Annotated in this window: 53 protein-coding genes and 1 pseudogene (2 of these 54 only partly in view); 36 read left to right on the forward strand and 18 right to left on the reverse strand. The window is 71.2% G+C overall.

Annotated elements, in window-relative coordinates; all coding sequences use genetic code 11:
* The 7 genes from ACFYPA_RS33430 to ACFYPA_RS33460 form a co-directional block, all read left to right on the forward strand.
* Positions 1-315: the 3' portion of a sugar ABC transporter substrate-binding protein gene (locus ACFYPA_RS33430; RefSeq protein WP_359319897.1), read on the forward strand. 936 nt of this gene lie to the left of the window's left edge; the window shows 315 of its 1251 coding nt (coding positions 937-1251); its start codon lies beyond the left edge, outside the window; the stop codon is at positions 313-315.
* A 5-nt stretch (positions 316-320) separates the two neighbouring features.
* Positions 321-1313: a sugar ABC transporter permease gene (locus ACFYPA_RS33435; RefSeq protein WP_359085273.1), complete on the forward strand. Its 993-nt coding sequence runs from the start codon at positions 321-323 to the stop codon at positions 1311-1313.
* Positions 1310-2239 carry a carbohydrate ABC transporter permease gene (locus ACFYPA_RS33440; protein ID WP_359319895.1) on the forward strand — a complete coding sequence of 310 codons (930 nt, stop codon included), beginning with the start codon at positions 1310-1312 and terminating at the stop codon, positions 2237-2239. The genes ACFYPA_RS33435 and ACFYPA_RS33440 overlap by 4 nt, the downstream gene beginning before the upstream one ends.
* An 80-nt stretch (positions 2240-2319) precedes the next feature.
* A complete protein-coding gene (locus ACFYPA_RS33445) occupies positions 2320-3522 on the forward strand; it encodes a family 1 glycosylhydrolase (RefSeq protein WP_359085271.1) in 1203 nt (400 codons plus the stop codon).
* A gap of 184 nt (positions 3523-3706) precedes the next feature.
* Entirely contained in the window at positions 3707-4174 is a 468-nt protein-coding gene (locus tag ACFYPA_RS33450) for a hypothetical protein (RefSeq protein ID WP_389136147.1), read from the forward strand.
* 64 nt (positions 4175-4238) lie between these two features.
* Positions 4239-6383 (forward strand): TPM domain-containing protein, encoded by a 2145-nt coding sequence (locus ACFYPA_RS33455; RefSeq protein WP_389136203.1) that lies wholly within the window; start codon positions 4239-4241, stop codon positions 6381-6383.
* Between the two features lie 88 nt (positions 6384-6471).
* Entirely contained in the window at positions 6472-7185 is a 714-nt protein-coding gene (locus ACFYPA_RS33460) for a PspA/IM30 family protein (RefSeq protein WP_359085269.1), read from the forward strand.
* A gap of 12 nt (positions 7186-7197) precedes the next feature.
* Here ACFYPA_RS33460 and ACFYPA_RS33465 read toward each other — a convergent pair whose 3' ends face one another.
* From ACFYPA_RS33465 to ACFYPA_RS33485, 5 genes are all read right to left on the reverse strand, one after another.
* A complete protein-coding gene (locus ACFYPA_RS33465) occupies positions 7198-9762 on the reverse strand; it encodes a SpoIIE family protein phosphatase (RefSeq protein WP_359085316.1) in 2565 nt (854 codons plus the stop codon).
* A 232-nt stretch (positions 9763-9994) separates the two neighbouring features.
* Positions 9995-10423 (reverse strand): ATP-binding protein, encoded by a 429-nt coding sequence (locus tag ACFYPA_RS33470; RefSeq protein WP_359085268.1) that lies wholly within the window; start codon positions 10421-10423, stop codon positions 9995-9997.
* Positions 10424-10598: 175 nt separating this feature from the next.
* On the reverse strand, positions 10599-11003 hold the full coding sequence (locus tag ACFYPA_RS33475; RefSeq protein ID WP_359085267.1) for a (deoxy)nucleoside triphosphate pyrophosphohydrolase: 405 nt from the start codon (positions 11001-11003) through the stop codon (positions 10599-10601).
* A gap of 94 nt (positions 11004-11097) precedes the next feature.
* Entirely contained in the window at positions 11098-11298 is a 201-nt protein-coding gene (locus tag ACFYPA_RS33480) for an SPOR domain-containing protein (protein WP_359085266.1), read from the reverse strand.
* 253 nt (positions 11299-11551) lie between these two features.
* Positions 11552-12304: a GntR family transcriptional regulator gene (locus ACFYPA_RS33485; protein ID WP_359085265.1), complete on the reverse strand. Its 753-nt coding sequence runs from the start codon at positions 12302-12304 to the stop codon at positions 11552-11554.
* A gap of 274 nt (positions 12305-12578) precedes the next feature.
* On the opposite strand from ACFYPA_RS33485, the gene ACFYPA_RS33490 reads away from it, so the two are divergent.
* From ACFYPA_RS33490 to ACFYPA_RS33500, 3 genes are all read left to right on the forward strand, one after another.
* Positions 12579-13967 (forward strand): glycoside hydrolase family 18 protein, encoded by a 1389-nt coding sequence (locus ACFYPA_RS33490; protein ID WP_359085264.1) that lies wholly within the window; start codon positions 12579-12581, stop codon positions 13965-13967.
* Positions 13968-14020: 53 nt separating this feature from the next.
* The gene (locus tag ACFYPA_RS33495; RefSeq protein ID WP_359085263.1) at positions 14021-15136 is read left to right on the forward strand and encodes a pyridoxal-phosphate dependent enzyme; all 1116 of its coding nucleotides are present in this window, start codon (positions 14021-14023) and stop codon (positions 15134-15136) included.
* Positions 15137-15303: 167 nt separating this feature from the next.
* Positions 15304-17898, forward strand: coding sequence for a discoidin domain-containing protein (locus ACFYPA_RS33500; protein WP_389136153.1), 2595 nt, complete (start codon positions 15304-15306; stop codon positions 17896-17898).
* An 18-nt stretch (positions 17899-17916) separates the two neighbouring features.
* Here the strand turns inward: ACFYPA_RS33500 and ACFYPA_RS33505 are convergent, their stop codons facing one another.
* Complete coding sequence (locus tag ACFYPA_RS33505) at positions 17917-18807, reverse strand: DMT family transporter (protein WP_389136156.1); 891 nt, start codon at positions 18805-18807, stop codon at positions 17917-17919.
* Positions 18808-18856: 49 nt separating this feature from the next.
* On the opposite strand from ACFYPA_RS33505, the gene ACFYPA_RS33510 reads away from it, so the two are divergent.
* The gene (locus ACFYPA_RS33510; protein WP_359353520.1) at positions 18857-19381 is read left to right on the forward strand and encodes a MarR family transcriptional regulator; all 525 of its coding nucleotides are present in this window, start codon (positions 18857-18859) and stop codon (positions 19379-19381) included.
* A 117-nt stretch (positions 19382-19498) separates the two neighbouring features.
* Here the strand turns inward: ACFYPA_RS33510 and ACFYPA_RS33515 are convergent, their stop codons facing one another.
* Both ACFYPA_RS33515 and ACFYPA_RS33520 read right to left on the reverse strand, forming a co-directional pair.
* Positions 19499-19879, reverse strand: coding sequence for a hypothetical protein (locus tag ACFYPA_RS33515; protein ID WP_359085259.1), 381 nt, complete (start codon positions 19877-19879; stop codon positions 19499-19501).
* 242 nt (positions 19880-20121) lie between these two features.
* Positions 20122-20526 carry an ATP-binding protein gene (locus ACFYPA_RS33520; protein WP_359319891.1) on the reverse strand — a complete coding sequence of 135 codons (405 nt, stop codon included), beginning with the start codon at positions 20524-20526 and terminating at the stop codon, positions 20122-20124.
* 372 nt (positions 20527-20898) lie between these two features.
* Between ACFYPA_RS33520 and ACFYPA_RS33525 the strand changes: the two genes are divergently transcribed.
* The 5 genes from ACFYPA_RS33525 (at position 20899) to ACFYPA_RS33545 (ending at position 24179) form a co-directional block, all read left to right on the forward strand.
* Positions 20899-21765, forward strand: coding sequence for a helix-turn-helix transcriptional regulator (locus ACFYPA_RS33525; RefSeq protein WP_359319889.1), 867 nt, complete (start codon positions 20899-20901; stop codon positions 21763-21765).
* Positions 21762-22013, forward strand: a complete 252-nt coding sequence (locus ACFYPA_RS33530) for a DUF397 domain-containing protein (protein WP_359085256.1) — start codon at positions 21762-21764, stop codon at positions 22011-22013. The genes ACFYPA_RS33525 and ACFYPA_RS33530 overlap by 4 nt, the downstream gene beginning before the upstream one ends.
* A gap of 81 nt (positions 22014-22094) precedes the next feature.
* Positions 22095-22913, forward strand: a complete 819-nt coding sequence (locus tag ACFYPA_RS33535) for an SAM-dependent methyltransferase (RefSeq protein ID WP_389136161.1) — start codon at positions 22095-22097, stop codon at positions 22911-22913.
* A 740-nt stretch (positions 22914-23653) separates the two neighbouring features.
* Entirely contained in the window at positions 23654-23923 is a 270-nt protein-coding gene (locus ACFYPA_RS33540) for a type II toxin-antitoxin system Phd/YefM family antitoxin (RefSeq protein ID WP_358968330.1), read from the forward strand.
* The gene (locus ACFYPA_RS33545) at positions 23916-24179 is read left to right on the forward strand and encodes a type II toxin-antitoxin system RelE/ParE family toxin (RefSeq protein ID WP_161291025.1); all 264 of its coding nucleotides are present in this window, start codon (positions 23916-23918) and stop codon (positions 24177-24179) included. Before ACFYPA_RS33540 ends, ACFYPA_RS33545 begins: the two co-directional genes overlap by 8 nt.
* 84 nt (positions 24180-24263) lie before the next feature.
* Here ACFYPA_RS33545 and ychF read toward each other — a convergent pair whose 3' ends face one another.
* Positions 24264-25352 carry a redox-regulated ATPase YchF gene (gene ychF / locus ACFYPA_RS33550; RefSeq protein WP_359085254.1) on the reverse strand — a complete coding sequence of 363 codons (1089 nt, stop codon included), beginning with the start codon at positions 25350-25352 and terminating at the stop codon, positions 24264-24266.
* 405 nt (positions 25353-25757) lie between these two features.
* On the opposite strand from ychF, the gene ACFYPA_RS33555 reads away from it, so the two are divergent.
* A complete protein-coding gene (locus tag ACFYPA_RS33555; RefSeq protein WP_359085253.1) occupies positions 25758-26288 on the forward strand; it encodes a DUF6542 domain-containing protein in 531 nt (176 codons plus the stop codon).
* 47 nt (positions 26289-26335) lie between these two features.
* Here ACFYPA_RS33555 and ppgK read toward each other — a convergent pair whose 3' ends face one another.
* The gene (ppgK, locus tag ACFYPA_RS33560; RefSeq protein WP_359085252.1) at positions 26336-27073 is read right to left on the reverse strand and encodes a polyphosphate--glucose phosphotransferase; all 738 of its coding nucleotides are present in this window, start codon (positions 27071-27073) and stop codon (positions 26336-26338) included.
* A 101-nt stretch (positions 27074-27174) separates the two neighbouring features.
* Positions 27175-28164, reverse strand: a complete 990-nt coding sequence (locus tag ACFYPA_RS33565; RefSeq protein ID WP_359085251.1) for a 4-hydroxy-3-methylbut-2-enyl diphosphate reductase — start codon at positions 28162-28164, stop codon at positions 27175-27177.
* Between the two features lie 99 nt (positions 28165-28263).
* Between ACFYPA_RS33565 and ACFYPA_RS33570 the strand changes: the two genes are divergently transcribed.
* From ACFYPA_RS33570 to ACFYPA_RS33585, 4 genes are all read left to right on the forward strand, one after another.
* Positions 28264-29643, forward strand: a complete 1380-nt coding sequence (locus ACFYPA_RS33570; RefSeq protein WP_389136166.1) for an APC family permease — start codon at positions 28264-28266, stop codon at positions 29641-29643.
* Between the two features lie 60 nt (positions 29644-29703).
* Positions 29704-30915: an exodeoxyribonuclease VII large subunit gene (xseA, locus tag ACFYPA_RS33575; RefSeq protein WP_359085249.1), complete on the forward strand. Its 1212-nt coding sequence runs from the start codon at positions 29704-29706 to the stop codon at positions 30913-30915.
* Positions 30916-31012: 97 nt separating this feature from the next.
* Complete coding sequence (locus tag ACFYPA_RS33580) at positions 31013-31279, forward strand: exodeoxyribonuclease VII small subunit (RefSeq protein ID WP_389136169.1); 267 nt, start codon at positions 31013-31015, stop codon at positions 31277-31279.
* Between the two features lie 206 nt (positions 31280-31485).
* Positions 31486-32076, forward strand: coding sequence for a malonic semialdehyde reductase (locus tag ACFYPA_RS33585; protein ID WP_352121900.1), 591 nt, complete (start codon positions 31486-31488; stop codon positions 32074-32076).
* Between the two features lie 87 nt (positions 32077-32163).
* Here ACFYPA_RS33585 and ACFYPA_RS33590 read toward each other — a convergent pair whose 3' ends face one another.
* Positions 32164-32682: a DUF4245 domain-containing protein gene (locus ACFYPA_RS33590; protein WP_359085247.1), complete on the reverse strand. Its 519-nt coding sequence runs from the start codon at positions 32680-32682 to the stop codon at positions 32164-32166.
* A 286-nt stretch (positions 32683-32968) separates the two neighbouring features.
* Here ACFYPA_RS33590 and glpX point away from each other — a divergent pair, with 286 nt between their 5' ends.
* Positions 32969-34000 (forward strand): class II fructose-bisphosphatase, encoded by a 1032-nt coding sequence (glpX, locus tag ACFYPA_RS33595; protein WP_359085246.1) that lies wholly within the window; start codon positions 32969-32971, stop codon positions 33998-34000.
* A gap of 83 nt (positions 34001-34083) precedes the next feature.
* Here the strand turns inward: glpX and ACFYPA_RS33600 are convergent, their stop codons facing one another.
* Positions 34084-34455 carry a WhiB family transcriptional regulator gene (locus tag ACFYPA_RS33600; RefSeq protein ID WP_359085245.1) on the reverse strand — a complete coding sequence of 124 codons (372 nt, stop codon included), beginning with the start codon at positions 34453-34455 and terminating at the stop codon, positions 34084-34086.
* Between the two features lie 221 nt (positions 34456-34676).
* A complete protein-coding gene (locus ACFYPA_RS33605; protein WP_389136172.1) occupies positions 34677-35342 on the reverse strand; it encodes a DUF1707 domain-containing protein in 666 nt (221 codons plus the stop codon).
* Between the two features lie 209 nt (positions 35343-35551).
* Between ACFYPA_RS33605 and ACFYPA_RS33610 the strand changes: the two genes are divergently transcribed.
* From ACFYPA_RS33610 to ACFYPA_RS33620, 3 genes and pseudogenes are all read left to right on the forward strand, one after another.
* Positions 35552-37219, forward strand: coding sequence for a fumarate hydratase (locus ACFYPA_RS33610; RefSeq protein ID WP_359353527.1), 1668 nt, complete (start codon positions 35552-35554; stop codon positions 37217-37219).
* Positions 37220-37324: 105 nt separating this feature from the next.
* A pseudogene (locus ACFYPA_RS33615) lies at positions 37325-37614 on the forward strand (MFS transporter); the annotation flags it as partial.
* Positions 37615-37830: 216 nt separating this feature from the next.
* Positions 37831-39132, forward strand: a complete 1302-nt coding sequence (locus ACFYPA_RS33620; protein WP_359085241.1) for a M18 family aminopeptidase — start codon at positions 37831-37833, stop codon at positions 39130-39132.
* Positions 39133-39201: 69 nt separating this feature from the next.
* Here the strand turns inward: ACFYPA_RS33620 and ACFYPA_RS33625 are convergent, their stop codons facing one another.
* Positions 39202-40728, reverse strand: coding sequence for a ricin-type beta-trefoil lectin domain protein (locus ACFYPA_RS33625; protein WP_389136176.1), 1527 nt, complete (start codon positions 40726-40728; stop codon positions 39202-39204).
* 119 nt (positions 40729-40847) lie between these two features.
* Here ACFYPA_RS33625 and ACFYPA_RS33630 point away from each other — a divergent pair, with 119 nt between their 5' ends.
* The 4 genes from ACFYPA_RS33630 to ACFYPA_RS33645 all read left to right on the forward strand — a co-directional run bounded on the left by ACFYPA_RS33630 (position 40848) and on the right by ACFYPA_RS33645 (position 45497).
* Entirely contained in the window at positions 40848-42248 is a 1401-nt protein-coding gene (locus ACFYPA_RS33630; protein WP_359085239.1) for a class II fumarate hydratase, read from the forward strand.
* Positions 42249-42287: 39 nt separating this feature from the next.
* A complete protein-coding gene (locus ACFYPA_RS33635) occupies positions 42288-42986 on the forward strand; it encodes a DUF402 domain-containing protein (protein ID WP_389136179.1) in 699 nt (232 codons plus the stop codon).
* 385 nt (positions 42987-43371) lie between these two features.
* Positions 43372-45288 carry a SpoIIE family protein phosphatase gene (locus tag ACFYPA_RS33640; protein ID WP_359085237.1) on the forward strand — a complete coding sequence of 639 codons (1917 nt, stop codon included), beginning with the start codon at positions 43372-43374 and terminating at the stop codon, positions 45286-45288.
* Positions 45285-45497 carry a catalase-related domain-containing protein gene (locus ACFYPA_RS33645; RefSeq protein ID WP_389136183.1) on the forward strand — a complete coding sequence of 71 codons (213 nt, stop codon included), beginning with the start codon at positions 45285-45287 and terminating at the stop codon, positions 45495-45497. The genes ACFYPA_RS33640 and ACFYPA_RS33645 overlap by 4 nt, the downstream gene beginning before the upstream one ends.
* 93 nt (positions 45498-45590) lie before the next feature.
* Here ACFYPA_RS33645 and ACFYPA_RS33650 read toward each other — a convergent pair whose 3' ends face one another.
* Positions 45591-47876 carry a transglycosylase domain-containing protein gene (locus tag ACFYPA_RS33650; RefSeq protein WP_359320932.1) on the reverse strand — a complete coding sequence of 762 codons (2286 nt, stop codon included), beginning with the start codon at positions 47874-47876 and terminating at the stop codon, positions 45591-45593.
* A gap of 221 nt (positions 47877-48097) precedes the next feature.
* On the opposite strand from ACFYPA_RS33650, the gene ACFYPA_RS33655 reads away from it, so the two are divergent.
* From ACFYPA_RS33655 to ACFYPA_RS33675, 5 genes are all read left to right on the forward strand, one after another.
* Positions 48098-49069, forward strand: a complete 972-nt coding sequence (locus tag ACFYPA_RS33655) for an SPFH domain-containing protein (RefSeq protein WP_389136186.1) — start codon at positions 48098-48100, stop codon at positions 49067-49069.
* Positions 49066-49314, forward strand: coding sequence for a hypothetical protein (locus ACFYPA_RS33660; protein WP_359085234.1), 249 nt, complete (start codon positions 49066-49068; stop codon positions 49312-49314). Before ACFYPA_RS33655 ends, ACFYPA_RS33660 begins: the two co-directional genes overlap by 4 nt.
* A 93-nt stretch (positions 49315-49407) precedes the next feature.
* Complete coding sequence (locus ACFYPA_RS33665; protein WP_350989130.1) at positions 49408-49932, forward strand: PadR family transcriptional regulator; 525 nt, start codon at positions 49408-49410, stop codon at positions 49930-49932.
* Positions 49929-50615, forward strand: a complete 687-nt coding sequence (locus ACFYPA_RS33670; RefSeq protein WP_359085233.1) for an ABC transporter ATP-binding protein — start codon at positions 49929-49931, stop codon at positions 50613-50615. The genes ACFYPA_RS33665 and ACFYPA_RS33670 overlap by 4 nt, the downstream gene beginning before the upstream one ends.
* The gene (locus ACFYPA_RS33675; RefSeq protein WP_389136189.1) at positions 50612-53008 is read left to right on the forward strand and encodes an ABC transporter permease; all 2397 of its coding nucleotides are present in this window, start codon (positions 50612-50614) and stop codon (positions 53006-53008) included. The genes ACFYPA_RS33670 and ACFYPA_RS33675 overlap by 4 nt, the downstream gene beginning before the upstream one ends.
* A 28-nt stretch (positions 53009-53036) precedes the next feature.
* On the opposite strand, the gene ACFYPA_RS33680 is transcribed toward ACFYPA_RS33675, so the two are convergent.
* Positions 53037-54002, reverse strand: a complete 966-nt coding sequence (locus ACFYPA_RS33680; protein ID WP_359320923.1) for a hydrogen peroxide-inducible genes activator — start codon at positions 54000-54002, stop codon at positions 53037-53039.
* A 133-nt stretch (positions 54003-54135) separates the two neighbouring features.
* On the opposite strand from ACFYPA_RS33680, the gene ACFYPA_RS33685 reads away from it, so the two are divergent.
* On the forward strand, positions 54136-54690 hold the full coding sequence (locus tag ACFYPA_RS33685) for a peroxiredoxin (RefSeq protein WP_389136191.1): 555 nt from the start codon (positions 54136-54138) through the stop codon (positions 54688-54690).
* A 10-nt stretch (positions 54691-54700) separates the two neighbouring features.
* Positions 54701-55234, forward strand: coding sequence for an alkyl hydroperoxide reductase (locus tag ACFYPA_RS33690; RefSeq protein ID WP_018550318.1), 534 nt, complete (start codon positions 54701-54703; stop codon positions 55232-55234).
* Between the two features lie 77 nt (positions 55235-55311).
* On the opposite strand, the gene ACFYPA_RS33695 is transcribed toward ACFYPA_RS33690, so the two are convergent.
* Positions 55312-56029, reverse strand: the 3' portion of a protein-coding gene (locus ACFYPA_RS33695; RefSeq protein WP_359320920.1) for an AI-2E family transporter. It continues 707 nt past the right edge of the window; only the last 718 of its 1425 coding nucleotides appear in the window; its start codon lies off the right edge, out of view — the gene reads right to left on this strand; the stop codon is at positions 55312-55314.

The raw sequence follows: 56029 nt of genomic DNA on the forward strand, positions 1-56029 counted from the left end.
AGCGGACACAAGGCGGCGGCCACCGAGTTCATCAAGTACCTGACCGACACCAAGGGCCAGGCCGACTGGTACGAGCGCACCAAGGACCTGCCGGCCAACACCGCCGCCTGGACCTCCGGTGACCTCGCCGACGACGCCGATCTGCAGATCTTCAAGAAGCAGATGGACACCGCCAAGTCCTCCCCCTCGCTGCCCAACTGGACCGAGGTCACCGACAAGGTCGACCAGGCCATCGCGAAGGTGACCCAGGGCAAGGCGTCCGCCGAGGACGCGCTGAAGACCGCGCAGTCCGAGATCGAAGGCCTCGTGAAGTAGGAGCCATGAGCACCACGACCGGAAAGGCCGCGCAGCCGGCCAAGGTGCGGGCCGTGCCGGGGACCACCGCGTCCCCGGCCGCCGGGCCGAAGGGTTCGCGAAGTCGCAGGAAGCCCTCGATGGGCGTGCAGAACATGGCCGGCTGGCTGTTCTCCACTCCCTTCCTCGTCCTCTTCCTCGTCTTCATGGCCGTCCCGATCATCGCCACGCTGGTGATGAGCTTCACGGACTTCGGGCTGCGCAACGTGACGCACCCGCTGGACGCGAACTTCATCGGGTTCGAGAACTACACCAAGCTGTTCAGCGACGAGAAGTTCCTCAAGTCGCTCTTCAACACGGCGTACTTCGTGGTCATCGGCGTGCCGCTGACGATCCTCCTCGGACTGGTCGTCGCCGTCCTGCTGAACAACGGCATCGACCGGGCCCGGACCTTCTTCCGCGTCGGCTTCTACGCCCCGGTCGTCACCACCATCGTCGCGGTCGCCGTCGTCTGGCGCTTCGTACTCGATCCGAGCGACGGTCTCGTCGCGGGCCTCTTCTCCGAAGTGGGTCTCACCGCGCCGGACTTCCTCGGCTCCGAGAAGCTCGCCATGCCCTCGATGATCGCGATGGCGGTCTGGCGCAACGTCGGCACGGTCATGGTGCTGTTCATCGCCGGTCTCCAGGCCATCCCCACCGAGGTGCGGGAGGCGGCGCGGCTGGACGGCGCGAACGTCTGGCAGGAGTTCAAGGGCATCACCGTCCCGCTGCTGCGGCCCACGCTGCTCTACGCCACGGTGATCACCACCATCGGCTACCTCAACGTCTTCGAGGAGCCGTTCGTGATGACGCAGGGCGGTCCCTCGGACTCGACGCTCACCGTCTCGCTGAACATGTACCGCGAGGGCTTCAACTTCTTCCACATGGGCTATGCGAGCGCCATGGCGTATGTCCTCTTCGTAGTGATCATGGGCATCACGGTGCTGCAGCTCCGACTGCTGAAGGACAACACGAAATGAGCGCCACCAGTGCACCGGGCGCCGTCCCGACGGCGCCGTCGAAGAAGCCCGGGGACGCCGGACGGCCGGGCGGGGGGAAGCGGCCGGGCAGGGCGAAGCGGCCGCGGTCCCTGAAGCGGGTCCTCGTCTACGTCCTGCTGTCGCTCGGTCTGCTGATCATGTCGGCACCGTTCCTGTGGATGGCCCTGTCCGCGTTCAAGACGTCGAGCGAGCTGACCGCGAGCCCGCCCGTCTGGATCCCGGCCGAATGGACGCTGGACAACTTCCGGGACCTGCTCGACAAGCTCGACCTGCCGCTGTACTTCATGAACTCGGTGATCGTCGCGGTGCTGGTCACCGTCTCGAACCTGGTGTTCTGCTCGATGCTCGGGTACGCCCTGGCCAAGCTGAACTTCGCTGGCCGCAACAAGATCTTCGGGCTGGTCCTCGGCGCCCTCATGGTGCCCGGCAACCTGATGCTGCTGCCGCTGTTCGTCCTGATGAGCAGGATGGGCCTGATCGACTCGTACGCCGGTCTGGTGCTGCCGTTCGCGGCGGGCGCCTTCGGGGTCTTCCTGATGCGCCAGTTCATGCAGTCGATCCCGGACGAGCTGCTGGAGGCGGCCCGGATGGACGGCGCCGGCGAGTGGTACATCTTCTGGCGGATCGTGATGCCGCTGGTGAAGCCCGCCCTGGCGACGCTGTCGATCTTCACGTTCCTGGGGTCCTGGAACAACTTCGTCTGGCCGCTCATCGCGACCAACGACCCCGACAAGTACACCCTCCCGGTCGCCCTGGCGACGTTCGCCACCGACCCCAACAAGGCGGGCGGCTCCAACGGCATGCTGATGGCCGGGTCCTTCCTGATCGTGCTGCCGGTCCTGGTCGTGTTCATCGCGCTCCAGCGCCACTTCACCCAGGGCATCGCCACGGCGGGCATGAAGTAACCCGCCCCGGGCGCCGCACCCCCACGCACGAGGCCGCCCCGTCGGCCACCCCCTCACACGCACCAGAAAGACAGTTTGCGATGACGCACACCCAGGTCCCGTTCCCCGAAGGCTTCCTGTGGGGCGCCTCCACGGCCGCCCACCAGATCGAGGGCAACAACACCAACAGCGACTGGTGGGTCAAGGAGCACACCGCGGGCACCCACATCCAGGAGCCCAGCCTGGACGCCTGCGACAGCTACCACCGCTGGCACGAGGACATGGACGTGCTGGCCGGACTGGGCTTCACCGACTACCGGTTCTCCATCGAGTGGGCCCGCATCGAGCCCGTCGAGGGACGCTTCTCCCGGGCCGAGCTCGCCCACTACCGCCGGATGGTCGAGGGCGCCATCGAGCGCGGCCTGCGCCCCATGGTCACCCTGCACCACTTCACCGTCCCCCAGTGGTTCGAGGCCCGCGGCGGCTTCACCTCCGAGGGCGCGACCGAGCTGTTCGCCCGTTACGTCGCGGCCTGCGCACCGGTCATCGCCGAAGGCGTCAGCCACGTCTGCACCATCAACGAGCCGAACATGATCGCCGTCATGGCGGGCCAGGCCAAGCGCGGCGACATCGGCTTCCCGCCCGCCGGCCTGCCGACCCCGGACGACGAGACCACCGTGGCCGTGATCGCCGCCCACCACGCGGCCGTCAAGGAGGTCAAGGCGATCAACGCCGGCATCCAGGTCGGATGGACCGTCGCCAACCAGGTCTACCAGGCACTCCCCGGCGCCGAAGAGGTCACCGCGGCCTACCGCCACCCCCGCGAGGACGTCTTCATCGAGGCCGCCCGCGGAGACGACTGGATCGGCGTGCAGTCCTACACCCGGACCATGATCGGCACCGACGGCCCGATCCCGACGGCGGACGACGTCGAGCGCACCCTCACGCAGTGGGAGTACTACCCCTCCGCCGTCGGCTACGCGCTGCGCCACACCGCCGACATCGTCGGCCCCGGCATGCCGCTGATCGTCACCGAGAACGGCATCGCCACGGACGTCGACAGCCGCCGCGTCGACTACTACACCGGTGCGCTGAACGAGGTCGCCTCCGCGCTGGAGGACGGCCTCAACATCCAGGGCTACCTGGCCTGGAGCGCGCTCGACAACTACGAGTGGGGCTCCTACGCGCCCGCCTTCGGCCTCATCGGCTGGAACCCGGAGACGTTCGAGCGGCTGCCGAAGCCGTCCGCCGTCTGGCTGGGCGAGATGGGCCGCACCCGCACACTGCCGCGCGACGCCGGCTGACCGGCACCCCCGACCGGGAGTTCCTGACGACTCCCGCCCGTGCGCGAGCCGGCGGAACCTGACCTCCGCCGGCTCCCGTACGACCGTTGCCACCGGCTCTGTTCATTCCGCGGGTCGTCTGCCCCCTGCTCGCCCGTGAGCCGTGGCAGGATGGCCGGCATGACATCGCCCTGCCGAAAGGCACATGCCGCGTAAGCGGCCCGGCGCGCTGCGCGCCGCCCCGAACCGTACGCCCGTATGGCTGTGCGAACCGGGAAGGATCAGCTCGCTCTCGCTCGCCACCAGCGCCGCCATCCGGCGTGTGGAGTACGAGTCCGACCTGTACGAAGTCCACCCGGGCGCCACCCAGGTCGCCCTCTACCGCTACCGGCGCTTCCTCGCCCGCCCGGGGCGCACCCTGTATCCGAGCCTCGCCCAGTGCTCCTGCCGCGGCTGCGCGCTCGACGACGTGACGCACGTACGGGACGTTCTGGCCGAGGTGCTCGTCCTGCTGCCGGGCCGGCCCCGGGCCGAGCTGGCCCGGCTCGTCACCCGACTGGACCGCAGGCTGCTGCGTCGCACGCTCCCCTGCCCGCACGCCGCCGCACATCCGTGGCGGAGCCGGGCCTGGTGGCGGATGCGCCTGTACGACGGGGAGGTGGATCCGCCGTGACTCGCGGTGCGGTCCCCTCGCCGGGTCGCGGGCCCCCCGGGGCAGCCATAGCCTCGCAGACGTGATGCCGCCCACGAGCCGAACCCGGCTCCTCATACCGGGCCGGGCCCTGCTCGCCGTGCTGTTGACGGTGTGCTGGCTGGCCCTCAGCCCCGCGCCCACCGCTCACGCCGAGGGGCCCATCACGCTGTCGCGCGACGGACAGATCACCGACCGGGTGGGCGCGCTCGGGGACCGCGAGGGCCAGGTGGTCACCGCGCTCGACCAGCTCTACGACCAGCGCCGCATCCAGCTCTTCGTGGCCTACGTCCGCGACTTCTCCGGCCGCTCCGCGCAGGACTGGGCCGACGAGACGGCGAACCGCAACGGGCTCGGCCGCGACGACGTGCTGCTGGCCGTGGCCACCCACGACCGGCAGTACGCGTACTCCGTCGACCAGGACTCCCGTCTCACCGACGCACAGCTCCAGGACGTGGCGAGCACCGCCATCGAGCCGGCGCTCAAGGAGAACGACTGGGCGGGCGCCGCGATCGGGGCCGCCCGCGGCTACTCCGCCGTACTGGCCGGTGCGCCCGTGCCCGCCCCGGCGATCACGCCGGGGCCGGCCGACCCGGGCGCGGGGAGCTCCGGCGGGACGAGTGCCGGGGACCTGGTGCTGCCGATCGTCCTCGTCGGCGGGGTCGCAGCGGTCGCCGCGTACGCGTTCACCCGGCGCAGGCGGCGCGCCACCACCCGTACGACACCGGGCGCGACCGGCTGGGGACCGGCCGGAGCCGGGCAGGGGGAGCCGGGGCAGCCGCCCACTCCGCTGCCGGACCTCGACGCACGGGCCAAGGAGACGCTCGTCGACACGGACGACGCGGTCCGCACCAGCGAGGAGGAACTCGGTTTCGCCACCGCCCAGTTCGGCGAGGCGGCCGCCGCCCCCTTCACCGAAGCCGTCACCTTCGCGAAGGGGGAGCTGACGGCCGCGTTCCGCCTGCGCCAGCAGCTCGACGACGCCTTCCCGGAGGACGACGCCACGCGCCGTCGGATGCTGGACGAGATCATCAGCCGTTGCGCGGACGCGAACGCCCGGCTGGACGAGGTCTCCGAGGACTTCGACCGGCTGCGGGAACTGGAGCGCGACGCCCCGCAGGCGCTGGCGGCCGCCGAGAAGGCGTTCCGTTCGCTCACCGGCCGGGTCTCCGCCGCGCAGGCCACGCTCGCCACTCTGCGGGGCCGTTACGTGGACTCGGCGTCGGCCCCCGTCGCGGCCGACATCGAGCAGGCCAAGGACCGGCTCGTGTTCGCGACGTCGTCGCTCAACCAGGCCCGGCAGGCGGTGGACGGCGGCGACCACGCCAAGGCGGCGGTGTACGTACGGGCCACCGAGGGTGCGGTCGGCCAGGCGACCACGCTCGTCGAAGCGGTCGACCGGCGCGCGCGGGAACTGGAGGAGGCCGCGGCCGGGCTGCCGGCCGCGCTCACCGAGACGGAGACCGACCTGGCGGACGCGGGCGGGCTGCTGGAGGGGACGACGGAGGGCGTGTCCACCGCCGACCTCCGCGGCCGGATCGCCCGCGCGCGGGCCGTGGTCCGTGATGTGCGGGAGGAACTGGAAGCGGGTGCGTACGACCCGATCGACGCCCTGCGCCGGGTGGAGGAGGCCGACGCGGTGCTGGACGAGGCGCTGGCCGGTGCGCGCGAGCAGGAGCAGGGAAACCGCAGGGCCCGCTCCCTGCTCGACCGGTCGATGCTCACCGCGCGGTCGGCGATCGGTGCCGCCGCCGACTACGTCACCACCCACCGGGGTGCGGTCGGCAGCCAGGCCCGGACCCGGCTGGCGGAGGCCCAGCGGCGGCTGGAGCGCGCCGGTGAGCTGGCCGGGTCGGGCGATCCGCAGGCGGCGCTGGCCGAGGCGCAGCGCGCGGACGCGCTGGCCGGTGAGGCGCGCGGCCTCGCGGAACAGGACGTGCGCGCGTACGGGGGCGGTGGCGGGATGCCGGGCAGTGGGGCGGGCGGGGGCACGGGCGGCGCGGTCCTCGGCGGCATCCTGCTCGGCGGGCTCCTGGGCGGTGGCGGCCGACGCGGCGGTTACGGAGGCGGGTTCGGGGGCGGCGGCTTCGGGGGTGGGTTCGGCGGCGGGGGCGGCTTCGGGGGCGGCGGGCCCGGCAGCTTCGGCGGCGGGGGGACGCGCGGCCGGCGCGGCGGTGGCGGCCGCTTCTGAACAGGCCCGTCCTCCCCGCCCCGTACCGAGCCCGTACCCGTACACATCCCCCGCAGAGCAGCACGACCGGAGACACAGGAGAGGTGCCATGACCAAGCAGACCATCCTCGGACGCGTCACCCAGCTGGCGAAGGCCAACATCAACGCGCTGCTCGACCAGGCCGAGGATCCGCAGAAGATGCTGGACCAGCTGATCCGCGACTACACGGCCAACATCTCGGAGGCCGAACAGGCCGTGGCCGCCACCATCGGCAATCTGCGCCTCATGGAGCAGGACCACCGGGAGGACGTGGCGGCGGCCAAGGAGTGGGGCGAGAAGGCGCTGGCCGCCAGCCGCAAGGCCGATGAGCTGCGGGCGGGCGGATCGGGGCCGGAGGCCGACAAGTTCGACAACCTGGCCAAGGTCGCGCTCGGCCGCCAGCTCCAGTCGGAGAAGGAGGCGAGGACGGCGGAGCCCACCATCGCCGCCCAGACCGAGGTGGTCGACAAGCTGAAGTCCGGCCTGGACCAGATGAAGGAGAAGCTGACCCAGCTGAAGTCCAAGCGTGACGAGCTGGTCGCCCGCGCGAAGTCCGCCCAGGCCCAGAACCAGATGATGGACTCGGTCAAGAGCATCAACGTGCTGGACCCGACCAGCGAGATCGGCCGGTTCGAGGACAAGGTGCGGCGCGAGGAGGCGAAGGCGCTGGGCAAGCAGGAACTCGCCGCCTCGTCGCTGGACGCCCAGTTCGAGCAGTTGGACTCGCTGGGCGACAGCGCCGAGGTGGAGGCCCGCCTCGCCGCGCTGAAGACCTCTTCGTGACAGGGGCCGCGGTCAGAACATGCTGAGCAGTTCCTCCACCGTGCGCTCGGCGGCCGGCCGTCCGTCGGGCAGCGGGAGTTCGAACCAGACGGTCTTGCCGCGCGGTGTCCGGCGCGATCCCCAGGCCGCGCTCAGCAGCCCGACCAGCTGGAGTCCGCGGCCGCCCTCGTCGGTGTCGCGTGCGCGCCGGCGCCGCGGCTGGACGAGGCCCGCGTCCCACACCTCGCAGACGAGGGTGCGGTCGCGCAGCAGTCGCAGCCGGATCTCGCCCTCGCCGTACCGCAGGGCGTTGGTGACCAGTTCACTGACCAGCAGTTCGGTGGTGTCCACCAGGTCGTCGAGGTCCCAGGCGATCAGCCGGCCGCGGGCCAGTTCGCGGGCGCGGCCGACGGAGCGGGGCTCGCGGGGCAGCCGCCAGTCGCCCACGGCGTCGGCCGGCAGCCCCTGGATACGGGCCATCAGCAGGGCGATGTCGTCCTCACCGTGCCGGGTGTCGAGCGAGCTGAGTACGTGGTCGCAGACGTCCTCGAGGGGCCGGGCCGGTTCGACGAGGGCTCCGCGCAGGGCTTCGAGGCCCTCGTCCAGGGGATGGTCCCGGGACTCGACGAGACCGTCGGTGTAGAGGGCGAGCAGGGCGCCCTCCTTGAGCTCCACCTCGACCTCCTCGAAGGGTTCGCCGCCGACTCCGAGCGGCATGCCGGGCGGTACGTCGAGGAGCAGCGCGGCTTCGCCCGGCTCGACGACGACGGGGGGGAGGTGCCCGGCGTTGGCGAAGGTGCAGCGCCGGGTGACCGGGTCGTAGACGGCGTAGACGCAGGTCGCCAGGTAGACCTCGGAGAGGTCCGCCTCGCGTGACTTGTGGGCGGCCCGCGAGGGCCACTGGGCGCCGCCGCCCGCATCGGCCGAGGTGCCGGCGCCGGGTGTCCCGAGGCCCCGGGCGACCTCGTCGAGTGCGGAGAGCACTTCGGCGGGCTCCAGGTCGAGGAGGGCCAGGGTGCGTACCGCGGTGCGCAGCTCGCCCATGGCCACGGCGGCGCGCAGCCCGCGGCCCATGACGTCGCCGACGACGAGGGCGGTGCGGTGGCCGGGGAGTTCGATCACGTCGAACCAGTCGCCTCCCACCTCGGTCGCCGTGTTGCCGGGCAGGTAGCGGCAGGCGATGTCGAGACCGGCGGCCTCGGGGTCGCCGGGGGGCAGGAGGCTGCGCTGGAGTATCAGCGCGCGTTCGTGCTCGCGGCGGTAGAGGCGGGCGTTGTCGATGCAGACGGCGGCGCGGGCGGCGAGTTCGGTGGCGAGGGCGCGGTCCCGTTCACCGAACGGCTCGCTGCCCTTCGTCCGGGAGAACCGCACGAGGCCGACCACGGTGTCGTGGGCGACCAGCGGCACGGCGAGCGTGGACTGGACGAAGCCGCGGTCGTCGCCGGGCACGTCCTCCACATGGCCGGTGCGCAGGGCGATGGCGCAGGGCGAGCCGAAGGAGTAGCGGTGCACGGCGCCGAGTGCGGGCGGGCGGTCGGCCGTGTGGGGGCCGTCGTCGGGCGAGGGGTCCGGGACGTCGGGCAGGGCGTCCGACACGGCGCTGGCGAAGGCGACGCGGCGCAGTTCGGCGGAGCCGCCGACCGCTTCCCGGCGCGGGGAGCCCCCGCTGCCCGGTGGCGTCTCCTCACCGGTGAGCAGGGCCTGGTAGAGGTCGACGGAGGCGAGGTCGCAGAAGCCGGGAACGGCGACGTCGAGGAGTTCGCGGGCGGTCGTCTCCAGGTCGAGGGAGTTGCCGATGCGGGCGCTCGCCTCGTTGAGGAGGGCGAGGTTGCGCCGGGCGCTGGCGGCTTCCCGGGCGGCGATGTGGCGCCGGGTCACATCGGTGGCCAGTCCGGCGATGCCGATGGGGCGGCCCGAGCCGCTGTGCACCCGGTAGAGGTTCATCGACCAGTGGCGGCGCTCGGTGTCGCCGGGGGCGGTGCCGACGAGCTGGAGGTCGGTGACGGAGTCACCGGTGGCCAGGACGCGTTCGAGCGTGGCCGTCAGCCGGTCCGCCTCCGCGCCGGCGAGGTAGTCGTGGACCGTGCGGCCGCGGTGGTCGTCCGCCCGGCCGCCGAAGACGGTGGCGAAGCGCTCGTTGGACCGCACCACGGTGAGGTCGGTGCCGAACAGTACGAAGCCGAACGGGGATTGGCCGAAAATCGCCTGCGAGGCCGCGAGATCCGTCTCGATGCGGCGCAGTGCGCGGACGTCCACGACGATGCAGACCGCGGCCCGCTCGCCCGTCGCCGTCTCGCTCGGCATCACATAGATCTCGGCGAGCCCGTGCACGGCGTCCTCGCCCGGCATCCGGAACGGGACCAGGCCCGTCCACTCCTTGCCGTCGAGCACCTCGCCGATCCGGCGGTGGCCGCCTCGGCGCAGCTCGGCGGGCATGAAGGCCTCGACCGGGTCCATGCCCACGGCCTCGGCAGCGGCAACGCCGAAGAGGCCGGCGGCCCGGCGGCTCCACTGCTCGATCAGGCCATCGGGGCCGATCGAGAAGGAGGCGACCCTGATGTAGTCGTAGATCGAGCCAGGCGGACTGCTCTGCCACACGACGTCGCCCGCTGTCCCAGGTATTTCGCTCACGCGACCGTCCCCTCCAGCTCACACACCGGACCGGTCCTGCCCGCAGTATTCAGCACTACGGCCCCTACCGACACGGCGTTCACGATCACAGCACGGTCTCAGTCCGTTTCGGCCAGATTCCGACCGCCGATTCCGACGCCGGTTCCGATCGGCCGAATCCGGCCGAGCTGCCGTGATCGTCGTTCTTCCCACCTCACTCCTAACCAGGCAGGGCCAGCTCGAACCACACCGTCTTGCCGCTCTTTCCGCGCCTGGTCCCCCAACGGCGAGCCGAACAGGCCACGAGCTGCAGTCCTCTGCCGCCCTCGTCGTCGGGTCCAGCCGTACGTTCGGTGGGCGGATCCGGCAGCGGATCGGAGACTTCCACAAGCAGACCGGGGTGGGCCGCCGGGCCTTCACCATCGGGGCGGGGGCGCACCAGCCGCACCCCGATGGGACCTGCCGTGTACTGCATGGAGTTGGTCACCAGCTCGCTGACCAGCAGGACCGCCACATCGCCGACGGCCGCGTCGAGCTCCCAGGTGCGCAGCGCCTCGTGGACGGCGTGCCGTGCCGAGCGCACGGCGCCCGGCACCGCCGGAAAGCTCCACTCCGCGCTGTCGCCTTCGGTATCGATCACGCCGTTCACTTCCCAGGGCCAGCAACGGGAACGTCCTGAATGAGGGGGATAAACATCACATACCCGGAATTCAGGATGAAATACCGCCTGCGTCGACACGTGGGGCGTACGGGTGTAGGGGTGCGCGCACGAACGGCTGTGCGCAGGGAGAGGGGGCGCACGGGCCCCGCGCCGGGCGCTCCGCTCAGCGGTGTGCGCCGCCGGGTTGCCGGCGTACGACTTCGGCCACTGCGGGCCGGTCCTGTTCCAGCCAGTCCACCGTGCCGCTCTCGCCCGGTCCGAGCCAGCGCAGCTCGTCGTGGTCCTGAAGCGGCTCGGGCACACCGGACACCAGCCGGGCCGTCCACACGTGGAGCACGTAGCCGGGCTTGAGCGGCCACTCGCCGGGGACGCGCTCCAGCGGCTCCGCCTCGATGCCCAGCTCCTCGCGCAGTTCACGCACGAGCGCCTGCTCGCCGCTCTCCCCCGGCTCCACCTTGCCGCCCGGGAGTTCCCAGCGTCCGGCCAGCTCCGGCGGGGCACTGCGGCGCGCGGCCAGCAGCCGCCCCCGGTCGTAGACGGCTCCGGCCACCACCACACGTTCGGTCATGGTGCGGAGCGTAATGCCCCGTCACGGGTGCCCGGACAGGCGCCGGGAGGGCGGACGGGCACCGAGAGGCCGGCCGGGCCCGAGAGGGGGCGCACTACGGGCGGGCGGTCTGCCCCACGCGCTCGACCCAGTAGAGCTGCTTGTGGCCGCGGTCCTGCAGCTTGTCGGCGGTCCGTTGCGCCTCGTCCTGCGTGGCGTACCTGCCCACGCGGTAGCGGTTGCCGTTGTCGTCCTGCCGTATCACCAGCCAAGGGAGCACGGCACCGCTGTCGCTCATCGTGTCCCTCCCGAGCATTGCGCCCCTCCCCTGAACGGCGTGCACGTCTGTAAGGATCCCCAGGAAACCGCAGTACGCATATGCCCGAGCCTACGCCTGACCTTTACTCAACGCATGCGTAATTGCACAAAGAGATACGGATCCGGCCAGGAGCGGACCAACGCACTGGGGGCGCATCCACAAGGATGCGCCCCCAGCCCCGCTCACCGCTCACCCGGGCCCCGACAGGGGCGCGAGGAGCGGGACATGACAAGCCGTCACACGCAGCGGGTCACCGGACCGGAAGGTGGTAGGCGATCCGGTACCGGTCGGCCGGCACCACCACGTCGGCGGTCTCGACCGGGCGGCCCGACGCGTAGTACGTCCGCTCGATCACCATCACCACATGACCCGGCACCCCGCCGAGCGCCAGGAGCTCCTCCGCCAGCCCCGGGCGCGCGCCGACCTGTTCGGCCACGTTGTCCACCACGACGTCGATCGCCGCCATCCGCTCGACCACCCCGCAGCCGCCCAACGGGCCCTCCTCCGGCAGCATCACCGGCGTGCGCCCCGTCACCGCGAGGGTCTCCCAGGAGGTGGAGAGCATCATCGGCTCACCGCCGTCCCGGAACACGTAGCGCGTACGCATCACGCGATCACCCGGCTCGATCCCGAGCCGCTCGGCGATCTCCGGGCTCGCACCCTCCTGTTCGCTCCGGGACTCCCAGGTGCCCCGGGCACCCTCCGCCGTCTGCTCCTGCCTGAACGGGCTGGCCCCGGCCTCCGAACGGAAGCCGGAACGGGCGATCCGGCGCGGGACCGGGCGCTCGCGCACATAGGTGCCGGAGCCGGAGCGGCCCTCGACCAGCCCCTCGGCCATCAGCACCTTGCGCGCCTCCAGCGCGACGGTGTCGGAGACCCCGTACTCCTCGCGGATACGGGCCTGCGACGGCAGGCGCGTGTGCGGCGGCAGCGAACCGTTGACGATCTTCTCTCTGAGATCGCCCGCAACGCGCAAATAGGCCGGCTGCTCACCGAAAGTCACAGGCCACTCCCCAAGAGGTTGACAGACCGCAACAGCGTCGCAACCGTCGGTTCCAGACCGCAAGCACGGGCCAGAGTTTCACTCGAAGTGATGATTCGCCGTCGGCCTGCGCATATCCCGTCCCGGCCGCCACAACACCCTCCGCCGTTCCGGTGTGCCGCACCCCTTGACCTCGTTTGGTCCAGACCAATAGCTTCCTCTCCACACAGCACGGCACGCACCTCCCCGCACACACCTCCGCACATGCCTCAGCACACGTACAGGAACGGGCCTCATGCGTCGAAGAACCCTGTCCGGACTGGCCATTGCCGCCTGCGCCTTCTCGCTGGCCGCCACCCTCGCCCCCGCCGCCGACGCCACCACCGGCCACGGCGACGAGCACCGCGGGAAGGGCGGCCACCACGGCTCCGCGCCCGACTACAAGCGCGTCGGCTACTTCACCCAATGGGGCGTCTACGGACGAGACTTCCAGGTCAAGGACCTGGAGACGAGCGGCACAGCGGCCAAGCTCACCCACATCAACTACTCGTTCGGCAACGTCAGCGCCGACGGCAAGTGCTTCACGGGCAACGTTCCCGGCGAGGCCGACGCCTGGGCCGACTACGTCCGCCCGCTGGACGCCGCGGGCTCGGTGGACGGCGTCGCCGACACCGACGACCAGGCCCTCGCGGGCAACTTCAACCAGTTGCGCGAGCTCAAGGCCGAGCACCCGGGCCTCAAGGTGATGATCTCGCTCGGCGGCTGGAGCTGGTCCACGCACTTCTCGGACGCGGCCCGCACCGCCGCCTCCCGCAAGGCCCTCGTCTCCTCGTGCATCGACCTGTACATCAAGGGCAACCTTCCGGTGGACGGGACGCGCGGCGGCGAGGGCGCGGCGGCGGGTCTGTTCGACGGCGTGGACATCGACTGGGAATGGCCGGGATCCGCCGGTGACTCCGACACCGTGTACCGCCCGGAGGACAAGCGGAACTTCACCGCCCTGGTGCACGAGTTCCGCGTCCAGCTCGACGCGTACGCCAAGTCCGGCGCCGCTTCCCGCAAGGGCGGCCACCACGGGTCGAAGCCCAAGCACTACGACCTCTCGGCGTTCGTGCCCACGTCCCCCGAGAAGATCGACGCCGGCTTCGACGTCCCGCGCATCATGCGGGACTTCGACTTCGTGAACCTCCAGGGCTACGACTTCCACGTCTCCGGCGAGAAGACCACCGCACAGCAGTCCGCGCTGTACGCGAAGGGCGACTTCAGCGTCGACCAGACCGTGCGCGCCTGGCGGGAGCGCGGCGCCCCGGCCCGCAAGCTCGTGATGGGGATGCCGTTCTACGGCCAGGGCTGGACCGGTGTGACCGGCGGCGGCGACGGTCTCGGCCAACCCGCGGCGGCCCCCGCCCCCGCCACCTGGGCAGCCGGCTACGAGGACTACAAGGCCCTGAAGAAGCTGGCCGAATCCGGTACGTACAAGGTCCACCGCAACGTCCGCGACGGCAGCGCCTGGCTGTTCGACGGCACCACGCTGTGGACGTACGACGACCCGCAGGTGCTGCGCACCAAGACCGCGTACATCCGCGACCACCGGCTCGGCGGCGCGATGTTCTGGTCGCTGGACGGCGACACGGAGGACGGCGAGCTGATGACCGCCGTCGACCGCGGACTCGACCGGCGCTAGAGGCGCTGAGGACTGTCCCGGGGCGGCCGCGACACCGCGGCCGCCCCGCTGGCATGCTGGCCGCCATGGCCACTACTTACCGCTGCCCGCAGGACGGCACCCGTGCCGACGTCACCTCGCTCGCCTGGTGCTGCCCGGTCTGTCGAGGCCCGTGGGACCTGGACTTCGAGAGCCCGGGCCCGCTGTCCGCCGGTGAACTGCCCGGCCGGGTCAACTCCCTGTGGCGCTACGAGGAAGTCCTGCCGCTCTCCTCCCCCGCGACCACGCTCGGTGAGGGCCGCACGCCGCTCGTGCCGCTCACCGGCACGGTCTCGGCCAAACTCGACTTCCTGATGCCGACGCTCTCCTTCAAGGACCGCGGCGCCGTGATGCTCGCCGAGCTGGCCCGCCGCCTCGCTCCCGAGCGCGTCGTCGCGGACAGCAGCGGCAACGCCGGCACGGCCGTCGCCGCGTACTGCGCCCGTGCCGCGCTGCCCTGCACGGTGTACGTCCCCGAGGGCACGTCGCCCAAGAAGACCGAGCAGATCCGGGCCCACGGCGCACGGCTGGAAATCGTCCCCGGGGACCGCGAGGCGACCGCGCGGGCGGCCCGCGCCGCCGCCGACGCCCCCGGCACCTTCTACGCCTCGCACGTCTTCAACCCGTACTTCCTGCACGGCACGAAGACGTACGTGTACGAGCTCTGGGAGGACCTCGGCGGCCGGCTCCCCGACGCCATCGCCGTACCGGTCGGCAACGGCACCCTGCTCCTCGGCGCCGCCCTGGCCACCGCGGAACTCCTCGCGCAGGGCCTGATCGACACCCGCCCCGCGCTGATCGCCGTCCAGGCCGAGGCCGTCTCCCCGCTGGCCGCGGCCTTCCACGCGGGGGCGGACGGCCTCCTCGACCCCCCGGCCGGTGACACCCCCTCCCCCACCCTCGCCGAGGGCATCGCCATCCCGCGCCCGCCCCGCGCCCGGGCGATCCTGGCGGCGGTGCGGGAGTCGGGCGGCACCTTCCTGACCGTGACCGAGGATCAGATCCGCACGGCTCAAAGGGATCTGGCCGCCCGCGGCTTCTACGTGGAGACGACGGGCGTGGCCTGCTGGGCGGCGGTGGGCGGCTGGACGGACCGCAGCGTCGTCGTACCGCTGTGCGGCGCGGGCCTCAAGACGGGGCTCGCCGCCTGAGGGGACGCGAGCGGACGCGTGCCGGATCTCGCCGCCTGACGGGACGCGCCGGTCGCGTGCCGGAGCTCGCCGTCCGAGGGGACGCGAGCGGTCGCCTGCCGGCGCGTCAACCGTTCACCCGCGCGCCGTGCCCGGCCGCACGGCGCCCGCCTCCCTACGTTCGTACGGTGAGCCTTTCGCGTACGTCTCTCCTCACGTCCCTCGTCGCGTGCGCCCTGATCGCGCCGCTGCCGCCCGTCGCGTCCGCCGCGGCCGATCCGCCCCCCGCCCCGGCGACCGTGGCCTGCGGCCGGGACACGGACCCCGCCTGGGCCCTGACGTCCACCACGTACGGCGAGGCCGCCGGCTACGACCCGTACGTCGGCAACGGGTACCTCGGGCACCGCGTACCGGCGGCGGGTGCCGGGTACGCCGAGCGCGAGGAGAAGACCGGCTGGCCGCTGTACACCCCCCGCTACGACGGGGCCTTCGTCTCCGGGCTGTACGGCCGCGAGGAGGACCTGGCGGCGGGCCGCGAGGTGGTCGCCGCCCTGCCGAGCTGGACGAACCTCGATGTGCGTGTCGGCGGGGAGACGTACGGCTCCGCGACCCCGGCCGGCCGGATCTCCCGGTACCGCCAGACGGTGTTCCTGCGCTGCGGGCTGGTGGTGACGTCGCTGCGCTGGACCACGGCCGACGGGCGCGCGACCGACCTGACGTACGAGGTGCTGGCCGACCGGTCCGACGTACACACCGGTGCCGTACGGCTGCGGATGACCCCGCACTGGACCGGCACCGCGACGGTCACCGGGCGGCTCGACCCGCGCGGCGCACGCCGGATCGCGCTGGAGGACGACGGCACGTTCCGCACCCGGGGCACGGGGACGGCGGGCGCGATCGTGCAGACGGTGCGCCCGGCGGGTGTGAACGGGCACGCGTCCCGGGTGAGCGCCGGGCGCACGTACACGTATCTGAAGTACGTCGGGGTCGACACCGCGCTCACCTCGCGCGCCCCGCGCACCACCGCGCGCGAGGCGTCCCGGCGCGCGGCACGGCGCGGCTGGCCCGCCGTCCTCGCCGAGAACGCCGCCGTCTGGCGCCGCGACTGGTCCGCCGACGTGTCCGTGCCGGGCAGCCCCGACCTGCAGAAGTGGCTGCGCTCGGCCCAGTACGGGCTCCTCGCCTCCACCCGCACCGGCTCCCGCGACAGCATCGCCCCGGCCGGGCTGACCAGTGACAACTACGCGGGCATGGTGTTCTGGGACGCGGAGACCTGGATGTACCCGGGGCTGCTGGCCACCCGGCCCGAACTGGCCCGCTCGGTGGTCGAATACCGCTACCGCACCCGCGACGAGGCCCGTACGAACGCCGAGAAGCTCGGATTCGATGGCCTGTTCTACCCGTGGACGAGCGCGAGCAGGGGCAACCTCTGGTCCGAGTGCCAGAGCTGGAACCCGCCGCACTGCGTGACCCAGAACCACCTCCAGGGCGATGTCTCGCTGGCCGTCTGGCAGTACTACCTGGCCACCGGCGACCGCGACTGGCTGGCGGGCCACGGCTGGCAGCTGCTCCGGGGCATCGCGGACTTCTGGGCCTCGCGCGCCACCGCGAACGACGACGGCAGCTACTCGGTCAAGGAGGTGGCGGGCCCGGACGAGTACAGCAACGGCGTCACTGACGGCGTCTTCACCAACGCCGTCGCGGCCACCGCCCTGCGCAACGCCACCCGCGCGGCGCAGCTCCTCGGGCATCCGGCCCCCGCCGAGTGGACCGAGGTCGCGGACGGCCTGCGCATCCCGTACGACGCGGAGCGCAAGCTCTACCTCCAGTACGCGGGATACGACGGCTCGACGATCAAGCAGGCCGACACCGTCCTGCTGATCTACCCCCTGGAATGGCCGATGGAGCCGGGCGCGGCCGCCTCGACACTCGACTACTACGCGGCGCACACCGATCCGGACGGCCCTGCGATGACGGACTCGGTCCACGCGATCGACGCGGCCGCGATCGGGGAGCCGGGCTGCGCCACGTACACGTACCTCCAGCGTGCCGTGCGCCCCTTCATGCGAGGCCCGTACGCCCTGTTCAGCGAGGCGCGCGGCGCGAAGGCCGGCGCGCAGGACCCGCTCTCCGGCTTCCCGGCCGAGGACTTCCTCACCGGCAAGGGCGGGTTCCTCCAGGTGTTCACGCACGGACTGACGGGCCTGCGGCTGCGGGAGGACGGGGTGCGGCTGGACCCGATGCTCCCGCCGCAACTGCGCGACGGCGTGAACCTGACGGGCCTGCACTACCGCGGGCGTACGTACGACCTCGCGATCGGCCCCCGGACGACGCGGGTCCGCCTCACCTCGGGCGCCCCCTTCACCCTCCACACCCCGTCCGGCCCCCGTTCCCTGTCCAGCACCCTCACCCTCCCCACGCGCCGCCCGGACCTGACCCCGACCACCGACGCGGCCCGCTGCCGCCCGGCGACGGCGACGTCCGAGACGCCCGGCCTGTACGCGGCCGCGGCGGTCGACGGCAGTACGGCGACGGCCTGGTCCCCCGACGGGCAGGCGGGCACGCTCACGGTGGACCTGGGGCGGGCGGCCCCGGTGACGGGTATCGCGCCCGAGTGGACGGACGTGGCCCCCGCCTCGTACCGCCTGGAGACCTCGCGCGACGGCCGCGACTGGCAGCCGTACCGGGCGGGGTCGGTGGCCCGGGAGGTGCGGGTGACCGTCCACTCGAGGGACGCGGCCGAGCCGACGGGCGTACGGGAGCTGAGGGTCACGCAGCCGTAGGGCGCGGGGGCGTCGCGGTCAGGCCGCCCCGGGACGGGCGGGGCGGACCTCGGCCGGTCGCCGGCGCGCCGCCGGCCCGCCGAGCAGGATGCCCCCCAGCACGAGGACGAGCCCGCAGATCTGTCGCGTGGTGAGGGACTCCCCGGCGATCACGGTGCCGAGGAGCACGCCGGTCACCGGGTTGAGCAGCCCGATCAGGCCGACGGTCGCGGCGGGCAGATGGCGCAGGCCCGCGAACCAGGCGGCGAAGGCGAGGGCGGTCGCCACGACGGTGACGTAACCGAATCCGAGGACGGCCGCCCCGTCGAGCGCGGGCGGCGCGCCCTCCACGGCTGCGGCGAGGGGCAGCAGGAGCAGGCCACCGGCGATCAGCTGCCAGGAGGTCGAAGCGAGGACGTCGGTCCCGGCGCCCCAGCGCTTGGTGAGGATGTAGCCGAGCGACGACATCAGCAGGGCGGTGACCGAGGCCAGCACCCCGTGCATGTCGGCCGAGACGGTCCCGGTCAGCAGCATGAGGCAGACCCCGCCGATACCGGCGGCGGCGCCCAGCAGGGGCAGCAGGCCCGGCCGTTCGGCGACGAGTGCCCAGGCGATCAGCATCATGGCCACCGGCGAGGCCGCCATGATCGTCGAGGCGGTGCTGGTCGGGAGCAGCTGTGCCGCGACGTACACGAGGGCGAAGAACCCGCCCATGTTCAGGACGCCGAGGACGGCGGCCTTCCACCACCAGGAGCCGCGGGGCCGTTCGCGCCGGACGGCCAGGAGCAGCAGTCCGGCGGGCAGGGCCCTGAGGGCGGCGCCGTACAGCGGGGTTTCGGCGGGCAGGTAGGCGTGGGTGACGTAGTAGTTCGTCCCCCAGGCCACCGGGGCGATCGCCGTGATGAGCACCCACCGCAAGGTAGCTTCCATGGAAGCTACCTTACCGCGATATACCTTCCCCGGAAGCTACAATGGCGTCATGCCGGATTCCACCGCTCCCCAGCCCATGGACCACGTGGCCCGCATTCAGGCCGAGTGGGCCCGCGAGCGCCCGGATCTCGATGTGCGCCCCCAGGGTGTGATCGGTCGCCTGCACCGGCTGGCCGGACTGCTCACGGAGGAACTCTGCGTGGTGTACCGCCGGTTCGGCCTGAGTGAGGGCGAGTTCGACGTGCTGGCCACGCTGCGCCGGACCGGGGAGCCGTTCGAGCGGGCCCCCGGCGAACTGGCGGCGCACACCATGGTCACCACCGGCGCGATGACCAAGCGCATCGACCGACTGGAGCGCGCCGGCCTGGTCACCCGCCGCCGGGCGGCCGACGACGGCCGTGCCCGCGTGGTCGCCCTCACTCACGCCGGCCGCGAGCTGATCGACCGGGCCTTCGCCGAGCACATGCGCAACGAACGCCGCCTCCTCGGCACCCTGACCGGGGACGAGGCGGCAGCACTGGAGCCTCTGCTGACGACATGGCTGGAGCGGCTGGAGCCGCCGCAGGAGCGCTGAACGCGTCCCGCCCCCTGATCCAGCCTGATCCGAACGAGAGACCCTGGACCGGGCCGTCGTGCGGACTCTTCGCGAAACGGACCCGCAGAGCGGGTCCACCCCGTACGAGGAGCGGGATTACCGGCCCTCGCCGCCCTTCGCCGACAACGGCGCCCAGGTGTACCGGAGGCGTACACCCTGGTCGTGGAGCCAAGCGGCCTCACGGTGCCGGAGGTCGCGCGCGCACTCCGGGGCGATGGCGCTGGGCCAGCGGACGAGTACCGCCGTGACGTCGCCCGTCTGTGCCAGCTGTCTCACACGCCGCCACCCTCTGCGCCGGGCCGGGTCGGGCTCGCCGTACGTGTCGGTGACGACCTCGGCGATCGTCAGTCCGCGCTCCCGGGCGAACGCGCGGCCTTCCGTCTGCGCGCGCTGCGTGGCCTCCCCGGGCACGCCCCGGGCCCGGTCGGCGCATACGTACAGCACGACGGGAGAAACGGTCTCATCGCGGCCAGTCATGGGTGCCTTGTCGGGCGCCTTCCGGGACGCCTTCTCGGTCACCTTCCGCCGGTCGGGCCGAGGAGGAGAAGCAGAGGTCCCTCCGGGTGAGGAGGCCGCCGCGGCGGGGCCGTACCGTGCGGTCGCGGCTGCCGGGCGGAGCACCTGGTCCGGCACGCATCCGACCGGCCCCGGGCACGGCCCGCCCGAGCCGGCCCTGCCGGTCCCGACGCCGTATCCGGCTTCGCCCACTTCCTGCGACGTCACGGGTGGGCCGCCAACTCTGCCCAGACGACCTTTCCTTCGGCCCGCGTCGAGCGGGCGGAGCCCCAGCTGTCCGCGAGCTGCGAGACGAGGAGCAGCCCTCGCCCGCTCTCCTCGTCGGGGCCCGGGTGATGCTCGGGCGGGCGGACCGGGGCGGTGTCCTCGTCGTGGAGTTCGATGCGCAGGCGCCGCTCGTCGGCGGTCAGCGTGAGGCCGCACAGGACATGAGCGCTGCCGGTGTGGAGTACCGCGTTCGTGGTCAGCTCGGACACCAGCAGCACCGCGTCGCAGCACGTGTCGCCGGGCAGCTTCCAAGCCCGCAGCCGGTCGCGCACGGTGTCGCGCGCGGACCTCGCGCTGGTGCGCAGGGCGGGCAGGCCGAACCAGTACTCCCGGCGCGGCACGGTTCCGGCTAAGGCGGGTGTCGGAGCCGGGGCTGAGGGCGTGGACAGAGTCACGGATGTCGCCTTCCAGCGCCCACCGAGGGGGCGGGCGCGGTGGGGGGATGCGGGCTGCAACTCGAGCAGTGAGAGGCGCGCTCCGGGGCAGACGCCCGTCGGCGGGGTGCCGACGAGACCGTCGGCATCGCGCGTCCCGTCGGGGCCGGATTCTGCGTCACTGCTGTGACTTGACCGCTCACCCCACCACTATGCGCGTGATCGGATGCACGCTGCAACCGACTCCCTGATAATTTCAGCAGCGCGGCTATCACCCTGGCGTCAATATCAAATGGGCTGTAAGAATGGGTTTGTTGACGGTTTCTCAGGAGGTTGGGCGTGAGTGAGGCCCGTACCGGCACCAGCGCGCCGACAGTCCTGCGCATGATCCTCGGCCGTCGGCTGCAGGAGATGCGGCTCGGCGCCGGTGCCTCGCTGGAGGACGCGGCAAAGGCCCTGCGTGTCACGCCCTTGACGATCCGTCGGCTGGAGAAGGCCGAGGTCGCGCTGAAGCCTCTCTATGTGGAGAAGCTCCTGGAGACCTTCGGCGCGGACCGCCAGGAGGTCGACGAGTTCGTCGACCTGGCCGAGCAGGCCAACAAGCCCGGATGGTGGCACTCCTATCGCGATGCCGTCCCCAGCTGGTTCACGGCCTACGTCAGCCTGGAGGCCGGTGCCAAGACCCTCCGCACGTATGAGCCCCAGTACGTCACCGGGCTCCTGCAGACCCACGACTACGCCCACGCCGTACTGCGCGGTGGGATACCGCACGGCAGCGAGGAGGAGCTCGCACGCCGTGTGGAGCTGCGACTGCGCCGCCAGAGCCTGCTGGAGCGCGAGGACGCCCCCACGTTGTGGGTGGTCATGGAGGAAGCCGTACTGCACCGGGTGGTGGGCGGTCCTCAGGTGATGCGGGAGCAGCTCGAGCGCCTCCTGGAGGTCTGCGAGCTCGCGCACGTCAGCCTCGACATCGTGCCCTTCACCGCGGGCGCGCACATAGGGGCGTGCGCCCCGTTCACGTACTTCCGGTTCGAGGAACCCGAACTGCCCGACGTCGTCTACAGCGAACTCCTGTCCGCCTCGGTCTACCTGGACCAGCGCGCAGACGTCGTCTCCCATCTCGAGGCACATACCCGCATGGCGCTGCTGACGTCGTCCGAGGACAGCAAGGCGCTCCTGAACCGCATGCGCAAGGAGTACTCATGACGATGACCGACGAGGGCGTCTACAACGGCATGCCGGCGCGCAATCTCGGGGAACAGGGCTGGGAGCGCCCCTGGAGCGGACCCAACGGCGGCCAGTGCGTCGAGACGAAGCAACTCGCCGACGGCCGCGTGGCCGTACGGCAGTCCACCGACCCGGCCGGGCCGGCGCTGATCTACACGCCGGAGGAGATCGCCGCCTTCGTCCGCGGGGTCAAGGAGGGCCTGGCCGATCACCTGGGCGCCGGGTGACCCGACGTGAGCGGAAGGGACGACGGCACCGGTCGCGTCCCTGGCCTGCGGGCCGACAGACACACGCATGAAGGGAAGAACATGACCACCAGGCAGGCCGGCCAAGGTCTCGACACGAGCAAGGCGCACTCGGCCCGGATGTACGACTACTTCCTCGGCGGCAAGGACCATTTCGAGATAGACAAGGAGGCGGCCCTCGTCGCCGCCCAGGCCCACCCCGGCATCTACGTGACCGCGCGCGAGAACCGGGCGTTCATGCACCGGGCCACCCGCGTCCTCGCCCAGGAGCACGGCATCCGCCAGTGGCTGGACATCGGCACGGGCGTCCCGACCGAGCCCAACCTCCATCAGGTCGCCCAGTCCGTCACCAGCGACGCCCGTGTCGTGTACGCGGACAACGACCCGCTCGTCCTCAAGTACGCCGAACGCCTCATGCGCAGCACGACCCAGGGGCGCACGGCCTACGTCGAGGCCGACGCCAAGGACGCCGACGCGCTGATGAGCGCCGTGGAGGACGCGGGGGTCCTGGACTTCGACCAGCCCATCGCCCTCTCCCTCAACGCGCTCATGCACTTCATCACCGATGCGCACGACCCGTACGCCATCGTCGACCGCCTGCTCGACCCGCTCCCGGCGGGCAGCGCGCTGGCCATGACCCACTGCACACCCGACTTCGACCCCGTCACCTGGAACGCGGTCGCGGAGGTCTACACGAAGTCCGGGTCTCCGGTGCAGTTCCGTTCACACAGCGCCGTCCGCCGCTTCTTCGACGGACTCGACCTGGTCGACCCCGGCATCTGCTGCTGCCACCGCTGGCGCGCCACCGAACCCGCCGACGGCGAGCCGGAGATCACGGACGCCCAGATCAGCCTGCTGGCGGGCGTGGGCATAAAGCGCTAGCCGCAGCCGCGACGGTCGTTCCTGAGCCAGGCTGTGCAGTCCTCCCAGCCCTGGTCCTCGAAGACGAGCCTCACGCGCCACCCGCCGCAGGGTCCGCGTCCGGATCGGTCAGCTCACGTCCCGACACATTGATGTCGGACAGGCGTCCTGGGTGGGCGAGCCGGAGGATGCTGTGATCGCGGCTCAGGGATTCTGCCGCGCATCCGTCGACGAGGTGAGTCCCCGATGAGCGTACGGCGCAGGCGCGTGCAGACGGCCCGCGAGGCTGGAGAAGCTCGCTCTGGGTCAGCACCAAGTCGGCGCGGGGAACGCGAGAGGGGCCGGACTCACTCAAGCCCGACCCCTCTGACCAGCATTCCGACGACATAGCCGGCTTGCGGTAACCGAATCCGCTACACGTTGAAGCGGAATGCCTGGGAGCTGATCCTGACCTGCGGCGGAGCCGAATGCAGCACCCTGACCAGGCATTTCCTCGTTGGTATGCGTTGAGTCCCGACGGACACTTACGGATGCCCTGCGGACCGCTTGCGGACTGCTCCCGTCCGCGCCTGTCCCTCCTCGACGATCTGGTGGGCCATCGCCGCGCGAAAGGCCGACCGCGTCCGGCGTCGGCTCGGCGACCACGTCGCGGCACGCGCACGCTCCGAAGGGGGCGGGTCTCGTCAGCCGCCTCCTGCGGCAACCGCCTCCCGCTCACTGCGTCCATTGTGTACACATGGCACACCTGGTACCCTTCAAGCATGAGTCAGCCGCTACCCATGGAGTCCATCCGCGACGTACGCGCTCACTTGGCCGAAGTCGTCGAACGGGCCGATCGCGACGACGTGCCCACCGTCATCACCCGTCGCGGCAAGCAGGTCGCCGCCGTGGTCTCGATCGACGTGCTACGCAAGTACCAGGAGTGGGAGGAGCGCGAGATCAACCGCATCATCGACGAGCGCATGGCGAGTCCGGCCGTTGGCGTCCCGATCGAAGACGTGATGAGGGAGACGCTGGCGCGCAGTGAGTGACTACCGCACGGTGTTCCGGCCCGAGGCCCAAGCCGAGCTGCGCAAGATCCCGAGGGACATGGCGCTTCGCATCCTGGCCAAACTGACAGAGCTGGAGAGTGACCCCTTCGGCTTCAACACCACCGCACTCGTGTCTCAGCCTGAGCGCCGCCGCCTCCGGGTCGGCGACTACCGCGTCGTCTACACGATCGACAACGGGGAGCTGGTGGTGTGGGTCGTACACATCGGACACCGCTCCACGGTCTACGACACGTAGCTGCTCCAGTTTCCGCGGACAGCTGCGGACTGCACAACGGCCTGACCTGCGTTCTCGCAGGTCAGGCCATTTGTCCACGTTCAATCAGACGTTGAAGCGGAACTCCACCACGTCCCCGTCCTGCATGACGTAGTCCTTGCCCTCCATGCGCGCCTTGCCCTTGGCGCGGGCCTCGGCGACCGAGCCCGTTTCGACGAGGTCGTCGAAGGAGATGATCTCCGCCTTGATGAAGCCCTTCTGGAAGTCGGTGTGGATCACACCGGCCGCCTCGGGGGCCGTGGCGCCCTTCTTGATCGTCCAGGCGCGGGTTTCCTTCGGGCCTGCCGTGAGGTAGGTCTGCAGGCCGAGGGTGTCGAAGCCGACGCGGCCGAGGGTGGCGAGGCCGGGCTCCTCCTGGCCCATCGACTGGAGCAGTTCCAGGGCCTCGTCGTCGTCGAGCTCGATCAGCTCGGACTCGATCTTGGCGTTCAGGAAGATGGCCTCGGCGGGGGCCACCAGGGCGCGCTGCTCGTTCTTGAAGTCCTCGTCGACCAGCTCGTCCTCGTCCACGTTGAAGACGTAGAGGAAGGGCTTGGTGGTCAGGAGGTGCAGCTCGTGGAGCAGGCGGCCCTTCTCGGTGCCGGCCGTGATGCCCGCGTGGAAGAGGGTGTCGCCGGCTTCCAGGATCTTCTGGGCCTCCTCGACCGCGGCGAGGACGGCCACCTTCTCCTTCTGGAGGCGGGCCTCCTTCGTCAGGCGGGGGACGGCCTTCTCGACGGACTGGAGGTCGGCGAGGATCAGCTCGGTGTTGATCGTCTCGATGTCGTCCTTGGGCGAGACCTTGCCGTCGACGTGGACGACGTTCTCGTCCTTGAAGGCGCGGATGACCTGGCAGATCGCGTCCGACTCGCGGATGTTCGCGAGGAACTTGTTGCCCAGGCCCTCGCCCTCGCTCGCGCCGCGCACGATGCCCGCGATGTCGACGAAGTCGACCGTCGCCGGGAGCAGCTTCTGGGAGTTGAAGATCTTCGCGAGCGTGTTCAGCCGCGCGTCGGGGACGCCGACGACGCCGACGTTCGGCTCGATCGTGGCGAACGGGTAGTTGGCCGCCAGCACGTCGTTCTTGGTCAGGGCGTTGAAAAGGGTCGACTTGCCGACATTCGGCAGACCGACGATTCCGATCGTGAGCGACACGGTGGCGACTTCCCTAGGGGGTGGACGGGCTCGAATGGACGTCGGGCCCGGGTGGGCCGATTCTCCAGTTTACGGGCGGGGGCGGGCGGCCCGTCACGGGTCGGGCCGGGGACGGGCCGCCCGCCCGTCCGGGGGCCGGTTCAGGGCGAGGGGGGTGGCCCACATCGGGTTCCCGTTGGGCCGTGTGGCATCGAACTCATCGCCCAGGTCACCCAAAGCGCGTGTCCCACACCCGCTTCCACCCGCCCGGCGACCTACGTTGTCCCGGTGGAGCAGCACAGGACACGTCCCCCGCAGCGCAGGCAGACCCGGCCCGCATCGCTGTCCCCTCTCGGGACCAAGGAAGCCAAGGAACCCAAGGGGGCCAAAGGAGCCGGTGGCGTCGGCGCGGCCGTCCATCGGGTGATGAGCACGCCGGCCGGCCGGGGCCGCCCCGTGGCGCCCGCCGTGCTCGTCCTGCGGCGGCTGCCCAATCCCCGGCTGACCGGTATCGGTGCCGGGCTCTTCGCCGCCGCCGTCATGTTCGTCATCGGCTGTGCGGACTGGCTGCTGTTCGACGGCTCGTCCGCCGTGTTCGGCGTGCTGTTCCTGCCGGTCAGCGCACTGGCCGCACTGTGGGTGCGCCCCGCCGACCTGGTGACCGCGCCCATCAGCGTCCCCATCGCCTTCGCCGTCGGCATCATCCCGATCTCCGGTGGCACGGGCGGCTTCGGCGGGCAGGCCATGGCCGTCGTCACCGCCCTCGCCGTCCACGCGGGCTGGCTGTACGGCGGCACGCTCGTCGCCGGGGTCATCGCGACCGTGCGCAAGGTCCGTCTGATGCGCGCCCGGCAGCGGCGGATGCTGCTGGCCGCCCAGACCTCGCGGCCGGCCGGGCAGCCCTCACCGGCGGCGCGGCCCGCCGGACGGACCCCGCGGCGCCCGTCCCGGCGTTAGGGCAGGTTTCGAGGGCAGCGCCGTTCCCCGGCCGGACAGGCAGGGTCTCAGCGGCTCGCCGCCGCCATCGCCGCGCCCACGATGCCCGCGTTGTTCTGCAGCTCCGCGGGCACCATCTCGGCCCGTACGTGCTCGATGAGCGGCAGGAACTTGTCGGCCTTGCGGCTGACTCCGCCGCCGATGATGAACAGCTCGGGCGAGAACAGCATCTCCACATGGGCCAGGTACTTCTGCACCCGGTGCGCCCAGTGGTGCCAGCTCAGGTCCCCGTCCTCCTTGGCCTTGGTGGAGGCGTGCTTCTCCGCTTCGTGGCCGTTCAGCTCCAGATGGCCGAGCTCGGTGTTGGGCACGAGGCTGCCGTCGATGAAGAGGGCGCTGCCGATCCCCGTACCGAGGGTCAGCATGATGACCGTGCCCTTGCGGCCCCGGCCCGCGCCGAAGGTCATCTCGGCGATGCCGGCCGCGTCCGCGTCGTTCAGGACGGTGACCGGGAGGCCGAGCCTGTCGCCCAGCAGGGTGCGGGCGTCCAGGTCGATCCAGCCCTTGTCGACATTGGCGGCGGTTCGGGTGAGGCCGTCGGTGACGACGCCCGGGAAGGTGAGGCCCACCGGCCCCTTCCAGTCGAAGTGGCCGACCACCTCCGCCACGCACTCGGCCACGTCCGCGGGCGTGGCCGGGTGCGGGGTGAGCACTTTGTGGCGTTCCTGCGCCAGGTCTCCGCGGTCCAGATCCACGGGAGCACCCTTGATCCCGGATCCGCCGATGTCCACGCCGAAGATCTCCATGTGATCCACGGTACGGCTACCGGGCCCCGCTCACTTCCCGGAACGGGAAACCGGACGGGGGCGGGGTGAGGACGGGGTGAGGGCCCTGGCGAGGGGCGGTGCTATTCGGCCGACAGTGCCGCCGCTTCCGCGCGCAGGTCGCGGCGGAGCTCCTTGGGCAGCGAGAACACGATCGACTCCTCGGCCGCCTTCACGATCTCCACGTCCTCGAAGCCCCGCTCGGAGAGCCAGGCGAGGACGCCGTCGACCAGCACCTCGGGGACGGAAGCGCCGGAGGTGACCCCGACCGTGGAGACGCCCTCCAGCCAGGCCTCGTCGATCTCGTCGGCGGCGTCGACGAGATACGAGGCACCCGCACCCGCACCGAGCGCCACCTCGACCAGGCGGACCGAGTTCGAGGAGTTCTTCGAGCCGACGACGATCACCAGGTCGGCGTCCGCCCCCATCTGCTTCACCGCGATCTGGCGGTTCTGCGTGGCGTAGCAGATGTCGTCGCTGGGGGGCGAGATCAGGAGCGGGAACTTCTCCTTGAGCGCGCCGACGGTCTCCATCGTCTCGTCGACCGAGAGAGTGGTCTGGGAGAGCCAGACGACCCTGGACGGGTCGCGGACCTCGACGTTGGCGACGTCCTCGGGGCCGTCGACCAGAGTGATGTGGTCGGGGGCCTCGCCGGAGGTGCCGATGACCTCCTCGTGGCCCTCGTGTCCGATCAGGAGGATGTCGAAGTCGTCCTGCGCGAAGCGGACGGCCTCCTTGTGGACCTTGGTGACCAGGGGGCAGGTCGCGTCGATCGTGGCGAGCTTCCGCTCGGCCGCCTCCTCGTGCACGGTCGGTGCGACACCGTGCGCGGAGAACATGACGATCGACCCCTCGGGGACCTCCGCGGTCTCCTCGACGAAGATCGCGCCCTTCTTCTCCAAGGTCTGTACGACGTACTTGTTGTGGACGATCTCGTGCCGTACGTAGACCGGGGAGCCGTACTGCTCCAGGGCCTTCTCCACGGCGATCACGGCACGGTCCACGCCGGCGCAGTAGCCACGGGGAGCGGCGAGCAGGACGCGGCGGGGTGTCGTAGCAGTCATGCGTCCCATCGTAACGGGAGGCCGTAAGGCCGTATCGAACAGGCGCGGGGACCGCGGGGTCGGGAGACTGATCATCACGCGAACGACGACGCGAACGACGGAGGACTCATGGCCGGCAGTGGCACGGAAACCGGCACGGGCGACAGCGCCGGTGGCTCCACGGAGCAGGTGAGGCTGCGGCGGACGCTGGGGTTCCGGGACCTGGTGGTCTACGGGCTGCTGTTCATCGCCCCGATGGCTCCCGTCGGTGTCTTCGGAACCCTCGACGCGAAGTCCGACGGCGCCGTGGCGCTGGTGTACGTCGCCGCGACCGTCGTCATGGCGTTCACCGCCTTCAGCTACGCCCAGATGGTGCGGGTCGCCCCCCTGGCGGGTTCCGTCTTCGCGTACGCCCGCAAGGGACTCGGCGAAGGGCCGGGGTTCATCGCGGGGTGGATGGCGATGCTCGACTACCTGCTGATCCCCGCGGTCGCCTATCTCTTCTCCGGGATCGCGATGAACTCGCTGGTGCCGGAGGTCTCGCGCTGGGTGTGGACCGCGCTGGCGGTGGTCCTGACGACGCTCCTCAACCTGTGGGGCGTACGGGCGGCGGCCCGGGTCGGCTTCGCGGTGCTCGCGATGGAGATCGTGGTGCTGCTGGTGTTCCTGGTGTCCGCGGTGGTGGTGCTCGTAGAGGACGGGGCCCAGCGCGGCTGGCTGACGCCGCTCACCGGGGATTCCGGCTTCTCCACGACGGCGGTGCTGGGCGCGGTCTCCGTGGCGGTGCTGTCGTATCTGGGCTTCGACGCCATCGCCTCGTTCGCGGAGGAGGTGACGGGCGGTTCGGCGAAGGTGGCTCGGGCGGTGCTGTTCTGTCTGGTGCTGGCGGGCGTGCTGTTCGTGGCGCAGGCGTACCTGGCCGCGCTGCTGGAGCCGATGACCTCGGCGGAGCTGGCCGCCGATCCGGTGGCGCAGGGCTCGGCGTTCTACGACACGGTGGACTCCGCGGTCGGGACGTGGCTGCACGATCTGGTGGCGGTCAGCAAGGCGATCGGGGCAGCCTTCGCGGCGCTGGCCGGGCAGGCGGCGGCGGGGCGGCTGCTGTTCGCGATGGCCCGGGAGCGCCGGCTGCCCGCGCTGCTGTCCAAGGTCGATCCGGGCTCGGGGGTGCCGAGGATCGCGATCCTGATCGCCGCGGTCGTGACCATGGTCGCGGCGGTGTGGGCGGCCCGGCGGGACGACGGTCTGGATCATCTGGTGTCGGTGGTGGACGTCGGGGCGCTGACCGCGTTCGTCCTGCTCCACGCGTCGGTGGTCGGCTGGTTCGTGGTGCGCAGGATGGAGGGACCGCCCAGCTGGTGGCGGCACGTCCTGATGCCGGTAGTGGGCGCCGGGGTGCTGATCGCGGTGATCGTGGAGGCGACGTCGAGCGCTCAGGTGGTGGGCGCGTGCTGGCTGGCGGTGGGGCTGGTGGTGCTCCTGGCACAGCGCGGGAGGCGAGTGGGGTGAGGGAGCGGGCGCACACGGGGGACCGGCCCGTTGTCGGTGCCTGCGGATACGCTCGCTCGCATGGCTCTCCAAACTTCCCCGGAAGCTCCGCTGCCCGTCGGTGACGTGTCGCGGCTGATCGGCGGCTGGATCGACCGGCTCGGCGCGGTCTGGGTCGAGGGGCAGATCACGCAGTTGTCGCGGCGGCCGGGCGCCGGAGTGGTGTTCCTGACGCTGCGCGACCCGTCGCACGACATCTCGGTGAGCGTGACGTGTTTCCGGCAGGCCTTCGACCGGATCGCGGACGTCGTGACGGAGGGGGCGCGGGTCGTCGTCCTCGCGAAGCCCGAGTGGTACGCGCCCCGCGGCCAGCTCTCGCTGCGGGCCACGGAGATCCGGCCGGTCGGCATCGGTGAGCTGCTGGTCCGGCTGGAGCAGCTCAAGAAGTCCCTGGCCTCGGAGGGGCTGTTCGCTCTCGACCGCAAGAAACCGCTGCCCTTCCTGCCCCAGCTGATCGGGCTCGTCTGCGGGCGCGCGTCGGCGGCCGAGCGCGATGTGCTGGAGAACGCGCGCCGCCGGTGGCCCGCCGTCCGCTTCGAGGTGCGCAACACCGCGGTGCAGGGGGTGCACGCCGTGAATCAGGTGGTCCGCGCGGTCAAGGAGCTCGACGCGGTCGACGAGGTGGACGTGATCGTCGTGGCGCGCGGCGGGGGCAGCGTGGAGGACCTGCTGCCGTTCTCGGACGAGGAGCTGATCCGTACGGTCGCCGCCTGCCGCACCCCGGTGGTCTCGGCCATCGGGCACGAGCCGGACTCCCCCCTGCTCGACCTGGTCGCCGATGTGCGGGCCTCCACGCCCACGGACGCGGCGAAGAAGGTCGTGCCCGATGTCGGCGAGGAGCTGGACCGGGTGCAGCAGTTGCGCGACCGGGCGCTGAGGACGGTACGGGGGCTGCTCGACCGGGAGGAGCGGGGCCTGGCGCATGCGCTGGGGCGGCCCTCCATGGAGCACCCGCGACGGATGGTGGACGAGCGCGCGTCCGAGGTCGACGCGCTGATCGGGCGAGGCCGGCGGGTGCTGGGGCATCTGCTGGACCGTGCGGACTCGGAGCTCGCCCACACCCGGGCCCGCGTGGTCGCGCTGTCGCCCGCGGCGACGCTGGAGCGTGGGTACGCGGTGCTCCAGCGGTCGGACGGGCACGTGGTCCGCGACCCGTCCGACGCGGGCGCGGCCGGGGACGCGCTGCGGGCCCGGGTGTCGGGAGGCGAGTTCGTGGTGCGGGTCGCCGAGTGAGCCACGGGCTCCACGGGCTCCACGGGGCCGGTGGACGGGCCCTGGAGACCGGCCGGGGCCGGAATTGACGGACATGCCGACGCATAGGGTGGATCACATGACGGACGACGGGACGACGACGGCTGCGGCCACGGGCACGCTCGGGTACGAGCAGGCACGCGACGAGCTGATCGAGGTGGTGCGCCGGCTGGAGGCGGGCGGGACCTCGCTGGAGGACTCCCTCGCGCTGTGGGAGCGCGGCGAGGAGCTGGCGAAGGTGTGCCGGCACTGGCTGGAGGGTGCGCGCGCCCGTCTCGACGCGGCACTGGCGGGGCCCGCCCCCTCGGCGGAGGGCGGCGGGGACGCCGCCGCCGACGCGGGCTGAGCGACCGTCGGCACGGACGGGGCGAAAGGCGCCGGCACGGACGAAGTCCGGAACCCGTCGGCCCCGGCGGGGCGAAACGGCGCCAGGCGGCCGGGTTGTGGAGTGAGTCACTCCCCTCCCGGTTTAGTTGAAAGTTAACCTACCTCTCCCGTACGGTGATCGGCGTTGCTTGATCCCCCGTGTACGTCCGGAAGGTAATACGCAAGATGTCCCTCGTTCTTGACCCCGCCGCCCAGGACCTCCTCTTCCGTGAGGCCCGCACCGCCAACACCTTCACCGACGAGCCGGTGACCGACGAGCAGGTCCAGGCGATCTACGACCTGGTCAAGTACGGCCCGACCGCCTTCAACCAGTCGCCGCTGCGCGTCGTCCTGGTCCGTTCGGACGAGGCCCGCGCCCGTCTGGTCCCGCACATGGCCGAGGGCAACCAGCCGAAGACCTCGACCGCCCCGCTGGTCGCGATCCTGGCGACGGACAACGAGTTCCACGAGGAGCTCCCGGCCCTGCTGCCGCACTTCCCGCAGGCCAAGGACGCGTTCTTCTCCGAGCGCCCGGTCCGCGAGTCGGCCGCCGCGCTGAACGGTGCCCTCCAGGCCGCCTACTTCATCATCGGCGTCCGCGCCGCCGGCCTGGCCGCCGGCCCGATGACCGGCTACGACGCCGCGGGCATCGAGAAGGAGTTCCTCGACGGCGACCACAACGTGCTGATGGTCGTCAACATCGGCAAGCCGGGCGAGGACGCCTGGTTCCCGCGCCTGCCGCGCCTGGCGTTCGACGAGGTCGTCAAGACCGTCTGAGCCCCGCCGCCCCCAGGGGCGTACGAACAACGAGGAAGGCCCCGGAGCAGGTGCTCCGGGGCCTTCCTCATGTCCATGTGTGCGTCGTCAGGAGGTCTTGAGCGACGCCGCCATCTCCGCCAGCCGCTCCGTCGAGGCGGACCCGGTCACGACGGTGGTCGCGCCCTTCTCCTGACGCACGAGGGCGTCGTACTTCGGGCCCTCCCAGCGCTGCCAGGTCTCCCCGGCCACCTGCTGCGTGCGCCCGGTGTCCTTCGCCTTCTGGCTGACCTCGGTGACGTACTTCTCCGCAGGGGACGTGGACTGCTCCACCGCGACGTACCCGCCGTCCGGGGCGAGGAAGCCCAGGTGCCAGCTGTCGCCCTCCTCGCGGTCGTAGGCGACCGAGGTGGGCTTCCAGTCCTGCGCCAGACCGCTCGGAGCGACCACCGGGTACGGGGCCGCGCGCCGCGCGGTCAGGAGCTCGACCCGGTAGTCGACCGCTTGGACCGGGTCGGCCTTGTCGTCGTGCGGGATGAAGATGTAGACGACCCCCGCCACGGCGGCGATCACCGCCAACGACAGGAACATGTCCCGCACTGTCTGCTTGCCTCGCTTGCTTGCCACGCGTCCATCGTCGCATCAGCCCCGGCGGGGCCGGATCGCGGGATCGGATCGCGGGATCGGATCGCGGGATCGGATCGCGGGATCGGATCGTGACAACGAACCGCCATCGCGGGAACGCATCGAAGGAATCGGAGCGCGGGACCGCGTCGCGGTACCAGGTCAGGGGGTGGAGGGGCAGGATCACAGGTGGCCGCTCATTCGTGACCCGGTCTGCTCATTTTATCGACCTGGCGATAGAGTCGCCTCACCCTCATCCGGTCGTCGTCGTACAGAAAGGTGCGCTCCGATGTCCGAGCATCATCTGCCGTCCCAGCTGGAGGTCTCCCCGGAGGCCCCCGACCGCAACCTCGCCCTGGAGCTCGTAAGGGTCACCGAGGCCGCCGCCATGGCCGCCGGGCGCTGGGTCGGCCGCGGGGACAAGATCGGCGCCGACGGCGCCGCCGTGAAGGCCATGCGGACCCTCGTCTCCACCGTGTCGATGAACGGCATCGTCGTCATCGGTGAGGGCGAGAAGGACGAAGCCCCCATGCTGTTCAACGGCGAGCGCGTCGGCGACGGCACCGGCCCCGAGGTCGACATCGCCGTCGACCCGATCGACGGCACCACCCTGAACGCCAAGGGCATGCCGAACGCCATCGCCGTACTGGCCGCCGCGGACCGGGGCGCGATGTTCGACCCGTCCGCCGTCTTCTACATGGACAAGCTGGTCACCGGCCCCGAGGCCGCCGACTTCGTCGACATCAACGCCCCCGTCTCGGTGAACATCCGCCGGGTCGCCAAGGCGAAGAACTCCATGCCCGAGGACGTCACCGTCGTCATCCTTGACCGCCCGCGCCACGAGGGCATCGTCAAGGAGATCCGGGAGACCGGCGCCCGGATCAAGTTCATCTCCGACGGCGACGTCGCGGGCTCCATCATGGCCGCCCGCGAGGGCACCGGCGTCGACCTGCTCATGGGGATCGGCGGCACGCCCGAAGGCATCATCTCGGCCTGCGCCATAAAGTGCCTCGGCGGCGTCATCCAGGGCAAGCTCTGGCCCAAGGACGACGCCGAACGGCAGCGCGCCCTGGACGCCGGACACGACCTGGACCGGGTGCTGTCCACGGACGACCTGGTCAGCGGCGACAACGTGTTCTTCGTCGCGACCGGCATCACGGACGGCGAGCTGATGCGCGGCGTGCGCTACCGGGCGGAGACGGCGACCACCGAGTCGATCGTCATGCGTTCCAAGTCGGGCACCATCCGGAAGATCGACTCCACCCACCGGCTGTCGAAGCTGCGTGCCTACAGCGCGATCGACTTCGACCGCGCGAAGTGATGTAGGTACGGGCACGCGAAGAGGCGCCCCCCTGTGCGGTGGGGGCGCCTCTTCGCGCAGGCGGGTATCGTCCCGGGCCGGCTTCAGCCGGCCGCGGCGATGTGGCCGGTGGCGCCGGACGCCTTGAGCTCCGCCTCGCGCCGCCTGCGGCGGGCGAGCGCCACGCGGCGTTCGGCAGCCGTGAGGCCGCCCCACACTCCGTAGGGCTCCGGTTGCACCAGGGCGTGTTCCCGGCATTCGATCATCACGGGACAGCGCGCGCAGACCCGCTTCGCGGACTCCTCACGCGACAGTCGGGCAGCAGTCGGCTCCTTCGACGGGGCGAAGAACAGCCCGGCTTCATCCCGGCGGCACACCGCCTCCGCATGCCAGGGGCCGGCCTGGTCCTCCCGAGCGGGGGTCCGCTGGGGAGGGATGGCGGCGACCTGCAGGGGCTGATGCGGCAGTTGCAGCACGGTCCACTCCTGACGACGGCTTCGCGAGCAAGAGGCGATGCAGCACTCCCTACCCGCTGTGCGCGCGCCTATGCACTGAGTGGCACTCAGTTCCGGACAACGCAATTGCGGTCGAGCGGATTTCCGCGCGAATCCGCTCCCCGCACCCGAATGCGCGCCGCCGCACACCGATCCGCCCCCGCACACCGCCGCGCACGTTCGCGCCGACGCGCATGCGGTCGTCAGTGACCGAGGTGTTTACGCAGCCTGTCCTGTAGATCCGCGACGAACTTGCCGCGCTTCGGCTTCGCCTCGACGCTGCCGAACACCGAATATCCGTTGACGGCCACCACGGGCGCCTCGGGATCCGCCGATTCCAGCGTGGCGACCTCGAAACTGCCGAAGATTCCCGTCCCGCTACCGCGCAGCGAGATGTTCTCCGGAACCCTGATGTCCACGCTCCCGAAGAGGGAGGTCGCATTGATCACGGTGAGCCGCTGACCGAAAAGGGCCTCGGTCAGGTCGATTTCCACACTTCCGAACAGCGCGAAGGCGTTCGTGCGCCCGCCGACCCGCCAGCGCCCCTTGCGGGTGGCACTGCTGAAGATCGCCACCAGGTTGTCGCCGGGGCCCATCGGCGCCTCGGGGGTGCTGTCGTACGAGGCGCCGACGGCCCTGGGGGTGCCGCCCGGCGTCGGCAGGTCCCGTACCAGCGGCTCGAGTTCGCCGACCGTCTTGGCGCGGTAGACCGAGTCCACCCGCTCGGCGTGCTCGTCGGCGGTCAGCCTGCCCTCGGCCATCGCCTCCCGCAGGATGTCCGCGATCCGGTCGCGGTCCGCGTCGGAGGCGCGGATGACGTCGGGTTCCGCCCGCGCGGTGGGCTGCTGGGGGTGCTTTTCGAGGTCCACCGGCCCAGCGTACCCAAACGCGATAGATCGCGACTAGGGGCTGACGGGCGTGGCGGGGACGTACCGCGCGATCCGGGTCCGCGGACGAGCAGGGGCCCCGATCCGGTGAGCCCTACCTCACAGACCCGCCGCCCCCGCGGGGTCCTACCCTGGTGGGTGCGCTGCCCAAGGGAGGTCAGCCGCCGTCTGTCGAGTGAGGAATGGCCGTAATGCCAGAGTTTGCGTACTCCGATCTGCTCCCCCTGGGAGAGGACACCACGCCGTACCGCCTGGTCACCGCCGAGGGTGTGTCGACCTTCGAGGCCGACGGACGTACGTTTCTCAAGGTGGAGCCGGAGGCGCTGCGCACCCTGGCCGCCGAGGCCATGCACGACATCTCGCACTATCTGCGACCCGCGCACCTGGCGCAGCTGCGGCGGATCGTGGACGACCCCGAGGCGTCGTCCAACGACAAGTTCGTCGCGCTCGACCTGCTGAAGAACGCGAACATCGCCGCCGCCGGTGTCCTGCCCATGTGCCAGGACACCGGCACGGCGATCGTCATGGGCAAGCGCGGGCAGAACGTGCTGACGGCGGGCGGTGACGAGGAGGCCCTGTCGCACGGCATCTTCGACGCGTACACCAAGCTCAACCTGCGCTACTCGCAGATGGCCCCGCTGAACATGTGGGACGAGAAGAACACCGGCTCGAACCTCCCGGCCCAGATCGAGCTGTACGCGACCGACGGCGGGGCGTACAAGTTCCTCTTCATGGCCAAGGGCGGCGGCTCGGCCAACAAGTCGTTCCTCTTCCAGGAGACCAAGGCGGTCCTCAACGAGGCCTCCATGATGAAGTTCCTCGAGGAGAAGATCCGTTCGCTGGGTACGGCGGCCTGCCCGCCGTACCACCTGGCGATCGTCGTGGGCGGTACGTCGGCCGAGTTCGCGCTCAAGACCGCGAAGTACGCCTCGGCGCACTACCTGGACGAGCTGCCCGCCGAGGGCTCCCCGACCGGGCACGGCTTCCGGGACCAGGAGCTGGAGGAGAAGGTCTTCGAGCTGACGCAGAAGATCGGCATCGGGGCGCAGTTCGGCGGCAAGTACTTCTGCCACGACGTGCGCGTGGTCCGTCTCCCCCGGCACGGCGCCTCGCTGCCCGTCGCCATCGCCGTGTCCTGCTCGGCCGACCGCCAGGCGACGGCGAAGATCACCGCCGAGGGCGTCTTCCTGGAGCAGCTGGAGAAGGACCCGGCGCGCTTCCTGCCCGACACGACGGACGAGCACCTGGACGAGGCGGGTGACGTCGTGCGGATCGACCTGAACCGGCCGATGGACGACATCCTCGCCGAACTGACGAAGTACCCCGTCAAGACCCGGCTCTCGCTGACCGGACCGCTGGTCGTGGCGCGCGACATCGCGCACGCCAAGATCAAGGAGCGGCTGGACGCGGGCGAGGAGATGCCGCAGTACCTGAAGGACCACCCGGTGTACTACGCGGGGCCTGCGAAGACGCCCGAGGGTTACGCCTCCGGTTCCTTCGGGCCGACGACGGCCGGCCGGATGGACAGCTACGTCGCGCAGTTCCAGGCGGCGGGCGGCTCCAAGGTGATGCTGGCGAAGGGCAACCGGTCCAAGCAGGTCACCGACGCGTGCGACGCGCACGGTGGTTTCTACCTCGGCTCGATCGGCGGCCCGGCGGCCCGCCTCGCGCAGGACTGCATCAAGAAGGTCGAGGTCGTCGAGTACGAGGAGCTCGGCATGGAGGCGGTCTGGAGGATCGAGGTCGAGGACTTCCCGGCGTTCGTCGTCGTCGACGACAAGGGCAACGACTTCTTCACCGAGCCCGCCCCCGCCCCGACGTTCACCAGCATTCCGGTGCGCGGTCCCGGCCTCGGCTGACGCGCGGTCATTCACACCCGCTGAGGGGCGTACCGGCTGCGGCCGGTACGCCCCTCAGCCGTCCGGTGGCCCGGGGTCAGCCCGCTGTGCCTGTGGAAGGACGCCGGGGAGTCGCGTACCTCAGCGGCGGACTCCCTCTCCCTCGACGGGCGTTCGATGGCGAGGGTGGCCGGATTCCCGTCGGCAGGTGTCATCGTCTCGCTCGCGGGGTACACCGCCGCATCCGTGGTCGACAACGCCGCGTCCGTGGTCCGTGCGGCGACGGTGGCGGCCCTGCCGCCGGTCGTCGGCGGCGGATGTCCTCGGCCCGGGCCGCCGTGCCCGGCCTCGGGCTGATGGTGGTGCCGCGCGGCGTGGACGCCCCCGGCTCGTCCACGCGCGACGCCGCGCTCCCGACCGGCCCGCACAGGTCGGAATTCAGCCAATCTCGCGCACGGGGCCGCCCGCGCGGCTTGCGGGCGACCGCACCGATGCGGTGAGTTGTCCGCGTCGCCGGAGAACCGCGCCCCTGACCACGCACCCGGCTCAAGGCCCCCGCGCCGGGATACCCCGCCGTCCGGCCCCGTACGCCCGAACACCCTCACGTCCCACTCCGGAAAGGCGGACACCGCATGACGCCGGTCCCTCACCGCAGCCACGCCGACGACCTGCTCTCCTTCATCAGGGCCAGCCCGTCCCCGTACCACGCCGTGGCGAGCGCGGCCCAACGCCTGGAGAAGGCCGGCTACCGCGAGCTGCGGGGCACCGACGACTGGACGGGCACCACGGGCGGCAGCTTCGTCGTCCGCGGCGGCGCCCTGATCGCCTGGTACGCCCCTGAGGGCGCGCCCTGCCACACACCGTTCCGGATCATCGGCACCCACACCGACTCGCCGAACCTGCGGATCAAGCCCACCCCCGACACCGGCTCCGCCGGCTGGCGGCAGATCGCGGTGGAGATCTACGGCGGGGTCCCGCTCAACACCTGGCTCGACCGCGACCTGGGCATCTCGGGCCGCCTGGCCCTGCGCGGCCCGGGCGGCCGGACCGACTCCCGGCTCGTCCAGATCGACGAACCGCTGCTGCGCGTACCCCAGTTGGCGATCCACCTGGACCGTACGGTCAACGACGGACTCGCCCTGGACCGGCAGCGGCACACGGCCCCGGTCTGGTCGCTCGGCGCCGCCGAGGAGGGGGCGCTGCTGCGCCGGGTCGCCGCGGCGGCGGAGGCCGATCCTGACGAGGTGCTCGGCTGGGACCTGATGCTCCACGACATCCAGCCGCCCGGATACCTGGGCGCGGAGCGGGAGTTCGTGGTCTCCTCCCGGCTGGACAACCTGGTGTCGGTGCACGCGGGTGTCACGGCGCTGGCCGGCGTGGCGACGGCGGCCGAGGAGCCCGCGTACATCCCCGTCCTGGCGGCCTTCGATCACGAGGAGGTCGGCAGCGGTTCCGACACGGGCGCGCAGAGCCCGCTGCTGGAGCGCGTGCTGAGCCGTTCGGTGACCGCGCGCGGCGGAAGCCCGGAGGACTGGTCGCGTGCGCTGGCCGGGGCGTTCTGCGTATCGGCGGACATGGCGCACGCGGTCCACCCCAACTACGCGGAGCGCCACGACCCCGACCACCGCCCGCTGCCCAACGGCGGGCCCACGGTCAAGGTCAACGTCAATCAGCGCTACGCCACCGACTCGACCGGGATCGCGGTGTTCGCGTCGGCGTGCGAGCGGGCGGGGGCGCCTTGGCAGCCGTTCGTCTCCAACAACGCGATGCCGTGCGGCACCTCCATCGGTCCGCTCACCGCGGCCCGGCTGGGCGTACAGACCGTCGACGTGGGTGTGCCCGGACTGTCGATGCACTCGGCGCGCGAGCTGTGCGGGGCTGACGACCCGGGGCATCTGGCGGCGATCCTGCGCGCGTTCGTCACCTCGGACTGACCGAAGACTGATTGAGGACTGACCGAGGTGGGGGGCGGAGCCGGCCGGCTCCGCCCCCCAGCGGACGGCCTACGCGAAGCGCTGCCGCGCGCTTCCGTCGCAGGGCTGGAGCCGCAGCGGGTCATGGGCCCCCGCCAGGCTCGCGCACAGCCCGGTCGAGGCGGCCGGGCGCAGGGTGCCCGACTGCCGGACGAACTGCTGGTTGGCCGCACCGGAGCAGTTGTAGAGGATGAGGGCCGCGCCCGCCGTGTACTTCGCGCCCGGGACGTCCAGGCAGCGGTCGTGGCTCAGCTCGGTGCGCAGGGTCTTCGTGCCGGAGTCGTACCACCAGCCCTGGTTGCGGCCGCCGTGGCACTCCCAGCCGGTGACGCCGGTGTCGTTACGGGTGACCGAGGCGGGGACGTCCAGGCAGCTCCCCGTCGCCTCGCCGCGCACGGGCTTGTAGACGTCGTCCCAGGCTGCTGCCCGGAGCACGGGCTTCCCGGTGCTCGCCGGGTCGGCGCAGCTCGCCTCGCGCAGGCCGGAGTCGTAGATCTGGGTGAGGCAGGAGGCGAAGGCGCCGTGGCCGGCGGCGTTCGGGTGGAAGGACTGCCGGAGGGAGTTGGAGTCCGGCGGGAAGTGCGAGAGGTCGATGTGCAGGCCGCGGGCCCAGGTGGACTCGCTGCACACCTCGTGGCCGTGGAAGAGCCGGGAGTTGTCCAGGTAGACGGCGCCGGTGTCGGCGGCGGCCCTGCGCATGCCGCGCTCGAAGGCGGGCACGGCTGCGTTGCGGCCCCAGGCGGCGTCGGAGTCGTAGCCTGCGCAGCCGCCGGGAAGCTTGCCGGGGTAGTTCGGGTTGTCGTAGAAGTCCGGGCCGATGGGGCTCGGATAGCCCATGACGACGAGCTTGTAGTCGCCCTCCGCGTAACCGGCGCCGGTCATCACCGTCCGCAGGTCGCGCACGGTCTTCTCGACCTTGGGTACGAGAGCGTCGACGCGGGCCTGCCAGCCGCCCTCGTACTTCGGCCGGCACGAACCCTGGAGGAGGACCCAGCGTGTGACGCAGTCCGTCATGACCGGACCGAACTGGAGGTCGTCGTTGGCACCCGCGACCAGCACGATCATCTTGATGCGGGTGTTGCGCGCCTTGATGGCGAGGCTGTCGCTCTGCACGAGTTCGTCGGCGTACTGCTTCGAGCCGCCGATGACGATGTTTCCGGTGTACGCGCCGGAGCAGGAGACGTTGTACGTGACGTCGGCCGGGATTCCGGTGCGGTGGATGGCGGAGTCGGGTGAGCGGTGGCACCAGTTGTCGGGGCCGTTGGTGCCTGCCTCGTACGTGCCGACGCCCTCGCCCGAGATCTCGCTGTCGCCGAGGGAGATGAGCCCGGTCTTGCGTTCGGCGAGCGGGCGCTCGGCCGGGTCGCCGTACAGCCGGGTGGCCTCGGCGGCGCGCAGGGCCTCCAGTTCGGGCGACAGCGGGGTGGATGCGGTACTGGTGGTACCGGGCTGGGCAGCGCCTGCCGGCCCGGCGGCGACCGTCATGCCACCCAACGCCGCCGCCATGGCGGCGGCGGCCGCGACCGTACATCGGAGCCGGTATCCGGTGCGTCTCATTGCGCCTCCCGAAGTTGTGGTTACCCCCGGTATTTACTGGTCGGTAGACAACTTGGGAATACATGGAACAAGACAAGTGCTCATCTTTTTCGGGGCTGCCCTATGGAGGTTGAACGACGATGGATCAGGGAACAGGCGAGGACTACCGCGTCGAGCACGACTCGATGGGCGAGGTGCGGGTGCCCGTCGGCGCGAAGTGGCGGGCACAGACCCAGCGGGCCGTGGAGAACTTCCCGATCTCCGGACAGCGTCTGGAGCGCGCCCACATCGCGGCCCTGGCCCGCGTCAAGGCCGCGGCCGCGAAGGTGAACGCCGAACTGGAGGTGCTCGACCCCGAGATCGCCGAGGCGATCCAGGAGGCCGCCGCGGAGGTCGCCGAAGGACGCTGGGACGACCACTTCCCGATCGACGTCTTCCAGACAGGTTCCGGCACCTCGTCGAACATGAACACCAACGAGGTCCTGGCCACGCTCGCCACCGAGCGCCTCGGCCGTGACGTCCACCCCAACGACCACGTCAACGCCTCGCAGTCCTCCAACGACGTCTTCCCCTCCTCCATCCACATCGCCGCGACCGACGCGGTGACACGCGAGCTGATCCCGGCGCTGGCCCACCTGGCGGTGGCGCTTGAGCTCAAGTCCGAGGAGTTCGCGGACGTGGTGAAGTCGGGACGTACGCATCTGATGGACGCCACTCCGGTCACCCTGGGCCAGGAGTTCGGGGGGTACGCCGCGCAGATCCGCTACGGCATCGAGCGGCTGCGCGCCTCGCTCCCCCGCCTCGCCGAACTCCCGCTCGGCGGCACGGCCGTCGGCACCGGCATCAACACCCCGCCCGGCTTCGCCGCCGCCGTCATCGCCGAGGTCGCCCACGTCACCGGGCTGCCGCTCACCGAGGCCCGGAACCACTTCGAGGCGCAGGGCGCCCGGGACGGTCTCGTCGAGACCTCCGGCCAGCTCCGTACGATCGCGGTCTCCCTCACCAAGATCTCCAACGATCTGCGCTGGATGGCCTCCGGCCCGCGCACCGGCCTGGCCGAGATCAGCCTCCCCGACCTCCAGCCGGGGTCCTCGATCATGCCGGGCAAGGTGAATCCGGTCATTCCCGAGGCCGTGCTGATGGTGGCGGCCCAGGTGTCGGGGAACGACACGACGGTGGCCGTCGCGGGCGCCGCGGGCAACTTCGAGCTGAACGTGATGCTCCCGGTCATCGCGAAGAACCTCCTGGAGTCGGTCCGGCTGCTGGCCAACGCCTCCCGGCTGCTCGCGGACCGTACGGTCGACGGGATCACCGCGAACGTCGAGCGGGCCAGGGAGTACGCGGAGTCCTCGCCGTCCGTCGTCACCCCGCTGAACAAGTACATCGGGTACGAGGAGGCGGCGAAGGTCGCCAAGAAGTCGCTCGCCGAACGGCGGACGATCCGCGAGGTGGTGCTGGACTCGGGCTACGTCGAGCGCGGTGACCTCACCCTGGAACAGCTCGACGAGGCACTGGACGTGTTGCGTATGACCCACCCGTGACGTGCGTCGCCGCGGGACCGGTCACCCTAAGATCTCTCCATGACAGGTACCGGAGAGACCGAGCGCTGGGCGCCGGGTGATCAGATCCTGTGGCGTTACCGCGGCAATGGCCCCGGGCAGGCCCCCAACCCTGTGCACATCTGCCGTCCCGTCACCGTCGTCCAGGACACCGACGAGCTGCTCGCCGTCTGGGTCGCCCCCGGCACCGAGTGCGTGAAGCCGGTGCTGGCGAACGGCACCGAGGTGCACGCCGAACCGCTCGCCACCCGGTACACCGCCCCGCGCACCACCGCCCGCTCGCCCTGGCTGGGCAACGGGGTGCTGAAGCTCGCCCGGCCCGGCGAACCGTGGTCCGTCTGGCTGTTCTGGGAGCGCGGCTGGCAGTTCCGCAGCTGGTACGTGAACCTGGAGGAACCGCGCACCCGCTGGGCCGGCGGCATCGACTCCGAGGACCACTTCCTCGACATCTCGGTCTACCCGGACCACAGCTGGCTCTGGCGCGACGAGGACGAGTTCGCCCAGGCCCAGCGGGTCGGCCTGATGACCCCGGCCACCGCACGGCGGGTGCTCTCGGCGGGGCGGGCGGCCGTCGGGGTGATCCGTGACTGGGGGGCGCCGTTCCGGGACGGCTGGGAGGACTGGCGGCCCGATCCGCACTGGCGGGTGCCCGCACTGCCCGCCGACTGGGACCGGTTGCCGGATGACTGGGACCGCACCCCCTCCCCCATGCCGTCGTGAGACCCTTGATGCAGCCGAGGGGGGCGAACGTAGGATCGCCCGAGGAGATCGGCTCCGTCCCAACCGACGGGCGCGGCACACGACCTGACCGCAAGTCATCGAGTCATCACACACGTTGCACACTTCATGAACCGCATCAGTCGTGCGAGCCGCACGAGTTGTCCGCATCGCATGAGCCACGACGAGGGGGTGGGGACGTGCTCGCTGTCCGCCGCCCCGGCGCCGGAAACGTCGTCACCGACATCCGGCGCGGACATCCGGTTTCGGCCCCGTGTTCCGGGGCACGAGATGTCAGCCGTTGTGATTGCCGCTCATGCCGGGGCAGAGTAGCGCTCCACGAGGTGATTGCCTCATACAACCGGCCCGGACGGACGGAACCCCACGCGTGACGGAGCACCCCACCTCCCACGAAGGCCGGCAGCCTCTCGCCGCCCGGTCGCAGGAACGCACCCGGCCGCGGCAGCGCGACGCCGCGTCGGCGTCCGCCCCCGGCACCGCGGCGATCCCGGCCCCGGCCAAAGGTCCCGGCCCGGCCCCGGCCGGTGCGGGCCCCGCGGCCGGCCCCGACCCGCAGGCCGCGGCCCGTCGCGAGGGCGACCGGCTGCGCTTCGTGGGGGCCGCCACCCGGCGGATCGCCCGCGGCATAGACCTGGACGAGATCGTGCTGGGGCTGTGCCGGGCCAGTGTGCCGACGTTCTCCGACGCCATACTCGTCTACCTCCGGGACCCGCTGCCGGTCGGCGACGAGCGGCCCGTCAACCCGTTCGTCCTGCGGCTGCGCCGCTCCGACCGGCTGCGGCTGAGCGACGAGGACACCGAACACCTGTCGGAGAGCGAGCGGCTGCGGCTGCCCTCCGTCGACCCGCAGGCCGACCTGACGCCCGCCTCCGAACTGTGCGAGGTCCTGGCGGGCGGCGCGCTGGCCGAGGTGCTGCGCGGGGTGCGTCCGGTATTCGGCGACTCCGCCGCGGCCCGGGTCGCGCTGCCCGAGCTGCTCGGCGCGGACCGTACCGTGCCGTCCGGCCACCGGGCGATCCTCGCCCCGCTGCGCGGCCGGCGCCGGGTGATCGGCGCGGCGGTGTTCCTGCGCGGCACCGAGCGCCCGTCCTTCGAGGCCAACGACCTGCTGGTCGCGGCCCAGCTGGCGACGCACACCGCGCTCGGCATCGACAAGGCCGTGCTGTACGGCCGCGAGGCGTACATCGCCGACGAGCTCCAGCGCACCATGCTGCCCGACTCGCTCCCGCAGCCCACCGGGGTCCGGCTCGCCTCCCGCTACCTCCCCGCCGCCGAGACGGCCCGGGTCGGCGGCGACTGGTACGACGCGATCCCGCTGCCCGGCAGCCGGGTCGCCCTGGTCGTCGGCGACGTCATGGGCCACTCCATGACCTCCGCCGCGATCATGGGCCAGCTGCGCACCACGGCGCAGACCCTGGCGGGGCTCGATCTGCCCCCGCAGGAGGTCCTGCACCACCTCGACGAGCAGGCCCAGCGGCTCGGCAGCGACCGCATGGCGACCTGCCTGTACGCGGTCTACGACCCGGTCGCGCACCGCATCACCATCGCCAACGCGGGCCACCCGCCGCCCGTGCTGCTCCACCTCGGGGGCCGGGCCGAGGTGCTGAAGGTGCCGCCGGGCGCCCCCATCGGTGTCGGCGGAGTGGACTTCGAGGCCGTCGAGCTGGACGCGCCCGCGGGCGCCACCCTGCTCCTCTACACCGACGGGCTGGTCGAGTCGCGGCTGCGCGACGTCTGGACGGGCATCGAGCAGCTGCGTGAGCGGCTCGCCACCACGGCCCGGCTGACCGGCCCCGACCACTCGCCGCCGCTGGAGGCCCTCTGCGACGACGTGCTGGACATGCTCGGCCCGGGCGACCGGGACGACGACATCGCGCTGCTCGCCGCCCGCTTCGACGGCATCGCGCCGAGCGACGTGGCGTACTGGTTCCTGGAACCGGAGGACTCCGCCCCCGGCCGGGCCCGCAGGCTGGCCCGCCGCGCGCTCAGCCGGTGGGGTCTCGACGACATCGCGGACTCGGTGGAGCTGCTGGTCAGCGAGGTGGTGACCAACGCCGTGCGGTACGCGGAGCGGCCGGTGACCCTGCGGCTGCTGCGGACCGACATCCTGCGCTGCGAGGTGGGCGACGACTCGCCTCAGCTGCCCCGGCAGCGCCGGGCACGGGACATGGACGAGGGCGGCCGCGGTCTGTTCCTGGTGAACCGGCTGGCCCGGCGATGGGGCGCGACGCGCCTGTCGACCGGCAAGGTGGTCTGGTTCGAGATGCCCACCCGGGGGCAGTGACCGGGACGGTCGGAGCCCCCGGTCACGCCTCCCTTGTTGCCGACCTCCATCGCCTCGACGACGCGGCGCGCGAGCGGCTGGTATCGAACATTTCCGGCCATCTGCTGGACGGCGTGAGCCGCCCGGTCCTGGAACGGGCGCCGCAGTACTGGCGCGACGTGGACAAGGACCTCGGCGACCGGGTGGCGAAGAAGGTCAACGGCGGCTGATCACCGGTCGCGCTGCCTCCGGAGCACGGAAACGGGCGGTGTGCGAGGGGTTTCCCTCGCACACCGCCCGTTCGACGACGTGACGGTGACGCGTCAGCGCTGCACGGTGTCCTCGTTGTCCGGCCGGTTGTTGCCCCCGGGGTCCAGCGGGAGCCCGCTGTCCGACGGGCCCGGCTCGGTCGCCGGGTCGGTGGGGGGGTCGGTCGTCGGGTCCCCGGTCGGGGAGGGGGGCGGCGTGGTCTCCGGCGGCTCGGTCGTCGCCGGCGGCTCGGTCGTGGGCGGCTGCGTGGTCGGTTCGTCGGAGGGCGAGGCCTCCTCGGAGGGCGACGTGGTCGGGCTCGGCGAGCTCGTGTCCGGCGGCGGCGCGACCGCGGCGCCCATGTCGGTGTCGAGGACGAACTCGCTCGGTTCGCCCATGGCCTTCGCGGTGAAGTCCGCCCATATCTCGGCCGGGAAGCCGCCACCGTTGACGCGGCCGCCACCGCCGGCGCCCTTCAGGGTCACCTGCGCGCCCTTCTGCACCTTCTTGCCGTCGTCGTCGGTGCGCGGGTAGGCCGCTTCGCCGAAGAGGCCGACGGACGTGACGAGATCAGGGGTGAAGCCGGTGAACCAGGCCGACTTGTTGTCGTCCGAGGTACCGGTCTTGCCCGCGATGTCCTGGTCGGCCAGCCCTTCGGCGTTGCGCACCGAGCCATGGGCCGTACCGTCGTCGACCACTCCGGTCAGCACGGAGGTCACGGAGTCCGCCGCCTGGCGGCTGATCACCTGGTCGCCGATCGCGTCGGGCATCGGCACCGGCTCCCCGCCCTGGTGGACGGCCGACTTCACGATCTGCGGGGTGACCTTCCTGCCGTGGTTGTCGAGCGTGGCGTAGACCCCGGCCATCGCCATCGGGCTCGCGCCCATGGAGCCGAGCGTCTGCGCGGGCACGGCATCCAGGCCCTTCACGTTCATACCGAGCTTTCCGGCGGTCTGCATGACCTCGTCCATGCCGACGTCCACGCCCATCTGCGCGAAGACGGAGTTGATGGACTTGTTCATCGCGGTCTGGACGGTGACCGAGCCGTAGTCGTGGTCGTCCTCGTTCTCCGGCGCGAAGGCGATGTCGCTGCCCTCGACGGGACGCTTGCTGGTGCCGTCGTAGCGGGTGTTCGCGGTGATCTCCTGATCGTCCTGCGTCACCGACTCCTGGTCGAGGGCCGCGGCGAGGATGACCGGCTTGAACGTGGAGGCGGGCTGGTAGTCGGCCCGGGAGGCGTTCGACGTCCAGTGCTCGTTCTGGCCGCGTCCGCCGTACAGCGCGAGCACCGCACCGTTCTTCGGGTTCACCGAGACGGCACCGGCCTGGATGTCCTGGTCGAGCTTGCGCTTCTTCGTGTCCAGGTCGTCGATCAGCTTCGTCTCGACCGACTTCTCCAGCTGCTGCTGCTTCTTCTTGTCGATGTTGACGGTGATCGTCCAGCCGCCGAGGTCGAACTGGTCGCCGCTGAGGCCCGTCTCCGCCAGCACCGCGTTGCGGGCCGCTTCGACGATGTACCCCTTCTGTCCCGCGACCCCGTTCAGGGGCTTGGGGTCCTGCGGAACCGGGAACTTGAGGCCCTGGCGCTTGCCGGCGTCCAGCCACCCCTCCTCGACCATGTTGTTCAGCACGTAGTTCCAGCGCGCCTGGACGAGCCGCTTCCCGTTCGGGCCGGCGACCGCCCAGTCGTACTGGCTGGGTGCCTGGAGCAGGGCGGCGAGGTAGGCGCCCTCGGCCACGTTCAGGTCCTCGGCGTCCTTGCCGTAGTACGCCTGTGCCGCCGCCTGGATGCCGTAGGCGCCCCGGCCGTAGTAGCTGGTGTTGATGTACCCGGCGAGGATCTCGCCCTTCTTCTTCTTCTGGTCCACCTTCAGCGAGATGACCAGCTCTTTGAGCTTCCGGGTGACCGTCTGGTCCTGGTCGAGGTAGTAGTTCTTGACGTACTGCTGGGTGATGGTCGAGCCACCCTGCTTGCCCTTGCCGGAGAGCGTGTTCAGCAGGCCGCGCGCGGTGCCTTTGAAGTCGACGCCCTTGTCCTGGTAGAAGGACTTGTTCTCGGCGGCGACGAAGGTCATCTGGACCTCCTTGGGCACCTGCGCGAGGTCCACGATCTCGCGGTTCACCTCGCCCGTCCTGGCCAGCAGGGTGCCGTCGGAGTACTTGTAGATGTTGCTCTGCAGCTTGGCCCGGGCATTGCCCTCGGGCACGTCCACCAGCATGTAGAGGACCGCGAAGCCGCCCATGCCCAGCAGGCAGACGGTGAAGGCCGCGCCCAGTATCTTCCGCCATGTGAAGAGCCCGCGTATGCCGCCGCTCTTCCCGGCGCGCCGCTGGGCTCGTCGCGCATCCGCTCGACCCATTGCTGTGTTGCTCCCGTTCTCTGCTCGACCGGATCAGCTCGGACCTGCCAGCTAACACCGTTGGCAAGGGCAAAAAGCGAGCGATCCAGCATTTTCCGGACGTGACAATCAGCACCTGTTCCCAAGGGAACCGACTCATGAGGGGTGCGCAGGGTTGCGAGAACCGCTAATGTGTAATCACATTGCTAGCGCATGGCTAGCTACGTGAAACGGGGGATTCCATGACTGAACCGCTCAACCCGCGCACCCCGGCCGAACCGCGGACCGACCTCACGCCGGACGCGCCCGAGATGCCGGAACCGCAGGTCCGCGAGACGAAGGCGCACAGCATCGCCGGCGGCGTCGGCCTCCTGCTGACCGTGATCGGGGTGATCGTCGGCATCGGCCTCGCCATCCTCGGCGGCGTCATCGGATCGGACGGGAACAACGGCCTCGGCATCCCGCTGTGCATCCTGGGCGTGCTGCTCACCATCGCCTCGTTCTTCTGCATGGGCGGTGTGAAGATGGTCGCACCGGGCGAGGCACGCGTGATCCAGCTCTTCGGACGGTACGTGGGCACGATCCGCACCGACGGGCTGCGCTGGATCAACCCGCTGACCTCCAGCCGCAAGATCTCCACCCGGGTCCGCAACCACGAGACCGCGGTCCTGAAGGTCAACGACGCCTACGGCAACCCGATCGAGCTCGCCGCGATCGTCGTCTGGAAGGTCGAGGACACCGCGCAGGCGCTCTTCGAGGTCGACGACTTCCTGGAGTTCGTCGCCACCCAGACCGAGGCGGCCGTGCGGCACATCGCGATCGAGTACCCGTACGACGCCCACGAGGAGGGCGGGCTCTCGCTCCGCGGCAACGCCGAGGAGATCACCGAGAAGCTGGCCGTGGAGCTCACGGCACGGGTCCAAGCGGCGGGCGTACAGATCATCGAGTCCCGCTTCAGCCACCTCGCGTACGCCCCCGAGATCGCCTCCGCGATGCTCCAGCGCCAGCAGGCGGGAGCGGTGGTCGCGGCCAGGCAGCTGATCGTCGAGGGGGCGGTCGGCATGGTCGAGATGGCCCTGACCCGGATCGCCGAGCAGGACATCGTCGAGCTCGACTCGGACCGGAAGGCCGCCATGGTCAGCAACCTCATGGTGGTGCTGTGCGGTGACCGCGCGGCACAGCCGGTCCTCAACACGGGCACGCTCTACCAGTGACCGATGAGACCCCGCGGCGCCGCGCGCCGCAGTCCGGGCCGCAGCAGCGCAAGCAGATGCTGCTGCGGCTGGACCCTGCCGTGTACGACGCGCTGGCGCGCTGGGCGTCGGACGAGCTGCGCAGCGCGAACGCGCAGATCGAGTTCCTGCTGCGGCGGGCGCTCAAAGAGGCGGGACGACTGCCCGGCGGGGCGGCACCGATCCCGCGCCGGGGGCGCCCGCCGAAGGCGCCGGACCCGGAGTGACCGGGGCCGGGCCACGCCCCGGCCCCGGCCACCGCGAGCTGCCCACCGGAGCGGTATACACAGCAGGTATACACACCGTGTACAGTCATGGTTATGTCTATCGGCCACACCCTGCTCGGGCTCCTGGAGTCCGGTCCCCGCCACGGCTACGACCTCAAGCGGACCTTCGACGAGAAGTTCGGGCACGACCGCCCCCTGCACTACGGACAGGTCTACTCGACGATGTCCCGGCTCCTCAAGAACGGCCTCGTCGAGGTCGACGGCGTGGAGACCGACGGCGGCCCGGAGCGCAAGCGCTACGCCATCACCGACGCCGGGATCACTGACGTCGCCACCTGGCTCGCCCAGCCCGAGAAGCCGGAGCCCTACCTCCAGTCGACCCTGTACACCAAGGTCGTCCTGGCCATGCTCACCGGCCGCAGCGCCGCCGACGTGCTGGACACCCAGCGCTCCGAACACCTGCGCATGATGCGCATCCTCACCGACCGCAAACGCCAGGGCGATCTCGCCGACCAGCTGATCTGCGACCACGCACTGTTCCACCTCGAAGCCGATCTGCGCTGGCTGGAACTCACCGCCGCGCGACTCGGCCAGCTCGCGAAGGTGGTGGCCCCGTGATCCCCGCCGGCTCCCTGCTCTCCGCCCACGATCTGCGCAAGACCTACGGGTCGACGCCCGCGCTCGACGGCGCCTCGTTCTCCGTCCACCCCGGCGAGGTCGTCGCCGTGATGGGCCCCTCCGGCTCCGGCAAGTCCACCCTGCTGCACTGCCTCGCCGGCATCATCACCCCGGACTCCGGCAGCATCACCTACGCCGGACGCGAACTCTCGACGATGTCCGACGCCGAGCGCAGCGCCCTGCGCCGCAGCGAGTTCGGCTTCGTGTTCCAGTTCGGCCAGCTCGTCCCGGAGCTGACCTGCGTGGAGAACGTCGCCCTGCCGATGCGGCTGAACGGCACCCGCCGCAAGGCCGCCGAGCGCATCGCCCTCCAGTGGATGGAGCGCCTGGAGGTCGACGACATCGGCGCCAAACGTCCCGGCGAGGTCTCCGGAGGCCAGGGCCAGCGCGTCGCCGTGGCCCGCGCCCTGGCCGCGTCCCCGAAGGTGATCTTCGCCGACGAGCCGACCGGCGCCCTGGACTCCCTCAACGGCGAGCGCGTCATGCAGCTGCTCACCGAGGCCGCCCGTTCCACCAACGTCGCCGTGGTGCTCGTGACCCACGAGGCCCGCGTCGCCGCCTACTCCGACCGCGACATCACCGTCCGCGACGGCCGGGCCCGTGACCTGGAGCACGCCGTATGACCCTGCTCGACCAGAAGCGGATCCCGGCCGGCCCGGCGCATCCTCCCGAACCCCCCTCACCTGCCGCCTCCTGGCTGCGCGACCTCGGACTCGGCATCCGGTTCGCCGCCGGCGGCGGCCGCGAGGGCTGGGTCCGCACGCTGCTCACCGCCGTCGGCGTGGGACTCGGCGTGGCGCTGCTGCTCACCGCCGCCTCCATTCCGCACATGCTCGACGCACGGTCCGCCCGTGACCAGGCCCGCTCCGAGACGAAGATCTCGGAGTCGCCCGACGCCTCGGCGAAGAAGTCGGACAGCACGGTCCTGCGGATCGAGGCGAGCACCGAGTTCCACGACCGCTCCATCACCGGCTACCTGATGCGCGCGGACGGCGACCACCCGATCGTTCCCCCGGGCGTCGCCGCCTTCCCCGCCCCCGGCGAGATGGTGGCCTCTCCCGCGCTCGAGAAGCTCCTCGACGCCCCGGAGAACGCGCTGCTCAAGGAGCGGCTGCCCTACAAGGTGACCAGCACGATCTCGGACGAAGGACTGCGCTCGCCCGGCGAACTGTGGTTCTACGCCGGCAGCGGCACCCTGACCAGCGCGTCGGGCGGCCACCGGATCGCCGGATACGGTGACCCCGGACCGGCCGATCCGCTGCCACCGATGCTCATCCTGCTGACCATCATGGTCTGTGTGGTTCTGCTGGCTCCCGTGGCCATCTTCATCGCCACCGCCGTGCGCTTCGGCGGCGACCGCCGCGACCGCCGGCTGGCCGCCCTGCGCCTGGTCGGCGCCGACATCCGGATGACCCGCCGGATCGCGGCCGGCGAGGCGCTCTTCGGTTCGGTGCTCGGCCTCCTCATGGGGCTGGCCCTGTTCCTGACGGGCCGGCAGTTCATCGGTGACGTCGAGGTCTGGGACACCAGCGCCTTCCCGTCCGATCTGGCCCCCGACCCCCGGCTGTGCCTGCTGATCGCCCTCGCGGTCCCGCTCATCGCGGTGCTCGTCACCCTCGTGGCCATGCGGTCCGTGGTCATCGAGCCGCTCGGCGTCGTGCGCGGAAGCCGCAACCGGGGGCGGCGCCTCTGGTGGCGGCTGCTGCTGCCGGTCGCCGGGCTCGCGGTCTTCGGGATCACCGGCAAGTTCGAGGAGTACGGACCCGTCAACCCGTACCCGATCGTGACGGGCGCGGTGCTGGTCCTGCTCGGGCTGGCCCTGCTCCTGCCCTGGCTGGTCGAGGCCTGCGTGGGGCGGCTGCGCGGCGGCCCGGTCCCCTGGCAACTGGCCACCCGCCGGCTCCAGCTGAGCAGTGGGACGGCGGCGCGCGCGGTCAGCGGCGTCACGGTCGCGGTCGCCGGTGCGGTGGCCCTGCAGATGCTGTTCGCCGCGATGAACGACGACTTCAACAAGGTCACCGGCCAGGACACGTCACGCGCCCAGTTCTACGCCCACTCCGAGATCGTCAGAGGCGACGCCGCCGTCCACACGATCAAGGAGTTCCGGGCCACCAAGGGCGTCACCCAGGTCATCGGCACGGTCGAGGCCTACGCCACCAAGCCGGGCACGTACAAGGACGACGAGATCCAGCCCACCACCTCGTTCACCGTCGGCGACTGCGCGACCCTGCGCGAACTCGCCCGGGTCACGTCCTGCCGGGACGGCGACACCTTCGTCGTCCACCCCAAGGACAAGGGACAGGCCGACTGGGTCGACGAGACCGCCCGCAAGGGCAAGGTGATCGAGTTCGACTCCTACGGCCGGGGCAAGCCGCTGCGCTGGACCCTGCCGGCCGACGCCCGGACCGTCGGGGGCCGGACCGATCCGAGCGGCGAGGAACACTGGGGGATCATGGTCACCCCCGGGGCGATCGACGCGCGGACCTTGCCGGGAGCCGAGACGGTCTCCCAGATCCGCGTCGACGAGAACGTCCCGGACGTCGCCGAATACGTACGCAACACGGCGGCACGGATCGACCCCGGCATGCGCCTGGCCACCCTGACCTCGGTCGTGCGCGACCGCCAGTACGCGAGCGTCCAGACCGGCCTCCAGGTCGGCGCGACCGCCACCCTGCTGCTGATCGCCGCTTCCATGCTGGTCTCCCAGCTGGAGCAACTGCGTGAGCGCAAGAGGCTGCTGTCGGTCCTGGTCGCCTTCGGCACCCGCCGGGTCACCCTCGGCTGGTCGGTGCTGTGGCAGACCGCGATCCCGGTGGCCCTCGGTATCGCGGTAGCGGTGGCCGGCGGCCTCGCGCTCGGAGCCACCCTGTGCTGGATGATCGACAAGGACGTGTCCGGCTGGTTCCTGTTCCTGCCGATGGCAGGCGCGGGCGCGGGTCTCGTCCTGCTGGTCACCCTGCTCTCCCTGCCGGTGCTGTGGCGCCTGATGCGCCCTGACGGACTGCGCACCGAGTAGCGCCCCGACGGCCGGCCGGACCCGTGGTTCAGGTCCGGCCGGCCGTCGCCACACGTACCGGCAGCGCCGCCATCGCCCCGCGCAGCGCGGCGGCGAACTCCTCGAACTCCTCGTGCCGGGCCGCCCCCGTCCGCATCCCCAGCGCCACCCGCCGCGCCGGGGCCGGGTCCGCGAAGTACGCCGTGGTCAGCGCGTCGTTGCGCGCGGTCTCGACCGTCACCGCGGTCCGCGGCAGCAGGGTCACCCCGAGCCCCCCGGCCACCAGCTGGACCAGCGTGGAGAGCCCGGCCGCGGTCGTGGTGACCGGCGCGCCCTCCGTACGCCCCGCCTCACGGCAGATGTCGAGCGCCTGGTCGCGCAGGCAGTGCCCCTCGTCGAGCAGCAGCAGCGGCAGCTCCCGCAGTGCCTCGCGCGGGATGTCCTGGCGTCCGCCGAGCCAGTGGTCGCGCTCCATGACCAGGACGAAGTCCTCGTCGAAGAGCGGGAGTTCCGTCACACCCGGCACCCCGAGCGGCACGGCGAGCAGCAGCAGGTCCAGCCGACCCGCGGCCAGCCCCTCCAGCAGCGAGGAGGTCTGCTCCTCGTGCACCTGGAGGTCGAGGTCCGGGTAGCGGTCGTGGACGAGGCGCAGCACGGTCGGCAGCAGATACGGGGCGACGGTCGGGATCACACCGAGCCTCAGCACTCCGGTGAAGGGGGCGCGGACCGCCTCCACCTCCTCCATCAGTTCGCCGACGGCGTGCAGCACGACCCGCGCCCGCACCGCGAGCCGCTCCCCGGCGGGCGAGAGCAGCACCTTGCGCGTCGTACGCTCGATGAGCTGGACACCCAGTGCCTCCTCCAGTGCGGACACGGCCCCGGAGAGCGCCGGCTGACTCATCCCGATTGCGGCCGCCGCGTCCCGGAAGTGCAGATGCTCCGCCACGGCCGCGAAGGCGCGCAGCTGCGAGAGGCTGGGCTGTTTGGGCCGGATGCCCTGATTACTTTGCACCACTGATAGGCACCTCCGATCATCACGACCGAGTGTAGCTATTTCCGCGATCAATGCACTCTGTGCCAAGGTGGACAACGTCCAACCCTCAGGAAGTCCCCCAAAAAGGGAATTCCTCCCGTTGCAAGGAGAGCGCGTGCTCACTGTCGGTGACAAGTTCCCCGAGTTCGACCTGACCGCCTGCGTTTCGCTGGAGAGCGGCAAGGAGTTCGAGCAGATCAACCACAAGACCTACGAGGGTCAGTGGAAGATCGTCTTCGCGTGGCCGAAGGACTTCACCTTCGTGTGCCCCACGGAGATCGCCGCGTTCGGCAAGCTGAACGACGAGTTCGCCGACCGTGACGCCCAGATCCTCGGCTTCTCCGGCGACTCCGAGTTCGTGCACCACGCCTGGCGCAAGGACCACCCGGACCTGACCGACCTGCCCTTCCCGATGCTGGCCGACTCGAAGCACGAGCTCATGCGTGACCTCGGCATCGAGGGCGAGGACGGCTTCGCCCAGCGCGCCGTCTTCATCGTCGACCAGAACAACGAGATCCAGTTCACGATGGTGACCGCCGGTTCCGTGGGCCGTAACCCCAAGGAGGTCCTGCGGGTCCTCGACGCCCTCCAGACCGACGAGCTGTGCCCGTGCAACTGGGCCAAGGGCGAGACCACGCTGGACCCGGTCGCGCTCCTCTCGGGCGAGTGAGCTGACCGACATGGCACTCGACGAACTGAAGGCCGCCGTTCCGGACTTCGCCAAGGACCTGAAGCTGAACCTCGGTTCGGTCATCGGCAACAGCGAGCTCCCGCAGCAGCAGCTCTGGGGCACCGTCCTCGCCTGCGCGATCGCCTCGCGCTCGCCGAAGGTGCTGCGTGAGCTGGAGCCGGAGGCGAAGGCCAACCTCTCCGCGGAGGCGTACACCGCCGCGAAGTCGGCCGCCGCCATCATGGCGATGAACAACGTCTTCTACCGGACCCGGCACCTGCTGTCGGACCCCGAGTACGGGAACCTCCGGGCCGGCCTGCGGATGAACGTGATCGGCAAGCCGGGCGTGGAGAAGGTCGACTTCGAGCTGTGGTCGCTCGCCGTCTCCGCGATCAACGGCTGCGGCCAGTGCCTGGACTCCCACGAGCAGGTGCTGCGCAAGGCCGGCGTGGACCGTGAGACCATTCAGGAAGCCGTCAAGATCGCTTCGGTGATCCAGGCGGTCGGTGTGACGCTCGAGGCCGAGGCCGTCCTCGCCGAGTAGCACCCGCTGTACCCCTCATACGAGAAGGGCCCCCAGGACGACCGACCGTCCGAGGGGCCCTTCTTCTGTGTCCGCTCCTACGTCTCCGACCGGAGGGCCTTCGGCGCTTCCTCGGCCGGCTCCTCCTCGCCGCCGTCGTCGGACTCCTCCGGCGGTGTGCCGGGCGCGGGTCCGGGTGCCGCGTCCAGCGAGGTCGCGCCGTGCGGCGGTGGCGAGTGCCGACGGGACTCCTCCTGCCCGTACGTCCGCAGATAGCCGACCACCGTATTGGTCACCGCGACCAGCGGCACCGCGACGACCGCACCTCCGATACCGGCGATCATGCCGCCCGCGGCGACCGAGAGCACCACGGCCAGCGGATGCACGCGCACCGCGCGGCCCAGGATGAACGGCTGCAGGATGTGGCCCTCGATCTGCTGCACCGCGAGCACCACGGCCAGCACCATCAGGGCCGTGAACACGCCCTGGGTGACCAGCGCGACGACCACCGCCAGCGCCCCGGAGACCACCGCCCCGACGAGCGGGATGAAGGCGAACAGGAAGATGAAGACGGCCAGCGGCACGGCCATCGGCACATCGAGGAAGAAGATCCCGAGACCGATGAAGATCGCGTCGATCAGGGCGACTATCACCGTGCCCCGCACATAGGCGGTCAGCGTCCGCCAGGCGCGGGGGCCGGCGCCCGCGACACCCGGCCGGGCCTGGGCGGGGACGAGCTTGAGCACCCAGTGCCAGATGCGCTTGCCGTCGTACAGCAGGAAGAGCGTGGAGAACATCGCCAGCAGCATCCCGGTG

It is taken from the genome of Streptomyces sp. NPDC005775, assembly GCF_042871565.1.
GTDB lineage: Bacteria > Actinomycetota > Actinomycetes > Streptomycetales > Streptomycetaceae > Streptomyces.

Excerpts from the sequence above, each read along its gene's own strand:
- ACFYPA_RS33450 (WP_389136147.1), top strand. The coding sequence starts at position 3,707 with ATGCCGCGTAAGCGGCCCGGCGCGCTGCGCGCCGCCCCGAACCGTACG.
- ACFYPA_RS33690 (WP_018550318.1), top strand. The coding sequence starts at position 54,701 with ATGGCACTCGACGAACTGAAGGCCGCCGTTCCGGACTTCGCCAAGGAC.
- ACFYPA_RS33675 (WP_389136189.1), top strand. The coding sequence starts at position 50,612 with ATGACCCTGCTCGACCAGAAGCGGATCCCGGCCGGCCCGGCGCATCCT.
- ACFYPA_RS33480 (WP_359085266.1), bottom strand. The coding sequence starts at position 11,298 with ATGCTCGGGAGGGACACGATGAGCGACAGCGGTGCCGTGCTCCCTTGG.
- ACFYPA_RS33650 (WP_359320932.1), bottom strand. The coding sequence starts at position 47,876 with ATGGGTCGAGCGGATGCGCGACGAGCCCAGCGGCGCGCCGGGAAGAGC.
- ACFYPA_RS33490 (WP_359085264.1), top strand. The coding sequence starts at position 12,579 with ATGCGTCGAAGAACCCTGTCCGGACTGGCCATTGCCGCCTGCGCCTTC.
- ACFYPA_RS33610 (WP_359353527.1), top strand. The coding sequence starts at position 35,552 with ATGCCAGAGTTTGCGTACTCCGATCTGCTCCCCCTGGGAGAGGACACC.
- ACFYPA_RS33655 (WP_389136186.1), top strand. The coding sequence starts at position 48,098 with ATGACTGAACCGCTCAACCCGCGCACCCCGGCCGAACCGCGGACCGAC.
- ACFYPA_RS33630 (WP_359085239.1), top strand. The coding sequence starts at position 40,848 with ATGGATCAGGGAACAGGCGAGGACTACCGCGTCGAGCACGACTCGATG.
- ACFYPA_RS33565 (WP_359085251.1), bottom strand. The coding sequence starts at position 28,164 with ATGGGACGCATGACTGCTACGACACCCCGCCGCGTCCTGCTCGCCGCT.
- ACFYPA_RS33510 (WP_359353520.1), top strand. The coding sequence starts at position 18,857 with ATGCCGGATTCCACCGCTCCCCAGCCCATGGACCACGTGGCCCGCATT.
- ACFYPA_RS33455 (WP_389136203.1), top strand. The coding sequence starts at position 4,239 with ATGCCGCCCACGAGCCGAACCCGGCTCCTCATACCGGGCCGGGCCCTG.
- ACFYPA_RS33460 (WP_359085269.1), top strand. The coding sequence starts at position 6,472 with ATGACCAAGCAGACCATCCTCGGACGCGTCACCCAGCTGGCGAAGGCC.
- xseA (WP_359085249.1), top strand. The coding sequence starts at position 29,704 with ATGGCTCTCCAAACTTCCCCGGAAGCTCCGCTGCCCGTCGGTGACGTG.
- ACFYPA_RS33435 (WP_359085273.1), top strand. The coding sequence starts at position 321 with ATGAGCACCACGACCGGAAAGGCCGCGCAGCCGGCCAAGGTGCGGGCC.
- ACFYPA_RS33540 (WP_358968330.1), top strand. The coding sequence starts at position 23,654 with ATGAGTCAGCCGCTACCCATGGAGTCCATCCGCGACGTACGCGCTCAC.
- ACFYPA_RS33495 (WP_359085263.1), top strand. The coding sequence starts at position 14,021 with ATGCTGGCCGCCATGGCCACTACTTACCGCTGCCCGCAGGACGGCACC.
- ACFYPA_RS33530 (WP_359085256.1), top strand. The coding sequence starts at position 21,762 with ATGACGATGACCGACGAGGGCGTCTACAACGGCATGCCGGCGCGCAAT.
- ACFYPA_RS33635 (WP_389136179.1), top strand. The coding sequence starts at position 42,288 with ATGACAGGTACCGGAGAGACCGAGCGCTGGGCGCCGGGTGATCAGATC.
- ACFYPA_RS33535 (WP_389136161.1), top strand. The coding sequence starts at position 22,095 with ATGACCACCAGGCAGGCCGGCCAAGGTCTCGACACGAGCAAGGCGCAC.
- ACFYPA_RS33585 (WP_352121900.1), top strand. The coding sequence starts at position 31,486 with ATGTCCCTCGTTCTTGACCCCGCCGCCCAGGACCTCCTCTTCCGTGAG.
- ACFYPA_RS33555 (WP_359085253.1), top strand. The coding sequence starts at position 25,758 with ATGAGCACGCCGGCCGGCCGGGGCCGCCCCGTGGCGCCCGCCGTGCTC.
- ACFYPA_RS33580 (WP_389136169.1), top strand. The coding sequence starts at position 31,013 with ATGACGGACGACGGGACGACGACGGCTGCGGCCACGGGCACGCTCGGG.
- glpX (WP_359085246.1), top strand. The coding sequence starts at position 32,969 with ATGTCCGAGCATCATCTGCCGTCCCAGCTGGAGGTCTCCCCGGAGGCC.
- ACFYPA_RS33625 (WP_389136176.1), bottom strand. The coding sequence starts at position 40,728 with ATGAGACGCACCGGATACCGGCTCCGATGTACGGTCGCGGCCGCCGCC.
- ACFYPA_RS33665 (WP_350989130.1), top strand. The coding sequence starts at position 49,408 with ATGTCTATCGGCCACACCCTGCTCGGGCTCCTGGAGTCCGGTCCCCGC.
- ACFYPA_RS33620 (WP_359085241.1), top strand. The coding sequence starts at position 37,831 with ATGACGCCGGTCCCTCACCGCAGCCACGCCGACGACCTGCTCTCCTTC.
- ACFYPA_RS33475 (WP_359085267.1), bottom strand. The coding sequence starts at position 11,003 with ATGACCGAACGTGTGGTGGTGGCCGGAGCCGTCTACGACCGGGGGCGG.
- ppgK (WP_359085252.1), bottom strand. The coding sequence starts at position 27,073 with ATGGAGATCTTCGGCGTGGACATCGGCGGATCCGGGATCAAGGGTGCT.
- ACFYPA_RS33515 (WP_359085259.1), bottom strand. The coding sequence starts at position 19,879 with ATGACTGGCCGCGATGAGACCGTTTCTCCCGTCGTGCTGTACGTATGC.
- ACFYPA_RS33445 (WP_359085271.1), top strand. The coding sequence starts at position 2,320 with ATGACGCACACCCAGGTCCCGTTCCCCGAAGGCTTCCTGTGGGGCGCC.
- ACFYPA_RS33440 (WP_359319895.1), top strand. The coding sequence starts at position 1,310 with ATGAGCGCCACCAGTGCACCGGGCGCCGTCCCGACGGCGCCGTCGAAG.
- ACFYPA_RS33570 (WP_389136166.1), top strand. The coding sequence starts at position 28,264 with ATGGCCGGCAGTGGCACGGAAACCGGCACGGGCGACAGCGCCGGTGGC.
- ACFYPA_RS33505 (WP_389136156.1), bottom strand. The coding sequence starts at position 18,807 with ATGGAAGCTACCTTGCGGTGGGTGCTCATCACGGCGATCGCCCCGGTG.